Source organism: Guptibacillus hwajinpoensis (assembly GCF_005144865.1).
Taxonomy (GTDB): domain Bacteria; phylum Bacillota; class Bacilli; order Bacillales; family Guptibacillaceae; genus Guptibacillus; species Guptibacillus hwajinpoensis_A.
This window is the reverse complement of sequence record NZ_SWFM01000007.1, coordinates 1-57671: the sequence shown is the minus strand read 5'-3', so window position 1 is coordinate 57671 and position 57671 is coordinate 1. Positions and strand designations below refer to the sequence as shown.

Here is a 57671-nt window from a genome sequence, read left to right as displayed (position 1 = left end):
AAGAAAAATTCAGTGGGAAACTAATTTTGGAATGACCAACGCAGCAAATACGGCGGTGGGAGCTGAGCTACTGTTAAATGCAAAAATTGCTTTATTTGCGCTTCTATCTCACTATTCGAACTTACTTACCGTTCCCCAATTAATTGTTACACCTATTTATGAAATGAAAACAATCCAAACTTATATTAAATGCATGATCACCTTTAAACTGGGGCATGCTATGATCGCGGTAATTAAATTAATGAAGTCTCAGAAGAATATTCAAGGGACTTAACGGTCTAGTAGGTGAAGGAGGAAAACGATATGGCTGAACACCCAATTGAGGGACTTATGCAAACTGCAATGGAGAACCTTAAAGACATGATCGATGTGAATACAATTATCGGAGATCCTGTTGAAACGCCTGATGGCAGCGTTATTCTAACAGTGTCAAAGGTAGGATTTGGCTTCGCAGCAGGTGGTAGTGAATTTATGTTGAAACAACAGTCGGGCTCGAGCCGTGATCAGAATCAAAGCAAGGGAGAGCCATTTGGAGGCGGTAGCGGTGGAGGTGTGTCCATCACTCCAATTGCATTTTTAATTGTTAGCGCAGGCGATATTAAAATGATACATCTTGATAACACAACACATCTATATGAACGCTTATTGGACCTTGCACCTCAAGCGATTGAAAAGGTGCAAAGTATGCTTCAGAATATGAACAAAGATTCCAAAGAGAAAAAGGATCAATCAAATGGCCAACAAGCCGGTGTACAAAAACAAAGTTCTCACTCAAAGAATCTTTTTCGTTCGCAACAACGTGGGCAACAGGATGATGAGAAACAGGATTTAAACTTCTAAGTCGCTTAGATCTAAGCGACTTTTTATTATGGAACAAATGATAACCCTATTAGCTAATTTCTTGAATTCTAACCTCAGCACATATATGATGAAAGCAGTCGTACATACGACCAATTATAAAGGAGGTATGAACATGGCTAACATTACATTTAAAGAAAACCCGATGACACTACTCGGTGAAGAAGTGAAAAAGGGTGATAAAGCTCCAAACTTTACAGTATTAGCTAACGATTTATCAGAAAAAACACTTAATGACTATGCAGGTGTACGTATTATCAGTGTAGTTCCATCACTTGATACTGGTGTTTGTGATGCTCAGACGCGTAAATTTAATGAAGAAGCAGCTGATCTTAACAATGTTAACGTGTTAACGATTAGTGCTGACCTTCCATTCGCACAGAAGCGCTGGTGTGGTGCTGCAGGCATCGAGAATGCCATCACATTATCCGATCATCGTGATCTATCATTTGGTAAGGCGTTCGGTGTTGCAATTAAGGAACTTCGCTTGTTGGCACGTGCAGTTTTTGTTGTCGATAGTAAAGATGAAGTGGTTTATGCAGAGTACGTAAGCGAAGCAACAAACCATCCTGATTATGAAGAAGCATTAAATGCAGCTAAGCAAGCTGAATAAAACAATGAAAGTAGAAAAAGACTTCGATGAAATAACTCATCGAGGTCTTTTTTTAGGGATCTTTAATCATCTGCAATAATGCAAGATTATTCAGCATTGTTGCGAAAGCGTTCAAGACTGTTTACAATAGAGACGGCGAACTGATAGGAGGCCAAATAATGTCTGATATGACTGTAGAAGCTTTATATAAAGTACTAGATGAATCGACACTCGTTATTCAAAATAAATTAGAAATGTCATATCTTGAAGCGCTCGTTGAGACGGGTTTAAATCTATTTGAAAATAAGGTGCTTCAAGAAGAGTTAGATGCAGATACTGTTGTGCGTCTTAAAAATCTGTATGACTCATGTGATTTAGAGGATGTTGAGAAAGAAACCATCCGAAAAGGAATCCAGCTCGCCTTACTTAAGGGGATGAAAAAGGGTATCCAACCTCATCATGCAATGACACCAGATAGTGTTGCGCATTTAATTGGATACCTTGTGAAAAAATATAAAGATGTATTAGAACTTGACGAAATGAAAATTCTTGATCCTGCAGTAGGAACAGGAAATTTGTTAACTTCTGTTCTCAACCAGTTGGAGGGAGAGGCTGTCGAGGCATTTGGTGCTGAACCAGATGACTTATTACTGCACCTAGGATTCGCAAATGCTAATTTGCAGAAACACCAGGTTGAGTTTCTTCATCAAGATAGCGTGAAGCCACTCTATATTCCTCAGGTGAATACGGTTGTTACGGATCTTCCTGTAGGGTATTACCCACACGAGGAAGCTGCTGCAAATTACACGTTAAAAGCTACTGAGGGTATGTCTTACGTCCATCATCTTCTCATTGAGCAGAGTTTAAATATGACAGAAGACTCAGGAATGCTCTTCTTTATGATTCCAAACTTCCTTTTCGGCGATGATGGCGCGAAACAAGTAAGGAATTTGTTGAATGAACGTTCTGTCATACACGGTATTATTCAATTACCAACTAGCCTTTTTGCGAATGAGTCTCAAGCAAAGAGCATTTTAGTTGTTCAGAAAAAAGGTGAACATACGTTAAAACCAAAGCAGGTAATGATGGCGAAATTACCATCTTTCTCCAACCGTGAAGCAATGTTAAACATGATGCAACAAATTAATGGTTGGTTCTCACAGCTTTCATAACGTATATGAAACGTTTACAAATCTGAATTGGCGGAATACTTATATGTAAGCGGTTTTCGCCTTGAATAAAGTAATGGTCGGTGTTTAAATAATAAGAGTGTTAAAAAGATAGAAGGGACTTTCCCTTCTATTTTCGTGTCGTACGCCAATTTATCATTAATTGAATTAAAGGAGCTGTCACATATGGCGAAAATAATCGCAATCAACGCCGGTAGTTCTTCATTGAAGTTTCAACTTTTAAATATGCCGGAAGAAACTGTTATCACAAAAGGACTCGTCGAACGAATCGGCCTTGATGACGCCATTTTTACAATAGAAGTGAACGGTGAGAAAAATGAAGAAATAACAAATATTCCTGACCATGCAGTGGCAGTTAAAATGCTTCTGGACAAGCTTATTAATTTCTCAATCATCTCTTCTTACGATGAAATAGAAGGTGTCGGACATCGAGTAGTTCACGGTGGAGAGAAGTTCAATGACTCCGCGATGATTACTGAAGAAGTATTAGAAGGTATTGAGGAAGTTTCTGAACTTGCTCCATTGCATAACCCTGCTAACCTTGTCGGGATCCGTGCATTTCGTGAAATCCTTCCAGACGTTCCATCCGTTGCTGTATTTGATACTGCTTTTCATCAGGCAATGCCGGAACAGTCTTACTTATACAGCCTGCCTTATGAGTATTATGAAGATTTTGGAATTCGTAAGTACGGTTTCCACGGTACTTCTCATAAGTATGTTTCAGAAAGAGCAGCTGAAATGCTCGGTCGTCCATTAGATCAATTGCGTTTGCTTTCTTGTCACCTTGGAAATGGTGCAAGTATTGCAGCAATTGAAGGTGGTAATTCAATTGATACGTCGATGGGCTTTACTCCACTAGCTGGTGTAACAATGGGAACTCGTTCTGGTAACATTGATCCAGCCTTGATTCCATTCATTATGGAGAAAACAGGGCAATCTGCTGAAGAAGTAATGAATACGTTAAATAAGAAGAGTGGACTTCTAGGCGTTTCTGGATTCTCAAGTGACCTTCGTGATATTACAACTAAGGCTGAAGAAGGTAACGAACGTGCAGAACTGGCACTTGAAGTATTTACATCACGTATTCACAAATACATCGGATCATATGCAGCTCGTATGTCTGGTCTTGATGCCATTATCTTTACTGCTGGTATTGGTGAAAATAGTGAGGCTGTTCGAGCTCGTGTTCTTCGCGGACTTGAATTCATGGGTGTGTATTGGGATCCAGCTCTTAACAAGGTAAGAGGAAAAGAAGCATTCCTTAACTATCCTCATTCACCTGTTAAGGTCATGATTATTCCGACAAATGAAGAAGTTGTTATTGCAAGAGACACAGTTAGACTTTCTAAATAAAATAGGTTCCTTTTAAAAGATGGTTGTTTCTTAAAGAGGAATTGTGTAAAAAGATTTACACTTGGCTGATTGGAGCGGAAGGATGCTCGACTCCTGCGGGACTAGCGGGACAGGTGAGACCCCACAGGAGCGTTAGCGACGAGGAGGCTCACCGCCCGCCCCGCGGAAAGCGAGCATCCTGGAGCGGAAATCAACTACTACTCTTATCGCAGCTATTTCTAAAAATACTGTCTAAATATATTAGAGCATCCATTCGGGTGCTCTTTTTTGTTTTACACCTTTATTGGAAGTTTTCAGTTGGAAAAGCTACAATATAAGAAAGAGTTTGAAGGGAGCGAATACTTTGGCCTGGACAGAAAGAGAACAAAAAAAGCTGAATGCAATTAAACAATGGGAACAAGAGCATTTTGCGCAAAGTGCAACTGATATAGAGCGTACCTTTCAGAAGTGGTATGATTACAAAATTAATCAGTTGGAACCTGCAACGAAAAATCGCGTTTATTCAGTAATTGACTCTGCTCTATTTCATATGCATTCTTTTATTCAGAATTCCCAATCGCAGGTTGATGCGAGCCATCGATTATTAACGGAAGCCCGATTATTCAATTCAGAAATTGAACAGATTCAGGACATGCAAGAGTTAACGATTGATCAGCTTAATTATATTGCAGATCAACAAATTGCAAGGCAACGGATGGTTTCGTTTGCTCAGGGTGGGCTCGCTGGTACGGGCAGTCTGCTTTTATTAGGTCTTGATTTGCCAGCTGTATTAGCCATAAACCTTAGAACGGTACAATTAATTGCGATGACTTACGGTTATCCAGTGAATTATCCTTCCGAAATGATGATAGCGCTTAAAGTTTTCCATATGGCAACACTTCCTAAAGGGATGCAGGAAAAAGCCTGGATTTCTCTTGAAGAAGAGCTTAATGATGAACAAGCTCATCCTTATTTTTATGAAGGCCCCGAGGAGATTGCTGATGCAAAATGGATTCAGGGTCCAATGAAACAAGTTGTAAAAGGAACAGTGCTAATGATGCTACGGAAAAAGATTATCCAGGGAATACCTCTTTTCGGTATTGCTATTGGTGCAGGAGTAAATTACAGATTTACAAGATCAGTTAGCGAAACCGCTCATCATTTTTATCAAAAACGCTTTTTATCAGAGCTAGAGAGGAGCGAAAAGAATTGAGTGCAAGTGAACACAAGAAAGAAGCGCCCTCTTCTGTAAGATGTTTCATTATTACAGTAAGTGACACTAGAACGCTTGACACAGACAAAAGTGGTCAGCTAATCGCATCTATGCTTACTGAGAGTGGTCACGTGGTTCTGGACCGAATCGTCGTTAAAGATATCCAAGAGGACATTAAGGATGCCATACAAAGCGCAGTTAGCGCTAACGAGATAGACACAGTTCTTTTAAATGGTGGAACTGGAATAGCAAGAAGAGATGTTACATATGAAGTGGTTGAATCATTACTTGAGAAAGAGCTTTCTGGATTTGGCGAGTTGTTTCGAATGATTAGCTATACAGATGATATTGGAACTCCTGCTATGCTAAGCAGAGCGATAGGTGGCGTTGTTGGAGATACTGCAGTGTTTGCAATGCCTGGATCTTCAGGAGCAGTTAAGCTTGCCATGTCGAGACTACTGTTACCTGAACTTCCACATATTATTAGAGAGCTAACTAAATGAAGAGGTCGATCCTTTTGGTTTGTAATTAGAAACGAACAGCTGCTTACGATACCAGAGCCATAAATCATTAATAATAGAGGCGAGTTCAGCTATTTGTGTGTTTAAAAGACAGGAATGATTGAAATTAGCTTCCTCGCTTAATTTTTCTTGTTTATGACAAATCATTTGTTCAAGTTCAGCAATGCGATCGGGGATTGAACTTTTAATTTGTTCCCATTTAAAAAGTATTTCCTCCTGGTCTGCTATTGAAAGGTTCTCCCAGCTGTCTTCCAGTATGGGAATTGTAATTTGCAGCCGATGATCATATTGAAATAAATACATAACATGCATCTCCTTTAAATTGGAAATAAACAAGTCCAATCTCATAAGTAATCTTAAGTGTTATCGGAAACAATACGAAGGCAAGAGTCCGAAATCACAGGAGGTTGCTCATATGCCTGATAAGAGAAACGAACTAATTTATGATGAAAGTGGCGAAATGGCTGTTCATCAACAGCTAAGTGAATCCTACCAAAGTGGGGTTATTGATCAGGAAGAAAGTAAAGAAAAAGCAAAGAAAATGCCACGTAAGCCTGATCGAAAAAGTTACTATTAGAAACCTGAAAGTTCATGCTATATAGCATGAACTTTTTTTGTTAGTGGTAGTGAAAGGTTGCTTTCGTATACATAGTTGCTATAAAGCGTTTGATTTGCGCTCCGTAGCTTGGTGTGGTTTTTATACAGAACCTCTTTCAAAACTATACTTCTTTAGAAAAGGGTCTAGTGGAAAGGTGTATAAAGAAAATCAACGCGCCACCTTTCGAAAAACAAGATACCCTACGCTTGTCACAATAAATGACAGGAATCCTGGAGAGTATGTTGTTGGGAGTAGAAGGTAGAGAAGGAGTCCAGAACATATAGCCAAAAACCCTGGACGATTTATAGTATTGGTGTGTTCAGTTAGTTCCTGAAGCATTTCTGATGTGAATCGTCCTTTTTTCACCACAATAAAGTCACTAACGATCACTGCTGAGAGTGGAATAACAAATGCACCTAGAAATGAGATGAATTTCTCGGCTTGATCAACAAATTCTGGAAAACTGCTTAGTAGTACAGCAGCACAACCAAGCAGTAGCGCGCTTCTTACTCTACCTAGAGAAGGAAAGGTATTAAGGAGACTATACCCTCCAGTGTAGGCATTACTAATGTTAATCATAATCATCGAGCATAGAGCTGATGCGAATATAAGGGTTAGTAGCAAGGTAGAATTTGTCTGTTGGCTGGTGATTAAAAAAGGGTTCCATGTTCCAGCAACGGCAGCAGTATATGCACCTAGCAATGCTGTTAGGGAAAAACCAATCGTATTGCCTGAGAATATTCCCCAGAAAGCATGACCTGTTGATTTCGCGTAGCGTGCCATGTCAGATGAACTGCTTACTCCCGACACATATTGAACAAAAGCAAGACTCGAAAAGAAAAGAAAAGAGCTTAAATCTGGCTTCTCATTCATGGAGATAATGGACGAATAGCTGTTCCCTTCAACTGAAGTAGTGAAATAGACAAAGAACATCGCCACTCCTCCTGCGAAAAGAAGCGGAAGAAAATATTTTGTTACTTTTTTAACAGCATCAAATCCTACTAGTGCAAGTGCTGCCATGACGGCTGCGAGAACTAAAGCGGTAGGCAGGAAAGGAAGGTGAAAGTTAAAAGCGCGTTTTATTAGTTCTACAACCATATAAGTACCGCCGATCGTTTGAACAGCGAACCAATAAAGCGAGGTAATCGTTCTAACAGGGGAGGCGAAGTACTGTGCTCCCTTAAAACCGACAAACGATCTGACAGCATATTGAGAAGGGATTCCTCTACGAGCACCTGGAAAAGAAAGATAGGAAACGAATAGAAAAGCAATGGTTGCACCAAGGATTGTTGATAGAACTGCCCAAACAAAACTAAGACCACCCTCAAGTACGGCAAGAGCGGGAACGAGGAAATTACCAGCGTTGACGGAAACAGTCATTTGAATCATGGCGTATTCGTACCAGGAAGTTGTTCGTAATTTCTCAGGTACTGATTCTAGTCCATATCGCTCGATTTGGATGCTAGATGTTTGTTTACTAAGTGTACTCATGTTTTCTCCTTTAGGATAATGGACTTATGTTTTATTTTAGTTCCAGTAGGAGAACGATGCAATCCTGATTACTGTTTATACGAATAATATTCATCGTTTTCAGTCAGTATAAGATAGAGGTGATGAAATATGAAAAAGGTCGTTTGTTTAGCATTTGCCGCTTACCTTTTTACTTTTCCTATTCACTCTGAAGCATCGACACTTGGAAATAGTTTTTCTTTTAAATGTATGGTGGTGACAAACGGAGTCGAACACGAATGGGAATTCTCTAGTCCTAATGAATATGAAGTTGAAAAAGGTAAAACAGTTGAGAAAGGAGCTGCAGCAGAGCGGAAAGTATCAGCTCTCTTTCAACATCTTGAGGTAACTGAACTTGCACAAGTAGATGAGCTAGTTGAAAAGATGGGTACCTATGGTTATGAGAATGTAGAACGGTTCGAAATGAAATGGATGGATTCAAATGGAAGGTTGTTTACATGGGTTTGGAATGAAGAAGACAAGTAGACTTTGAATGGCGGTTTCGTTAAGATGAGGAAAGAGGTGAAAGGAGCCGCATTCAATTGAAAAATAGTCTAGCAATCGTGTCTGGAGGCGCTTTGGGTGCAACGCTTCGAGCTATGATTGGAACAGTCATGAACGGAGTTCCTTTATCAACATTCCTAGTAAATGTAACAGGTTCAATTCTTCTTGGTTTCTTCTACCAGTTTGTACAATCTGATAAGCGGTTATCGGATCCCCTTAAGAAATTCATAGCAACAGGGGTCTTAGGCTCATTCACAACTTTCTCTACTTATTCACTTGACCTTTTCGTGTATTTAAGGGAAGGTCAGTTTTTCGTTGCGCTTCTCTATGGAATAGGAAGTATCCTAATAGGAATAGTAGGTGTGCTCCTAGGGATTACAATCGCACGAAAAATAAGGAGGATTCCTACATGGAATGGGTAATGATTGCGGTTGGAGGTGGGATAGGAGCATGGTTACGTTATATGGTTGCACTAGTTGTAGGCAAGTGGAATCAATCTCGGTTCCCCTCAGCAACTTTCATAGTAAATTTGGCTGGTAGTTTTCTAATGGGAATGGCTTATGGTTCTGGCGATTTTGGACCGGCAGTTTCGACGGGTTTTCTGGGCGCATTAACTACATTCTCAACTTTCATGTATGAAGCCGTTACAATAGCTACTAAAAGGTTGTGGCTATCAGTCGTCTACATAATATTAAGTTTGGTAAGTGGGTTATTTATGGTAGCGGTCGGTTATATGATTGCTGTGTAAATAGGGTAGTCGTTGAAAGGGTTTTCAATTTAGTAGAACTTATGGTTTCGAAACAAGAGTTGAAGTGTTATGATGATAGAGGTTTTTGATAAAGCCCTTACAATGTAAAGATTTTGAATGATATAGAGGAGGAATTCAATTGCGTATAGGAGTACCTGTAGAAATTAAAAACAATGAAAATCGTGTGGCTATGACTCCAGCTGGTGTTTTGAGTCTAACACGCTTTGGACATGAGGTTTATATCGAGAAAGGTGCTGGGATTGGATCTGGTTTTACAGATGAACAATATCTTGAGGCCGGTGCTCATCTTGTAGGCACAGCAGAAGAAGCTTGGTCCATGGAAATGGTCATGAAAGTGAAAGAGCCTCTTCCACAGGAGTACGGTTACTTCCGCGAAGGACTTATTCTATTTACATATCTTCATCTTGCAGCTGAGTCTGAGCTTACACGCGCACTTGTTGAGAAAAAAGTGATCGGTATTGCATATGAAACAGTTCAGCTTCCGAATAACTCGTTACCATTACTTACTCCAATGAGTGAAGTAGCAGGTCGTATGTCTGCGCAAATTGGAGCTCAATTCCTTGAGAAGCCTAAAGGTGGACTAGGCATACTTCTAGGTGGTGTTCCAGGTGTTAAACGTGGCAAAGTAACTGTCATTGGTGGAGGCGTCGTTGGAACGAACGCAGCCAAAATTGCAATGGGCCTTGGTGCAGATGTTACAATTATGGATTTAAGTCCTGAACGTATGCGCCAGCTTGATGACATTTTTGGTACTGAGATCAACACGATGATGTCAAATCCGTTAAATATTGCTGAGGCTGTAAAAGAATCTGATCTCGTTATTGGCGCTGTGCTTATTCCTGGAGCTAAAGCACCTAAGCTTGTAACGGAAGAAATGATTAAGGATATGAAACCCGGTTCAGTTATCGTTGACGTTGCAATTGATCAGGGAGGCATTTTTGAAACAACTGATCGAATTACTACTCACGACAACCCAACCTATACGAAACACGGGGTTGTTCATTATGCAGTAGCAAATATGCCTGGAGCCGTTCCTCGCACATCGACAATTGCTTTAACAAATGTGACAGTTCCTTATGCGGTTCAACTCGCTAACAAAGGGTATGAAAAAGCTTGTCTTGAAAATGAGCCACTGTTGAAAGGAATTAATACAATGGATGGTTTTGTAACGTATGAAGCGGTTGCTGAGGCACATGAGCTTGAGTATAAGAATGCTCGTACAATGCTTGCTGAATAAGGATAAAGATGGAAATAAAGCAGCTAATTAGCTGCTTTATTTTTTTGTGATCGTAATAAATCTAACGTTTTCAAGTTGAAAAATAAAATGAATGGGATTGTTATATTTTCTAAAGGATAGAAGGATAGAAAGGAATTAGGGATTCTTGCTCGAACAAAAGAAGAGGAGGTGCATGGATGATGGCATTTTGGAATAAAAAAGCAAAGGGAAAGAAGGAAACTACTCCACTGAAAGAAATTGAGGTTTCCATTCATGATATGAGAAAAGCAATAAGCTCATTTGCCGAACATAAAAGGGATGGTATTTCACTAAGAATACTTGTGTTAGAAGATAACAGGGTAGATTCCTCCCTACTAGTTTCTTATTTAGGAGGCATACCTTCAGAACCATTTTATATGTCTAAGGAGACTTTTGAGCTTTTTGAGAATAAAGACAAACACATTCCATTTTGGATTGATAAAATGCAAAAAGCGGTCGATACTTACTTTAAGATGGAGAAGGAACTTCCAATCATTGAAGGCGATCCATATTCTAAAATCAGTTTCTATAAGCTTGAAAAAAAGGCAATGCTACAGGAGAGACCACCAATTGAATTCTATTTAACTGAACAAGAACAAATGGTGACACATCGTAAGCCAGAAAAATAAGCGAAACTTTATTGAATTGCGTTCGTAAATAGAAGAGAGGGGGTTTGAAGGTGGGATTTTTATCGAGATTGTTTGGGAAGAAAGAAGAAGAAACTACAATTGAAGAAAGAACAGTAATGAATATCCAGGTAGGGGATATTATAACGTATGATCTTGAAGATTATCAGGTTGTAGGAAACTTGACTTATACTGTAAGAGGATATAAATGGCAAGCCTATCAACTCCAATCTGAAGGATCATCTATCTGGCTAAGTGTTGAAATGGATGATGAACTTGAACTCGGTATCTACAAGACAGTTAAAGAAAAAGTATCGAAACCAATACCAAAGGAATTAACAATAGATGGTGTTGTCTATTATCAGGATGAACATGGGCATGCTAATGTATCTGGAAAAGGACGCGGAAGCAATGTCAATGGCCAGGAAGTCGAATATTATGATTTTTCGAATGAGGAAGAATCAGAATTTCTATCTATTGAAATTTGGGGAACAGAGGTAGAAGTAAGTAAAGGCTATGAAGTAGAAGAGTATGAAATCAAAATTCTTGCTGGAAGCAAATGAGAGGATGAATTTTAATGTTTAGTATGTTTAAGCGGGTTAAAACAATTATGTCGTCTGAGTTAAATGCTGCTCTTGATAAGGCGGAAGATCCAGTTAAAATGCTTGAGCAATTCATGCGTGATATGGAAACGGATATTCGCGAGGCAGAGACAGCAGTTGCGAAGCAAATTTCTAATGAAAAGATGCTAAAGAAAAAATGGGATGATGCAAGTGCGATGGTTACTAAGCGACAAGATCAGGCTGTAAAAGCCCTCGAAGCTGATAATGATGATCTTGCAAGAAGAGCGCTTCAAGATAAGAAAGATCATGAAACAAAGGCAGAGACATTGAAAGAGTCTTACGAGAGAGCAAAGACAGATGCGGACTCTCTTCGCTCGAAGCTTGATGAGATGAAAGAGGAATACCGTCAGATGCAGTTGAAAAAGGATAGCTTGAAAGCACGAGCAGAATCTGCGAAAACCAAAACAAAAATTAACCGCGCCATGTCCGACATAGGTGGAGACGATTCAAGACGTGGTTTTGATCGTATGGAAGAGAAGGTTCTTCAGTATGAGGCTGAAGCAGAAACGAGTGAAGATATGCGTTCAAGCAGTCGGTCCCTTGATGATGAGCTAGATTCGCTTGATAAGAAGGATGGAATTGATGACGAGCTAGCAGAGCTTAAGAAAAAAATGGGGAAAGAATAATACTTTCCCCTTTAATGGGGTGGAAGAATGAAATGGCTAATTGGATTGCTGACAGCATTCATTCTGCTCTTATCGGCATGCGGAATCACGAAGGATATTCAAGAAATCGTGGAGGACCGTTATCAGCTTGAAGATGTAATAGAGAGCAGCGTTGATTCAGGAGATGTTTCGAAAGTTTATCGTGCTGATAAGGATCTCTCTTCCGTTGCTTCCTATCTTCAGGATCAAATAAAGCCGAATGAAGTCAGTGAAGTTAAAGAAGGAAAGCAAATTCTAGTTTATGATGATTATATTGTTACGTTGTCAGAAGGAGAAGGTTCTAATACCCTCGTTGAGGTCGCAACTGTAGGTTTTGTCAGAGATAACTATCAACCGAGCTTTTTTGACGGTTTACTAGCTTATTACATACTAGACGAAATTCTTGATGTTGATGATTGGGGGAAAAAGCAGAAAAACCGTTGTAAAAGTAGTGGCGGAAATTGCTATGGAGGCTATAGTGCAACTGGGGGAACTTATAAAGGTCCTACAAATACACCATCATTCCGAGGATCTAGTAATCGTGGTGGCGGACCAGGAACAGGAAAATAACTAAAGGAGAGTTTAGATATGGGGCCATTTTTATTAACGTTTGTTTATTTTGTTGCATCCATCGTGGTGGTAGCTGTTGGACTAGTTATATTTGAATTAATTACAACTAAATACAAAGATTGGGAACAAATTGAAAAAGGAAATACAGCGGTAGCTCTTTCGATTGGAGGCAAGATCGTTGGAATTTGCTTAATTCTAGCCTTTTCGATCTATCATAGCTCTGACGTTCTTGATACAGTGATTTGGGGCGCTTACGGAGTGGTTTTGCAATTGGTTGCTTACTACATTTTTGACTTTCTTACGAGACGATTCTCCGTGGAACAGAAACTCAATGATGGCGTTGTATCGGTAGGGATACTTTCAATGTGTGTATCGATCGGATTAGGGTTGGTAGTCGGAGCTTCAATTACGTAAAAGAAATTCACAGCTGAAGGTGAAAGACATGAGCAATAAAATGAATAAAAGCAGTCAGCTGTACTGGGCTTCAGGAATTGTATCCATTTGTGGGATTATTTTTGAAGTGTTGTTCGGTGCGCTTGGCTCGTACATACTTGGAGACGGAGTTAAGCAGTATACGTTAACAATCTCTCTTTTTCTAACTGGGATGGGGATTGGCGCATCCTTAAGTGAAAGAGTTGTTAAAAGACTTATTTCAAGGTTTATCGCCATAGAACTTCTTATTGGATTGATTGGTGGATTATCAAGTTTCACTGTTTTCGGTATTTCAGCTGTTGCTGGTGAAGAGGCAACAGCTATTGTTCTTTATACCATTATCATAGTGGTTGGTGGTCTTACAGGCCTTGAATTACCAATACTCATTCGAAAAGCAAATGAGATTGGTGTTGAAATGAATAAGAGTACAGCCCGTGTGCTATTTTCTGATTATGCAGGAGGGCTTGTTGGTGGGTTACTCTTCGCATTTTATCTAAGACCAGAGTTTGGACTAGTAAAATCTGCGTTTCTTGTGGCACTTGTTAATATTGTAGTTGCCTTCTGGATGATTTATTCATTCCGAAAAGAGATCGTGCATCGTGTTAGCTATCTAGTAGTGGCAATTTTTATTTTTATATTGATGATTGCTGGAACGATTTTTGGCGAAGAAATTGCCTTTTCGTTTGAACAACGTCTTTACAAGGATCCAATAATCTATTCAGAAGAAACGTCCTATCAGAAAATAATTATTACGAAAGAACAGGGAGACCTGCGTCTCTTTTTAAATGGACAGCTTCAGTTTAGCTCAAGCGATGAGCACAGGTATCACGAACCACTTATTCACATACCGCTGGCTGCTGCAAAGAAATCAGAGAACGTCTTAATTCTTGGCGGTGGCGATGGATTGGCTGTAAGAGAGCTTTTAAAATATAAAGAGATTAAGTCGATTACAGTTGTAGACCTCGATCCTAGAATGGTTGAGCTTGCTTCGGAAAATCATTTGTTAGCAGAATTAAATGGTCATGCTTTTGAGGATGAACGTGTCAAGGTCATCCATAAAGATGCTTTTCAATACATTGAAGAAACGAGTGAGGTTTTTGATGTGATTATTTCTGATCTTCCAGATCCAAACAATGAATCGTTAAATAAGCTATACACGTGGGAGTTCTATTCTATGTTAAGAAATCACCTCAGTGTAGAAGGAGCATTAATGGTTCAGGCGACAAGTCCGGTATTTGCAAGGGAAGCGTATTGGACAATCTCTAGAACAATTGAAGAAACAGGATTAATTACATCAAACTATCATGTTGATATTCCGAGTTTTGGGAACTGGGGATTTGTAATGGGGACAAGGTATCCAATCGAGCAGAACAAATTGAATATTGCTGTTAAAACGGACTATTTATCATCGGAAATGGTCCCTTCTCTTACCTCTTTTGGTAAAGATGAAGATGAGCATATCATGAAGGATGGGGAAGAAGTTACTTTTGAACCTAACACCTTAATTCGTCCTCACTTGATTGAGAAGTATGAAGCTGCCTGGTTGTATTATTAGTTTAGTTCATGGGTGAAAGGGAATTACATATATGCAAACCATTCCATCAGGTGAAGGTCGATAGGATGGAACTAATCTCAAGCCGTTAAAGGAGCGATTGAATTGAAAGTAACGTTTCATGGTCATTCTGTTGTAGAAGTTGTAACTGACAAAGCAAAAATCCTTATTGATCCATTTATTTCAGGTAATGGTCAGTGTGATTTAGACGCTGATACGATCAAATGTGATGTTATCTTGCTCACACACGGACATAATGATCACGTAGGTGATACTGTTGAGATTGCTAAACGGAACGATGCACTAGTTGTAGCACCGTTCGAACTTGCTACATATTTAGGATGGAAGGGTGTTAACGCACATCCTATGGCTATTGGTGGTGCACATGAATTTGAATTTGGTAAAGTGAAGCTTACGCAAGCATTTCACGGATCAAGTTATACAGAAGAAGACACTAAGGAAATTATTTATACTGGCATGCCTGCAGGAATTCTATTGAGTGCGGAAGGAAAGACGATTTATCATGCCGGGGATACTGGTCTCTTTTCTGATATGAAACTGTTATCAAATCAGCGTATTGATCTTGCATTTCTTCCAATTGGGGATAATTTCACCATGGGACCTGAAGATGCAGCTATTGCAGCGAAATGGATCAAAGCAGAGATAACGGTTCCGGTTCATTACAATACGTTCCCTCTTATCGAGCAAAATCCAGATTCATTTGTCGATAGCCTCGAAGGTACGAAAGGGAAAACGCTAAGACCAGGTGAATCAATAGAATTATAAGACTAACAAAACCGATGCTATGCATCGGTTTTGTGTTTGAATAGCGTATTAAATAGCTTCACATTAACATACCCTGTTATAAAGACGATGAGGGGGAATGTAAGTGAAACAGCGTTTATTTTTATCGGTGCTATGTATTTTATTTCTAATGTACGATGCTATACCACGATTCCAAATCGATTTTACACTAGAAGGTGCCTTTTTCAGTCTCTGGCTCGTTTTTGCCATCATGGCGCTCGGTGGTAACCTTTCAGGGTTATTCTTTGGTAGAGCCGAAGTGCGAAGCATGCCAGAAGAAGATTCGGTAACGGAATTGAGAAAAAAACAATACAGCCGTTGAAGTTATAGGCATGAGTTATGTATAATGAAGTCAATTCAAACACCACTATAACAGAAGTAGTTTAGCTACTGATACAGATGTGCACGTAGAAAGTATGGTGAGAGACATTGACAACGAAACATGAACAAATTCTGGCATATATCGAAACGCTTGATGTAGGAAGTAAAATCTCTGTACGTCAAATTGCAAGAGAATTGAAAGTTAGTGAAGGAACGGCATACAGAGCGATTAAAGATGCAGAGAATAAGGGAACAGTAAGTACGATTGAACGTGTAGGTACAATCCGTATTACGAAAAAAGAAAAAGAAAACATTGAAAAGTTAACTTATGCCGAAGTAGTAAACATCGTTGATGGACAAGTGCTTGGAGGAAGAGATGGATTACATAAAACCCTCCATAAATTTGTAATCGGTGCAATGAAACTAGAAGCAATGATGAGGTATGTCGATCCAGGGAGCTTGCTCATAGTAGGTAATCGCGATAATGTGCACAAGATTGCCCTTGAGGCTGGGGCTGCAGTTCTAATTACAGGAGGATTTGATGCACAGGATGATGTGAAGAAAATGGCAGATGCGTATGATCTACCTATCATTTCAACATCGTATGATTCATTTACAGTTGCGACGATGATTAATCGTGCCATTTATGATCGATTAATTAAGAAGGAGATTGCGCTGGTTAGTGACATTTTAACACCACTTACAAAAACGAGTTTTCTCGTAACAACAGAGAATGTTGGACGCTGGCATGAACTGAATGAATCGACATTGCATAGTCGTTATCCTGTAGTTGATCCGAACATGAAGGTTCAAGGAATTGTAACATCAAAGGATATTCTTGGAGAACAGCACGAAACGATAATTACAAAGGTAATGACAAAGCATCCTTTAACAGTAAATGAACAAACTTCTGTAGCATCTGCTGCACACACGATGATTTGGGAAGGAATTGAAATGCTTCCGGTTCTTGACCAATATCAGCGATTGATTGGTATTATTAGCAGACAAGATGTTCTTAAAGCTTTGCAAATGATCCAGCAACAGCCTCAGATTGGCGAAACGTTCGATGACTTAATAACAAGTCAAATCAAGGATGTTTCTGTTGGGACTGAGAGTCGATATAGTTGTGAAGTCACTCCGCAAATGACAAGCCTTCTTGGTACGTTGTCGTATGGTGTAGTGACAACGCTTGTAACGGAAGCGGGGAGCAGGGTACTGAAGAAGTATAAGAAAGGTGACCTTGTTGTCGAGAACATCACGCTTTATTTTATCAAACCTGTTCAAATTGATCACACCATTGAGATTGTACCAAAAGTTCTTGAAGTGTCACGTAAATTTGGGAAGGTTGATGTTGAGATTTATCATGAAGGATCAGTTGTTGGAAAAGCACTTATGATGGCGCAGCTTATCGATCGATAAAAAAGAGAAACCGCCATGAGTCAATGGCGGTTTCCGTGCTTACTACTATTTCATATTATTCGCTTCTTCTATAGCAAAAGGAAGGTAGTGACGATATTTTTTATAACCGACTACAACGTTTGCTACACCAAGTAAGATAAAGGCAGCACTAACAATATAAGTGACTGTCGAAATATATACGGTGAAGGAATTAATTGCAAAAAATATAAGAAATAGTCCAAGTGCAATACTTGCTTTCGAGCTAAGCCATTGCTTTGTCGCTACACCGTTGGTTCTAAATGATTTAACTCGATAAAATAAATAGAAAACGATCGAAAAGACAATTAATATGATAAAGATAGGCATGGTAGCTTTCCTCCAGATAACAGATTCATTTCTATTGTATAGAACTTGATGGTGAAAATCTATGGCGGAAGTATAACAATTAGGAAGGCAACCGGAAGGAGAAGTTTAATGAAAGAACAAATTTTAGATGCTATTGAACAATACGAAACAATTATTATTCATCGGCATGTTCGACCAGACCCAGATGCACTAGGTTCACAGGGCGGTCTTGCTGAACTCATTCAAACCACTTTTCCTGAGAAAAGCGTATTGATTGTAGGGGAAGAAGAACCATCGCTTATGTTTTTGAATCGGATGGATGAAGTAACAAATGAGAAATATGAAGATGCGCTAGTAATCGTATGTGACACAGCAAATCAACCACGAATTAGCGATGATCGCTATCGCAATGGAAAGCTATTGATTAAAATTGATCATCACCCTAATGAGGACCCTTATGGTGACCTTCTCTGGGTTGATACAATGTCAAGTTCAGTTAGTGAGATGATTGTAGATTTGTACATTACTGCAAGAGAGCGGGGGTACAAGCTATCGGATAAAGGAGCATTTCTCCTGTACGCAGGAATTGTAGGAGATACGGGCCGATTTATGTTTTCTAATACGACACAGCGTACATTCCAGTATGCTGGGGAGCTCTTGAAATTTGGAGTTGATACCGACTCTTTATACAATGAACTTTACAAAACTGAAAAACATATTGCTCGTTTAAATGGTCATGTCCTGCAGAACTTTGAATCCTCGAAGAACGGGGCAGGTTGGATAAAGATAACGAAAGAAACGATCGCATCATTTGGCGTGACTGCTAGTGAGGCGTCTCAGCTCGTTAACTCATTCTCTAATGTAGCTGGTTTGAAAGCATGGGTGTTTTTTATTGAAGAAGAAGATCAGATACGCGTTCGACTTCGTTCTAAAGGTCCAGTTGTAAATGCTATTGCAGCGAACTATAACGGTGGTGGCCATCCGAGGGCTGCTGGTGCTACGGTTTACACGTGGGAAGAAGCGGATTGTGTATTAGCTGATCTTGAAGAAGCTTGTCTTTCATAGTATCTCAAGTCATAACAAAAGACCGGCGATCTCCAAGCGAGATTGTCGGTCTATTCTAGTTAGGGTTGATCCTGAGTTTTGGGAATAAACCAGGAGCCAAAGCTTGTCACGTCCTCATGCACGTCGATGTTAAGTGACTGCAATTCTTTCTTAATTAGAGCTGTCATTTCACGGGTCTCAGCGTAAGCGGATCGCCCACTCTGCAAATCAGCTACTTTGGTTCTAGCGAGTTGCTTGCGATCAATAACCATCGTGCCACCTCCAACTATTTCGGTACTCTTATCATATACTACACAGACGAAAATTGCGACTTGTCTGACAAATGTTCACAAAAAAGAAGCATTTGTTATTGGACAAGATGAATAGTGAGTACAACTTCTACTTTTGTCCATAGAATAAATTCCTTTACTTCAAAACCATATTTAATATTATCAATGGTGAGCGTTTTGTTCTCTAGTGATTTAATAACAAAGCTTCTCGTTCTAGCAACCGAACCAAGGTCCTTATTTAATAAATCATTCAATTCAGTTTGAATATCTTTTTTGAGTTCATGACGTGTTAGGGAATTTAAGGGAAGATCTTCATCCTTTTCAAATGTAACCTGTATTTTCTTAACGAGAAGGGTTTTTTCAATATCTTTGTTATCGTAACTTTTCATATCATCCAATAACGTCTGGTTTTGTGTTTTAAGGTCATAAATCTCGATTTTCTGTTCTTTAATTGAGGTAATTTGTTTTTCGTACATAATTCCAAAAAGCATCAGGAAAAATAGCCAACCGAAGATAATTCCTACTGAAAATCCAGCCAGAAATCTTTGCCAGCCTTTTCTTGAATAAATGGGAGGAACTCTCATAAGGATGAGCGTTCCTGTGTTAACCAATTGATTACTTCCATGCCTGCCTGTGCACCACCTAAAGCACAGAAAATCCATAGAAACTGGCGCATGATTTCATCTGGAGAGCCACTCAAAAAGCTTCTTTCCATATTATTTATGGTATCAAAAGTTCCGCCTATTGCAGCGGCGATTGCCCAGATCTTCAAACGCTGAGCAACAATGAAAATCCAATGTAGTGGCGGCTCACCAGAGAGAAAAGCGCCGATGCCGCCAATAATTGAACCGCCGACGATAACACCGAACGCAACGAAAAAAGCAATAATTAGAGTTACGAGTGTTACTCTCTCCATTATGATTCCTTCTTTCTGATTGTTATACTTTAACTCAAGCAGACTCATTCGATTAGACAAGTTTTCCTATCTAGTAAAGCCTATGCGAAAAGGAGAGGCACTTATGCTTGATAATGTTTGTTAGGGACGCTTCAAGTATTTATAATAGAAAGTAATAGCAAAGCGAAAGTGGGATCAGTTATGGAATTTGTGCATCTTCGTGTCTACAGTGAATATAGTCTCCTCGACAGTCCTAGTCGAATTGAATCTCTAGTTAGGTCTGCGAAAGAGAAGGGGTATAAGTCACTTGCTCTAACAGATAAAGGAACGATGTTTGGAACTATTCCTTTCTATAAAGCGTGTATAAAGCATGGAATAAAGCCTATTATTGGCCTGGATGTACGTGTCGGAACTGGCGATAGCGCTTTATATCAGCAGGAAGGGAAATATGACAATCTTGTATTACTTGCTCAAAACAGTGAAGGATATGAGAATTTATTAAATATAAGTACGCTTATGCAGCATGCAGAAGGTCGAACGCCATACATAAAAGAAACAGAGCTATTGGAGTTAACCAATGGGCTAATTGCACTGTCGGGATCAGTGAATAGTAGAATCGGACAAATGCTACTCCATGGAGAAGAAGAGATTGCACTTCAACTTGCATCGCACTATCAAACCGCTTTCTCACATAGATTCTATTTAGAAATGCAAGATCACGCCATACGAGAAGAAAGACAGCTTAACCACTTGATCTCTAAATTTGCATCTAAAGCGACTATTCCCCTTACAGTTTCAAATGCCGTTCATTATATAAATAAATCAGATGGGGAAGCTCATGACTGCTTAAGATGCATTGATACAGGTCAGCGTTATGAAGAGAAAGATCAGGTTGCTCTTCCAAATCACGAATTTTATTTAACATCACAAGATGAAATGAAGAGTCGATTCAAAGGATACGAAGTGGCGCTCGAAAACACAGGATATATCGCAGAAAAATGTTCGCTGGAGCTTACATTTGGGGATACTCATTTGCCGGTTTACCCTGTTCCAAGTGACTTAACTGCATTTGCCTATCTCGAAAGGATTTGCCGAGAGAACCTTTCGTACCGATATGAAAATCCGACTGCACAAATCATAGATCGATTGGAATATGAACTCTCTATTATTAACGAGATGGGATTCAACGATTACTTTCTAATTGTTTGGGATTTTATGAAGTATGCACACGACAATCATATGATTACTGGTCCTGGGAGAGGGTCTGCTGCTGGTTCACTTGTCGCTTACTTACTGAACATAACGAACGTGGATCCGATTAAGCATAACCTTCTATTTGAGCGTTTTTTAAACCCTGAACGTGTGACGATGCCTGATATTGATATTGATTTTCCAGACGTAAGACGTGATGAAGTTATTGATTATGTTCATAAGAAGTATGGTCACAATCGAGTTGCGCAAATTGTAACATTCGGAACACTTGCGGCAAAGGCGGCAATCCGCGATGTAGGACGAGTATTTGAAGTTGATAACAAAGTTCTTGATGCAATGTCTAAAGCAATCCCTTCAAGACCTGGCATGACACTCAAGCAGGCATTAAAGGAGTCGAAAAAGCTAGCCAACCTTCTATCCTCATCAGCGGATGGTAAACGAGTTTTTGACATAGCTAGCACAATTGAAGGCTTGCCACGTCATACATCTACTCATGCAGCTGGTGTAGTGATTTCTGCTGAACCATTGACGCAACATGTCCCCTTACTAGGAGGGCAATCGATAAGTTTGACACAATTCCCAATGAACGATCTTGAAGAAATTGGCCTACTTAAAATGGATTTTCTTGGACTAAGAAATTTAACTTTAATTGAAGGTATATTAAATGATATCGAAGAGCAAAGTGGGAAGCGCCCAGTCCTATCGGATATACCAATGGATGATAAAGTAACATTTCAGATTCTTCAACAAGGTGATACAACAGGTGTTTTTCAACTAGAATCAGACGGCATGCGCCAGGTACTGCGGAGACTTAAACCAACTGAATTTGAAGACATCGTAGCAGTCAATGCACTCTATCGTCCTGGTCCAATGGAAAATATCCCTCTATTTATATCTGGAAAACACGGCGAAAGAGCTGTAGATTACCTTCACCCTGACCTTGAGCCGATTCTGAAATCAACATATGGTGTTATTGTATATCAAGAACAAATCATGCAAATCGCTTCGAAACTAGCAGGCTTTTCACTTGGAGAAGCGGATCTTTTAAGGCGCGCAGTTTCAAAGAAAAAGCGAGAAGTACTTGAATCAGAGAGAGAGCACTTCGTAAATGGGTGCATAGCGAAAGGATATCCAAGGGAAACAGCTCTAAAAGTCTATGAGTATATTGTCCGTTTTGCGGATTATGGGTTTAACAGAAGTCATGCCGTTGCTTATAGTGTAATTGCTTATCAACTCGCGTATTTAAAAGCCAACTATTCACGCTACTTCTTTTCCAGTCTTTTAACATCAGCGATTGGAAACCAGGACAAACTGTCGGTCTACTTAACTGAATCGAGACAGAAAGGAATTACCATTCTACCACCATCTATAAATCGAAGCTTCGAAACTTTTGCGGTTGAAGAAGATGGTTTACGTTTTGGATTGCTTCCAATTAAAAACGTTGGCAGAAATGCTATTGAAGAAGTCGTTGCTAAACGGATTGCATCTTCCTACAAAAGTTTATTTGATTTATGCGCAAGAGTTTCATTGAAAATCGTCAACAAGCGGGCGTTAGAATCTATGATTTTTGCCGGCTGCATGGACGAATTTAACGTAAGCCGCTCCTCCATGCTTGCATCGCTTGAAAGCGCAATGAACTACGGTGCTGAGCAGAGCGAACAAGCCGGCTTTTTTCTTGACCGAGAAGTTGAACCTGCATATGAAAGTGTTCCTCCTTTTGAAGAAAAGGAAATGCTTGCCTTTGAGCAAGAAGCCATTGGCTTTTATTTAACAGCACACCCGATTGATCCTTATTTAGACAACCTTAAAGGGTATCAAAGAAATTTAATTGTAGATGCTTTAAAAACTTCAGATCGCGAACCATTAAGAATTGCAGCTCAGGTACTGAAGGCGAGGAGTATTCGTACGAAAAAAGGGCAGTTGATGGCGTTTGTTACGTTTGGAGACGAAACAGAAGAAATTGAAGGTGTTGTGTTTCCGGATGTTTGGGAGAAGATGGAAAGCATTCTGCTAAAAGGCGAGTTTGTTTACGTTGATGGTATGTCTCAAAAAAGAAATGATCAAACGAATATTATCGTTTCAAGGGCTATGAAATTGGAAGATATTTCGCCAAAAGTAACAAAACAAACGCTATTCCTTAAAATAGAACCAGAGCACCAAGAAAAAGGTGTTCTAAATGATGTCAAACGAGTGCTAAAGGAAAGTCCTGGCGAGACGCGAGTCGTAATTTATTATGCCGAATCTGAAAAAACAGTAAAGCTAGGCAAAGAGTGGCTAGTGGAAGCTGATTCTACGAGCATTTCCAAGTTGAAAGAGCTACTTGGTGAAGGCAATGTTATAAAAAAGACGTCATGAAAATCTTTACAGCAAATGGTGATTTGTTATAATGGTGAAAATAGAGTGGTCAGACCACTGCCCAAATGTGCTAGGGGAAATAGTATAATCTAATAATGCTTCTGGAAAAAGGAGAGTGGGTTTATTGTCCATTACGAGAGAAGAAGCTCTACATATTCATCGCGTGAGACAGGGAAAGCTTGAATCAAAGTCTAAGGTACCAGTTCGAAATGCAACAGATTTGAGCCTTGCTTATTCACCAGGAGTAGCAGAGCCATGTAAAGAGATTTATGATGACAAGAATAAAGTATATGAATATACAATGAAAGGTAACATGGTGGCTGTTGTATCCGACGGTACAGCTGTACTAGGACTTGGTAATATTGGGCCAGAGGCAGCACTACCAGTAATGGAAGGGAAAGCAGTGCTTTTCAAAAGTTTTGCGGGTGTAGATGCATTTCCGATCTGCTTGAATACAACTGATGTTGATCAAATTGTCCAAACTGTTAAGTTGATGGAGCCCACTTTTGGTGGAATTAACCTTGAAGATATCGCTGCGCCAAATTGCTTTGTCATTGAGGAGCGGCTTAAAAAAGAAACAAATATACCAATCTTCCACGATGATCAACACGGAACGGCTATCGTAACCGTTGCTGGTCTTGTTAATGCACTTAAATTATCTGATAAAAAAATGAGTGAAATTAAGGTAGTTATAAACGGAGCAGGAGCTGCTGGTATTGCTATTATCAAACTACTGAATCGTTTTGGTGTAAAAGACATTATCATGTGCGATTCAAAGGGTGCTATTTATGAAGGTCGTTCTTACGGAATGAATGACGTAAAAGCTGAAGTTGCAAAGTATACAAACCGAGATAAAGCAGAGGGCTCATTAAAAGAAGTGATCGCTGATATGGATGTGTTTATTGGTGTTTCTGTTGAAGGAGCATTAACGAAAGAAATGGTCCAATCAATGAATATGGAACCGATCATTTTTGCCATGGCAAATCCGAATCCTGAAATAATGCCTGATGATGCACGAGAAGCGGGTGCTAGAGTTATTGGAACAGGGCGTTCTGACTTCCCGAATCAGATTAATAATGTTCTTGCATTCCCAGGTATATTCAGAGGTGCGTTAGATGTTCGTGCGACACATATTAATGAAGATATGAAGGTAGCTGCTGTCCATGCTATCGCAGGATTAGTAGCAGAAGAAGACCTCAATGCGGATTATGTAATCCCTGCGCCATTTGATCCACGTGTAGCGCCTGCTGTTGCAGCGAGTGTAGCAAAAGCAGCAATGGAAACCGGAGTAGCACGTATAAACGTTGACCCTGAAGCTGTTAAAGAAAAAACGCGTTCTCTTGCTATTATTGAAGAAGATAACGAGTAAGTGGGGAAGAGTTTGACTTTCTCACTTTTTTCTTGCGGTTCAACCAACGGCAACCCTGATCAAAAGTTAGATAATAGTCGAATGCAGGCTCTGTTAGGAACTAAGAAGGCGAATGATCGTTCAGGGTTAGGAAAGGGTGTTGATTTTCTATGACAACCCAGAGAAAGGTTTACCAGGATATCCTACAGAAGATTAAAGCGATTATTTACAATGATGGTTTGCAAACAGGTGATAAGCTCCCTTCAGAAAGGGAGCTTTCTGAGCGCTTAAATGCTGGAAGATCTTCTGTTAGGGAAGCATTGAGATCGATGGAAATGCTTGGCCTTATTGAGACAAGACGTGGTGAAGGCACATTTATAGCGAATGCAAAAGATCATCGATTAGTTGAAGTAATCGCTTCTTTTATTCTTAAAGACACAAAGTCTAGAGAAGATTTACTAGAAACTAGAAAACTAATCGAAAAAGATATTCTAAGAGTGGCGTGTGAACGGATATCCGATGAATATCTTTTGCGATTAAGAACTATGATGGAACATAAGGACAACTCTTCAGATAGAGAGATCTTCTCTACTGAGTTTGATACAGCTTTCTTTCGAATCATTGTTTCGTCAACGGGAAACTATTTGTTAATGAGGTTATGGGGCGAGCTTGCAGACTATCACCAGACAATCTGGCATCATTTAACGTTTCGTCCATTTGTATATTATGAAGAACTCATTGAAGCACTTTCTACGAAAGACCAGGAGAAAGCAATTCTTCTACTGGACCAATATGAAATGAAGAGAACGGAAGAATAACAACTTGATTTAAAAGGTGAAAGGGATGGTCAACATTGTTAAAGGATCTATTCAACAAGAAGAAAAAATATGCGACGGTTCCCTCAGATAAAATAAAACAGGATGTCCCTGAAGGCATTATGACGAAATGTCCTGGGTGTAAAAGTATTATTTATACAAAGGAACTAGAGAAATCACATAAAGTATGTGTGAGGTGTGGTTATCATCACCAAATGTCGGCTCCTGAACGTTTAAAGAATACGCTAGATAAGGGTTCATTTAAGGAACTAGATGCTGATATGATATCTGAGAATCCTCTTTCTTTCCCAGACTACGTCGAACGTCTCGAGAAAGATCAAAAAAAATCTTCCCTTAATGAGGCTGTTGTTACAGGTGAAGGAACAATAGATGGACATCGAACGGCTATCGCTGTTATGGATGCTCGCTTTCGCATGGGTAGTATGGGGTCAGTAGTTGGAGAGAAAATTACAAGAGCAATTGAACATGCAGATAAAGAAAAAATTCCTTTCATTATCTTTACAGCATCCGGTGGTGCTCGAATGCAGGAAGGTGTATTGAGCCTTATGCAAATGGCAAAAACGAGTGTTGCCCTAAAACGATTCAGCGACCATGGAGGACTGTTCATTTCCATCATGACACATCCCACCACGGGGGGAGTTTCTGCTAGTTTTGCTTCAGTTGGTGATTTTAATTTTGCGGAACCAAAAGCTTTAATTGGATTTGCTGGTAGGCGTATTATTGAACAAACAATTCGAGAAGATCTTCCAGAAGATTTTCAAACGGCAGAATTTCTATTGCATCACGGGCAACTTGATCGCGTCATTCACCGTGCTGATATGAAGAAGACGCTTAGTAAAGTATTAATGATTCATGGGAACAGGGGTGAGAGATAATGGCACAGCGCCTTGATTTTGAACGACCACTTCAAGAACTTGAAGACAAAATTACAGAACTGAATGCCTTCATGGAAGAGAAGAACGTTGATCTGACTGATGAGGTTTCGCGTTTACAGAAAAGACTTTCCAAAATGGAAGAAGAAATATATGAGAATCTCACGGCATGGAACCGCGTACAACTTGCTCGTCATCCAGAACGCCCGACTACTTATGACTATATTGACCGTATTTTTCAAGACTTTCTTGAGCTACACGGGGATCGTCTCTTCGGTGACGATGAAGCGATAGTTGGAGGTATTGCAACGTTTGAAGGAAAGCCTGTGACTGTAATTGGTCATCAGAGAGGTAAAGATACGAAGGAAAACTTACGAAGAAACTTTGGTATGCCTCACCCAGAAGGTTATCGTAAGGCGCTTCGTCTTATGAAACAGGCGGAGAAATTTAATCGTCCAGTCGTCTTCCTGTTAGATACGAAAGGGGCATTCCCCGGGAAAGCAGCGGAAGAAAGAGGGCAAAGTGAAGCAATTGCACGCAATTTGATAGAAATGGCTGGATTAACTGTACCAATTATTTGCATCGTTATAGGTGAAGGTGCAAGTGGAGGGGCTCTAGCTATTGGTGTAGGGAATCACGTTCACATGCTTGAGAATTCTTGGTACTCTGTTATATCTCCAGAAGGAGCAGCAGCACTTTTGTGGAAAGATTCAGGACTTGCACAGCAAGCTGCGGATACAATGAAGATTACAGCACCTGATTTGAAAGAGCTTAATGTGATCGATGAAATCATCCCTGAAGTAAAAGGTGGCGCTCACAGAAATATTGAAGTGCAAGCTAAGTCGATCCAACAAGCACTTTCCAAATCTCTTGAAGAACTGACACAACTTACCAAAGAAGAGCTTGTTGAGCATCGCTATGAAAAATACAGAAATATTGGACAATATACGTTTGTAACCGATACCATTGGCTTAAAATAAGGAAAGTGCTTTCTCAATAAAGAGAAAGCACTTTTTTGCGAGCTAGCTTAGCTATTGTATTCAACGGTTGTATTTGATATTTTAGTAACACAAAGAATTAATGAGGTGAACAGGTATGAAACGTATTGGTGTTCTAACCAGCGGAGGAGACTCACCGGGAATGAACGCAGCCATCCGTGCTGTTGTTCGTAAGGCGATCTACCATGATATTGAAGTATACGGCATCTACCACGGATACACCGGGTTGATGAATGGAGATATAAAGAAAATGGAAATCGGCTCTGTAGCTGATATTATTCACCGTGGCGGAACAATGCTTTATTCGGCCCGTTGTCCTGAATTTAAGACGCTTGAAGGACAATTGCAAGGTGTAGAAAACCTTAAGAAGTTTGGAATCGAAGGACTTGTAGTTATTGGAGGAGACGGTTCATACCGTGGAGCACAGAAACTAACTGGTCACGGCTTCCCGACTATCGGAATTCCAGGTACAATCGACAATGACATTCCAGGCACTGATTTTACCATTGGCTTTGATACAGCTCTTAACACTGTTATTCAAGCTATTGATAAAATTCGTGATACAGCGACCTCTCATGAGCGTACATATGTGATTGAAGTTATGGGTCGCGATGCAGGTGACATTGCGCTATGGTCAGGACTAGCTGACGGTGCAGAATCGATTCTAATTCCTGAAGAAAAGTTCGAAATGGCTGATATTTTGAGCCGATTGAAGCGAGGACATGATCGTGGTAAACGCCACAGCATCATTGTAGTTGCTGAAGGTGTTGGAAGCGGAGTTGAAATTGGTAAACAAATTCAAGAAGAAATGAATATGGAGACCCGTGTAACTGTGCTTGGTCACGTTCAACGTGGTGGATCTCCAACAGCAGCTGACCGAGTGCTTGCAAGTCGCCTTGGTGCGAGAGCAGTGGAACTACTCCTTGAAGGAGCAGAAGGTAGAACAGTTGGTATCCAGAAAAATGAGATTGTTGATCTTGATATAAACGAAGCGCTTGCTCTGCCTCATGAAGTGAATCAAAAAATGTGTCAGCTTGCGAGAGAATTATCTATTTAACATCTAGATCGTTGGTTCACCCCTTCATATAAGGGGTGTATCGTAATGTCTAAAATATAGTGCATAACAGTGAAGTAATGATGAAAACTAAGCGAAGAATAGCTTTTAGGAGGAGACAGGCCCATGCGTAAAACGAAAATTGTCTGTACGATAGGACCAGCAAGTGAGGACGAACAAACATTAGAAAAATTAATTCAAGCAGGTATGAACGTTGCTCGTCTTAATTTCTCACACGGTGATTTTGAAGAACACGGCGCACGTATTAAAACGATCCGTTCTGTAGCTGAAAAGCTTGGTAAGAACGTTGCGATTCTTCTTGATACAAAAGGACCGGAAATTCGTACGAACAACATGGAAAATGGTGGGATTGATCTTGTAGCTGGTCAACAGCTAATTGTTTCTATGGAAGAAGTACTTGGAACAACTGAAAAGATCTCTGTTACCTATCCAGACCTTGTTAACGATGTTCATGTAGGATCTAAAATTCTACTAGACGATGGTTTGATTGAGCTTGAAGTTAAGCAAGTAGAAAAGAATGAACTTTATACAGAAGTACTTAATAACGGTACTCTAAAAAACAAAAAAGGTGTTAACGTACCGAACGTGAGCGTTAATCTTCCTGGTATTACCGATAAAGATGCAGCTGATATTGAATTTGGGATTGAACAGGGTGTTGATTTCATTGCAGCATCTTTCGTACGCCGTGTATCAGATGTTCTTGATATTCGTAAGCTTTTGGAAAAGCATAAAGCAACTGACATCCAGATTGTTCCTAAGATTGAAAACCGTGAAGGTGTAGATAATATTGATTCAATCCTTGAAATTTCTGACGGATTGATGGTAGCTCGTGGAGACCTTGGTGTTGAGATTCCAGCTGAAGAAGTGCCATTGGTACAAAAACAGCTTATTAAGAAATGTAATGCACTAGGTAAACCTGTAATTACAGCAACCCAAATGCTTGATTCTATGCAGCGTAACCCACGCCCTACACGTGCAGAGGCAAGTGATGTTGCCAACGCTATTCTTGATGGAACAGATGCAATTATGCTTTCTGGTGAAACAGCAGCAGGTTCTTATCCGGTCGAAGCAGTTCAAACGATGCATAACATTGCTTCTTACACTGAAAAATCACTTAACTTCCGTGAGCTTCTTTCTGTAAGAAGTAAGGAAACTGAAACAAACACAACAAACGCAATCAGTGAATCTGTTGCTCATACAGCTTATAACTTGAATGTACCAGCAATCATTACCGCTACTGAGAGCGGTCATACAGCTCGTATGATCTCTAAATACCGCCCGAAGGCACCGATTGTTGCTGTCACAAATACAGCTAGTGTATGCCGCAAGCTTGCTCTTGTATGGGGTGTACATGCTCAAGAAGGTCACAAAGTTAAAACAACAGATGAGATGCTTGAAGTAGCAGTAGATGCTTCTATTCAATCTGGTATCGTAAACCACGGTGATACAGTTGTGATTACTGCAGGAGTACCAGTTGGAGAATCAGGTACAACGAACTTGATGAAAGTACATGTTATTGGTGACATTCTCGCAAAAGCACAGGGAATCGGTAGAACATCAACTTCCGGAAGAATTGCCATCGCAAGAACAGCTGAAGAAGCGATTGAAAAAGCAGACGCAGATACTATTCTTGTGACAATCGGTTCTGACAAAGATATGGTTCCTGCTTTAGAGAAAGCAGCTGGACTTATCACAGAAGAAGGCGGTCTTACTTGCCATGCAGCTGTTGTTGGTCTAAGCCTTGGTCTACCAGTTGTAGTTGGCCTTGAAAATGCAACAACTCTCTTTGAAGAAGGTCAGCAAGTTACACTTGATGCTTCAACAGGTATTATTTATAACGGCAAAACAAGTATTTTATAAAATAGAACTGCTTAAAAGGCTGTCGATTAATCGACAGCCTTTTGTAATAAAGAAATTCATAGGATTACCAACTAATATGTCTTATAATTACCACTTAAAGCGTGATGGTTCGAAAAGTAGTATAAATCGCGTATAATAGATGTAACGGGAAGATGTCCCGATTATGATTGAGGGAGCTTTCATTATGTTTCGTATTTTATTACTATTTATTATTATAGTGCCAGCTCTAGAGATTGCACTCTTGCTATTATCAGGGAGAACTCTGGGTCTTATTCCAACGGTTCTACTCATTATCAGTACTGGAGTACTCGGTGCCTGGCTTGCTCGTAGAGAAGGATCAGAAGCTATTCAGAAAGTGAATAGACAAATGCAAACGGGCCAGATGCCTGGTGATGCCATTCTTGATGGGTTATGTATCCTTATCGGTGGTGTTGTATTACTAACTCCTGGCTTTATTACAGATGCGGTAGGCTTCTTGCTTCTCATTCCAGCTACTAGAAAACCATTTAAACGCTGGATGTTGACATTCATTGAACGCAAAATGAAAAATGGACAGTTTATGTTTATTAGAAGATAAGGATATTTCGACAGTTATGCTATAAAAGTAGTTGTTGATTTCCGCTCCAGGATGCTCGCCTGTGGGGTCTCACCTGTCCCGCTAGTCCCGCAGGAGTCGAGCACCTTCCGCTCCAATCAACTTTGATGTGTGGATACTTTCTTACAAAAACCCTATTTAAAAACAAAAATCTCTGAGAAATAAACCAAATTATTGAATACCACGTTAATAATAATGTACTGTAAATCTCTATGGAGCTTGAATGAAAATTCAAGCTCTATTTATTTTTAGGTTGATATGTGTATTGGGCATGAAGCGTTAAGTCGTCTTATTTGATATTAAATCAAATTTGGATTATATTAATTGATGAGTCAACTATTGACCCGTCAATTGATTAAGGAGGAAAGTTTTTGTCGAATCTATGTTCAGATGAAGGTAAGATATTATATCAGTTGAATGAGATATTTAAGCAGATTAGTCCTAAATTCGAAAAATGCACTGGTATCAGCCAGTCTCGCTTAGATCTTCTTCATAAGCTGTTTGAAGTGGACGAAACTAGCCAGACGGAGTTGCAGAAGGCAGTGAATATTGACTCTGCCGCTGTGACAAGACACTTAAAGCAACTTGAGGGAAAAGGCATGGTGACTCGTCGGAAAAACCCGAATGATAATCGATTCACTTTTGTAAGCTTAACGGATGAAGGTCGTGAAAGGATTGTTTCATTTCGAAAAGAAAAAGAGCAGTTTATCACAAAAGTATTAAGAGACTTTAGTGAAGAAGAACAAACTTCACTATCAAATATGCTTTCTCGTATACAAAAGAATGTAAAAGACATTCAATACTAACTAGAATACTCAGAAGGAGATTTTAAGAATGAATGCAACAAAAATCAATGACTTTAATGAAATTATCACTGGTCGCCGTTCAATCCGTCACTATGATTCATCAGTGAAAATTAGCAAAGAAGAAATGACGGAAATATTAACAGAAGCTACTCTTGCTCCATCTTCAGTTAATCTTCAACCATGGCGATTTGTGGTTATTGATAGCGAGGAAGGGAAAGCTACATTAGCACCACTTGCTAAATTTAATCAGACTCAGGTCGAAACGTCTTCAGCAATGATTGCTGTTTTTGTTGACATGAATAGCTTGGACTACGCAGATGAGATCTACGATTCTGCTGTACAAAAAGGATACATGCCTGCAGAAGTAAGAGATCGACAGCTTCCTGCTATTAAAGGTTTATTAGAAACTATGTCCCCAGAACAATTCAAAGAAATGAATGTAATCGATGGTGGTTTGGTTTCGATGCAATTAATGCTAACAGCACGTGCACATGGTTATGATACAAATCCGATCGGTGGTTATGAAAAAGACCAAATTGCTGAAGCTTATGGTATGGACAAAGACCGCTATTATCCGGTTATGTTGATTTCGATTGGTAAAGCTGCAGATACGGGTTATCAATCCGTGCGCTTACCAATTGAGTCTATTACAGAATGGAAATAAAACGATAGAAATGAGGAATGAAACGATGATTATTACACATGCAGGACTACAAATTAACAAAGCAAAAGAAGAAGCATTTCTTGAAGAAGTTCGCACTCTTGTTGATGAGTCTAGAAAAGAAAAAGGTAACATCTCTTACACTCTTATGAAAGACGTTGAACAAGAAAATGCATATACAATGGTAGAAATTTGGGAGAGCCTTGATGCAGTAGAGGAACATGGAAAAAGCAAGCACTTCAAAGCTTTCGTTGAGAAAGCACCAGAATATTTGGTTGCTCCATTAGAAGTGAAAAGCTATGAAGGTAATGAAGTAAAAAGATAATACTAAGTTAAAAAGCTTGTAGGGAAAGTCTAGACTTTCCCTACAAGCTTTTTAATTTTAATCTACCGCAACTTCATCTACCCCATTATATACCGCCAGACATCTTTAAATACATTAGCGTGGTACAGGGTTTTAACAACTACGAGTAAAACAGGGCCAATGATTAAGCCGAGAAACCCCAGGACCTGAAACCCTACAAATAAAGCGATTAACGTAGCAAGAGGGTCTAGACCAATGTTAGATGACAGTACCTTTGGTTCCATTACTTGCCGTTGGATAACCACAACGCCGTATAGAATCGATAGGCCAATGGTTAACCCGTAATTTCCTGTAAGGAAAGAATAAATCATCCAGGGAACAAAAATTGCACCAGTTCCAAGATACGGAAGAAGATCCACGAAACCTATGATTATTGCAATCGTGATAGCGTAATCTACTCTTAGTATAATTAAACCAACGAGAACGATAACTGCTGTCATAGAGATTAGCGTCAGCTGGGCTTTAAGGAACCCGAATAATGCTCTTCTTAAATCGACATAAACAGTTCCTATGCTTTTCTGAACATCTGTTGATACTTTTTTCTTCACCCAATTAATAAATTTGTACCAGTCCTTACTGATGAAAAAGGTAGCAAGCATTGAAAAGACAAGGACTGTTAATATTGTTGGTAAGCTCACAATTAATGAACGAATTCCTTCTACAAGAGACTGGAGAATGTTTGTGACGGTTGCTGTTACCGTCGTACCTATAGATTGAATATTATCAATAACGGTTGTTTGCTGGTCTTTGTTCAAATCCTTAAATAGATCTTCAAGTTGATTGTAGAGCGGCATTACATGTGAAACAAACAGATCTTCAACGAATAAGACAATCTCTTGAAAGTTTCCCGGAAGTACATTTGCTATATATACAATTCCCTGCACAATTTCGTTAACAAGAAGGGCAATGAATGCTGCAAGAACACCGATCAGAAACAGAATCGATAGCGCAACAGAAAGTGGCCTTGGGATTTTTCCTCTTCTTTCTAGAAGATCAACCATCGGATTTATAAGAAATGCAAGGAAAAGTGCAATGACGAACGGAAATGCTAGGTGCCAGATATAATAACTTGCGATCAAGGTAAGAATAATAATAGCAATCACTAATAAGAAACGAAGAAATCTATGTACGTATTTCCAGTTCATCTGGAACCTCCTTCTATAGCTTTTCCTATATATTACACCTCGTGATTCCATACAAGCAATCGTATGTTTTCTGATTTCGTGCTTAATTCGCAAAAGTTTGTTATGCTAAAGTAGTTCTGTTAATGTGAAAGAGGGAACAATATGACTATAATTTCTCAGTCCTCCATATTCCTACTTATCTTACTCGGCATCGCACTGATTGCAAAGAATAGTTCGCTTATTATTGCGGTTGCTTTTCTACTTATTGTGAAAGTGGTTGGACTAGGTGACAGGTTATTTCCTATCATTCAATCCAAAGGAATTTCCTGGGGAGTTACCATTATCACGATTGCGGTTCTTATCCCAATTGCAACAGGCGAGATAGGTTTCAAGCAACTTGGTGAAGCTGTAAAGTCCTCATATGCTTGGATTGCAATGGCATCTGGGATTTTTGTTGCGGTAATCGCTTCAAAAGGGATTGTTTTACTACAAAATGATCCTCACATTACTACGGCTCTTGTATTTGGTACAATACTTGCTGTAGCAGTCTTCCAAGGAATAGCTGTCGGACCGCTCATTGGTGCTGGTATTGCATATATGGCTATGAAAATTGTCGAACTTTTCACCTGAACAACCGTTCAGACAAGCGATTTAACGGTATATCACCTTTCCTGTTACCGCATAATTAGACAACCTGAGAAAAAAAGGAATGGACGAAATCATGCATATTCATTCACAAATATCAGAGAATTGTTTATAATGAGAACTGACGCACCATCTTTGTACATAGGTTCTTATTTTTTTGGAGCGTTTTAAAAGCGTTATCAAAGCAGAATTTTTAGAAAATACTAGAGCCAATAATATGGAAAAGGAGAGGGAAACGTATGACGACTACTCGCGGATTAGAAGGCGTAGTTGCAACAACATCATCGATTAGTTCCATTGTAAATGACGTTTTAACATATAGAGGATACAACATCGATGACCTCGCTATGAATGCTAGTTTTGAAGAGGTAATTTATTTATTATGGAATGATAAACTTCCAAATAAAGCAGAACTTGATAAGTTCACTGCTGAGCTCGCAGAAAATGCGACAATTCCTAAAGAAATTGTTAGTCAAATGAAAGCTTATCCTATTGATAAAGTACACCCAATGGCTGCTCTTCGTACAGCTGTGTCTACACTTGCACTTTATGATGAGGAAGCAGACGATATGAGCGAAGAAGCAAACTATCGTAAAGCGATTCGCTTACAGGCGAAAATCCCTACGGTTGTAACTGCTTTTTCACGCATTCGTGAAGGGAAAGATCCTGTTGAGCCAAAGAAAGATCTAAGTTTTGCTGCTAACTTTTTGTATACGCTAACAGGAGAATTACCAGAAGATGTAGCTGTAACAGCAATTAATAAGGCTCTTGTTCTTCATGCTGATCACGAGTTAAATGCATCAACATTTACAGCTCGCGTATGCGTGGCTACGCTTTCAGATATGTATTCCGGTGTAACGGCTGCTATTGGTGCACTTAAAGGACCACTTCACGGTGGTGCTAACGAGCGAGTGATGGCTATGTTAAGTGAAATTGATAGCGTCGACAATGTAGAACCTTACTTGCAGAACGCTTTTGAGAATAAAGAAAAAATTATGGGCTTTGGACACCGTGTATACAAAACGGGAGATCCTCGTGCGAAACATTTAAGAGAAATGTCTCGTAAACTAACTGAGCTAACTGGAGAAACAAAGTGGTACGAGATGTCTACTAAAATGGAAGAAGTCGTTACGAATGAAAAGGGACTTCCACCAAACGTAGATTTCTACTCTGCATCTGTTTATCATAGCCTTGGTATTGATCACGACTTGTTCACACCACTATTCGCAGTAAGCCGTGTATCAGGGTGGATTGGGCACATTCTTGAACAATACAGCAACAACCGCTTAATTCGTCCACGTGCCGAATATGTTGGTTCAACAAACCAGACTTATGTGAGTGTTGAAGATCGATAGAAAAGAGATGGGAAGAGATTATCTTCCCTTTTTTCAAAGATAAGTATATTCAATAGGAGGAATTTATAATGGCAAATGGAGAGAAGATTACCGTAAATAATGGGGTACTAAACGTTCCAGATCATGCAATCATTCCATTTATTGAAGGAGACGGCACAGGTCCTGATATTTGGGCAGCTGCATCTAAAGTTCTTGAAGGGGCAGTAGATAAAGCGTACGGCGGTAAAAAGAAAATCGTATGGAAGGAAGTATACGCTGGTCAAAAGGCATTTGATAAAACAGGTGAATGGCTACCAGCTGATACCCTTGATGCGATTCGAGAATACATAATTGCGATTAAAGGACCTCTAACAACTCCAGTAGGAGGGGGCATCCGCTCTCTTAACGTTGCCCTTCGTCAGGAATTGGATTTGTTTACATGCCTTCGTCCTGTTCGTTACTTTAAAGGTGTTCCTTCACCAGTAAAACGTCCTGAAGACACGGATATGGTCATTTTCCGTGAAAATACCGAAGACATCTATGCTGGAATTGAATTCCAAAAAGGCACGGATGAAGTTAAGAAAATCATCTCATTCTTACAGGATGAAATGGGCTCTAAGAATATTCGTTTCCCTGAAACATCAGGTATTGGTATTAAGCCTGTATCTGAAGAAGGCACAAAGCGTCTTGTACGTGCAGCAATTCAATATGCACTTGATGAAGGCCGGAAAAATGTAACGCTTGTTCATAAAGGTAATATTATGAAATTTACAGAAGGTGCATTCAAAAACTGGGGCTATGAAGTTGCTGAGCAAGAATTCGGTGATAAAGTCTTCACTTGGGCTGAGTATGACCGCCTTGTTGAAGAAAAAGGCAAGGATGCTGCGAACGAAGCACAGTCAAAAGCGGAAGCAGAAGGCAAGCTGATTGTGAAAGATTCCATTGCAGATATCTTTTTGCAACAGATCCTTACTCGTCCAGCTGAGTTCGATGTAGTAGCAACAATGAACTTGAACGGTGATTATGTTTCTGATGCTCTAGCAGCACAAGTTGGCGGAATTGGTATTGCTCCTGGAGCAAATATTAACTATGAAACTGGACATGCTATTTTCGAAGCTACTCATGGTACTGCTCCGAAATATGCAGGTCTTGATAAAGTAAACCCTTCATCTGTGATCCTTTCTGGTGTTCTAATGCTTGAACACATTGGATGGGGAGAAGCGGCGAAGCTTGTTCTTGATTCAATGGAGAAAACAATCGCTAATAAGGTTGTAACGTATGACTTTGCTCGTCTTATGGATGGAGCAACAGAAGTGAAAACTTCGGAGTTTGGCGACGAATTAATCAGCAACATGGAGCAAGATTAGGCACTTAAGAACTGGATTAAAGGAGTGGATTACAAATGACAATGAAACGCAAAAAAGTTTCCGTTATCGGTGCTGGTTTTACTGGCGCAACTACAGCTTTTTTACTAGCTCAAAAAGAGCTTGCTGATGTCGTGCTTGTAGACATTCCGAATCAAGAAGGTCCTACAAAAGGTAAAGCACTCGATATGTTTGAAGCTAGCCCTGTACAAGGATTTGATTCTAAAATTACAGGTACTTCAAACTACGAGGATACAGCTGATTCAGACATTGTTGTAATCACTGCAGGTATCGCTAGAAAACCCGGAATGAGCCGAGATGATCTGGTTAATACTAATGCTAAGATAATGAAAAGCGTAACGAAAGAAATTGTGAGATATTCGCCTAACACCATAATTGTTGTTCTAACAAATCCGGTTGATGCGATGACTTACACAGTTTACAAAGAGTCTGGTCTTCCTAAAAACCGTGTAATTGGTCAATCAGGCATTCTAGATTCTGCGCGTTTCCGTTCATTTATTGCTGAAGAACTTAACTTATCAGTTAAAGATATTACTGGTTTCGTTCTTGGTGGTCATGGGGATGATATGGTACCACTTGTACGCTATTCGTTTGCGGGAGGGATCCCTCTTCAAAGTCTTATTTCTGAAGAACGTCTTGAAGAAATTGTGGAACGTACGCGTAAAGGTGGCGGAGAAATCGTTAGTCTGCTAGGCAATGGTAGTGCCTACTATGCGCCAGCAGCTTCCCTTGTTGAAATGACTGAGGCAATATTGAAAGATCAGCGCCGTGTTCTTCCTACAATTGCTTATCTTGAGGGAGAGTATGGCTACGATGGACTTTACCTTGGTGTCCCAACAATCCTTGGTGGAAGTGGTATTGAAGAAATTATCGAATTAGATTTAACTGCTGATGAGAAGAAAGAGCTAGATAAGTCAGCTGACTCTGTTCGTAAAGTATTGACAGTATTAAGCTAAATAAGAAGATCCGGTGCAAGCCGGATCTCTTTTTACACAAAAACAGAAAGCGCTTTCTTACGTGAAGGGGGAGTAGCTATGCTTTTAGGAAAAAAACGAAAAATAGGTCGTATGATTGAAGAGATAACTGCAGGAGAAAAGCTTGAAGTGACAGAGAAGATAGAAGATCGTGATCTACTCTTATATCTTGGACTTTCAAATGATAACAACCCTCTGTTCATTCAACATGATTATGCATCTATGACACCATTCAAAAAACCTATCGTCCCACAGATTATGCTTCTTGCGATTGTAACTGGTGCGATATCTAAATACCTACCTGGACCAGGTAGTAGTATTAAAAAGAATGAAGTAACATATGACAATCCTGTCTATCACTATGAGACTGTACACTTCCAGTTTGAAGTGATTGAGGTTTCAAGGGAAGCTCATGAAGTTATTATTCATGTAGCAGGTACAAATGAAGCTGGTGATTCGGTTCTTGAAGGTAAGTTTACAGTCTGTCCACCATATCCAGTTAAGTCATTAACCCAAACAACATCATTTGATAATTTTTAAGAGCCTAATTAGGGCTCTTTTTTTGTGAGGATGTATAGGAGTAAGCGCTTTAAATAGAGCATAAAGCAAGTTCTTCTTTTTCCTTAACGAAATAAATAGTATGATGAGTGTATTCAGGCTAAAATAAAAACATATACCTGACTTTCGGTATCGGCATTGATGAATGGGGAAATTCGTTAGGGGGATTTTACAATGAGTCAAAAAATTCTAGTTGTCGATGATGAAATATCAATTTTGACATTGCTTCAATTTAATCTTGAACAGGCAGGTTATGAGGTTGTAACAGCTGAAAATGGAGCTGAAGCTCTTGAAGTTGTTTTGGCTGAAAAGCCCAAATGCATCATTCTTGATCTAATGTTACCTGAAATGGATGGATTAGAAGTATGTAAAGAATTAAGGCAACGTCATATTCACACACCTGTTCTTATGCTTACCGCTAAGGACGACGAATTTGATAAGGTACTCGGTCTCGAACTTGGGGCTGATGATTATATGACTAAACCATTTAGTCCAAGAGAGGTAGTTGCTCGTGTGAAAGCAATTCTAAGACGAGTGAAACAACTTGAGGAATCGAAAGCGGCTTCTGAAATGGAAGAGGAAGAGAAAATTCAAGTTGGCCAATTAGACGTTTATCCAAATAACTATGAAGCATTTTTCCAGGGCCAGATAATGGAAGTAACGCCAAAAGAGTTTGAATTACTTGTCTACCTTGTTCGTCACAAGGGACGTGTTCTGACGAGAGAGCAACTTCTAAGTGCAGTTTGGGATTATGATTTCGTTGGTGATACGAGAATTGTCGATGTTCATGTTAGTCATCTACGAGAGAAGATTGAACAAAACACCCGTAAACCTGAATATATTAAGACGATACGAGGACTCGGTTATAAGTTAGAGGAGCCCTCAATCTAATGAAAAAGTTTCGCTCGCGGTTTCTTAATGCCCAGTTTGTTATCCTCTTCTTTGTATTTTTAATCATGATTGTCTTTCTAGGAAATTTATTTGAGGGAATCTTATTCGAGGGTGCAAGTCAAGAAGCATTATCAAATATGTGGCTTACTTTAATTATCTCATTTGCAACGGCTTTTTTCATTATTATATACATAAGCCTGCGCATCTCTACTCAGCTAACCAAGCCTCTTGAAGGTGCGTTGAAAGTTGCGAATGAGCTTGCTTCTGGAAATTTTCAGGCAAGGACTTACGAGTATAAGCTTGATGAAACCGGACAATTAAGTCATGCGCTAAATATACTCGCTCGTAATTTGCAAAATATGACAACTTCATATGAAATGCAACAAAATCGATTAATGACGTTAATCGAGAACATGGATAGCGGGTTAATTCTGATTGATACAAAGGGTTATATTAACCTTGTGAATCGTTTTTATAAAGAAACATTTGGTATCCATGCTAATGAATATATTGATTCTCTTTATTATGAGGCACTTCCATATCGGGAAATCATAAGGCTTGTTGAGGAAACACTTCTGGTAGAGAAGACAGTGAGGAAACAGGTTGAGCTTCAAGTAGGGATTGAGATTCGTCACTTTGACGTTTCAGGAGCGCCAATTCTTGATCATGGTGATAAATTAAAAGGCGTCGTGCTTGTTTTCCACGATATTACTGAACTGAAAAAACTTGAACAAATGCGTAAAGATTTTGTTGCAAATGTTTCGCATGAATTGAAAACTCCAGTTACTTCATTAAAAGGATTTGCTGAGACATTATTAGATGGTGCGATGGAAAACAAAGCATTTCGCACAAGGTTTCTTACGATCATTCTCAATGAAAGTGATCGTCTTCAAAGCCTAATTCAAGATTTATTAGATTTATCAAAAATGGAACAAAAGCATTTTTCGCTAAACTGGCAAGACGCAGATTTACAAGAAATTATAGATGATTGTTTGCTTATGACTAAGAGCAAGGCGGATAAGAAGAGCATAGAATTATCTGTGGAATATGAAGGTAATCTTAATATTAAAGGTGATATTCACCGGTTAAAACAGGTTTTTCTTAATTTAATTGCTAATAGCCTCACTTATACCCAAGAAAATGGCAAAGTTAATATTATGGTTAAAGAAACAAACGAAACCGTTAACTTTATTATATCTGATAACGGCATCGGGATAAGTAAAGAGGAAATACCTCGAATATTTGAACGGTTTTATCGTGTTGATCGGGCAAGGAGTAGAAATTCAGGTGGAACGGGGCTTGGTCTTGCGATTGTAAAACACCTTATTGAGGCACATAACGGAAAAATTCAAGTGGATAGTGAACCTGGAAAGGGAACAACATTCCGAATTTCGCTATTAAAGAAACGCAAATTTTAAGATTTACGTTTTCTTTACACTTTGTTTATATGTGCTTTAAACTATTTCTGTAAAGTAACAATTGACCCCTTCATCATGACGAGAGCATGTTTTTGAGACGAGTTTATCTCGTCTCCTTTTTTTATGGTTTAAGAAAGTCATTGTTATTATCTTTGTTTATTGCGCGTTTCCTTGTTTACTGTATTTATGAACTCATCGCTTGTTTTTCTTTCTTTTTGCCAACGTGGTAAAATGAATAAAGCAGGCGTTTTTTATTTGCTTTGAAGAGACGTCAATTGCATTAGAACGGGAGGCTTTCTATTGAAGAATAAACTTGTACTAATTGATGGAAACAGTATAGCGTACCGTGCGTTTTTTGCACTACCACTGTTAAATAACGATAAAGGCGTTTACACAAACGCTGTACTTGGCTTTACAACGATGCTTCTAAAAATTATTGAAAATGAGTCGCCCACACATATGCTTGTTGCATTTGATGCTGGTAAAACAACGTTTCGGCACAAAACGTATACCGAGTATAAGGGTGGCCGTCAGAAGACCCCTTCTGAATTAAGTGAACAATTCCCTGTTATTCGTGAAGTTCTTGATGTATTTGATATCAAGCGTTATGAAATTAAAGATTATGAAGCCGATGATATTATCGGTACAGTGTCATTACTTGCAGATAAAGAAGATTGGGATGTCAAAATTTATTCGGGAGATAAAGACCTTCTTCAACTTGTTTCTAAGAATGTTCATGTTGCTTTAACCCGAAAAGGTATCACTGATATTGATACATATGATCCGGCGTTTCTAAATGAAAAATATGGACTTACGCCAGATCAAATAATCGATATGAAAGCTTTGATGGGTGATAATTCCGATAACATTCCTGGCGTACCTGGGGTAGGCGAGAAAACCGCGCTTAAACTATTAAAACAGTTTGGAACGGTAGAAGCAGTATATGAATCACTCGATGAGGTTTCAGGAAAGAAATTAAAAGAAAAGCTAGAAGAGAATCAAGATAAAGCGATGATGAGCAAAGAGCTTGTAACCATTTTTAAAGAAACTCCACTTGATCTAGAGATTAAGGATTTGGCGTACAGCGGATTTGAGCGTGACGCTGTTGCAGCATTATTTAGTGATCTTGGCTTCAAGTCTCTACTTAACCGCATTGGGGCTGAAGAAGTAGAGGGTGAAACTGAAATTGATGAATTAGCTTTTGAAACACTTGAACAAATAGAAGAACATCATTTAGTCAGCCCTTCAGCAATGATTGTAGAAGTGATGGAAGAAAATTATCATAATGCGGAAATTCAAGGGTTCTCTATTATTAACGAGAATGGGAATTTCTATCTTCCTACTGACCTCGCTATGTCTTCAGACTTATTCAAAACTTTTCTCGAAGACCAATCACAGAAAAAATGGGTCTTTGATGCAAAGCGCGCTGTTGTTGCCCTTGGATGGAAGGGAATTGCGTTAAAAGGAATTACGTTTGATTTAGTTATTGCATCGTATCTGCTCAATCCCTCTGAATCAACCCATGACTTATCAGCCATTTCAAGACGGGAAGGCTTTTCAATCGTTTCATCTGATGAGACAGTTTATGGAAAAGGGGCTAAGCGGAAGCAACCTGAAGAAAACGAACTTGCTGATCATCTTGTTAGAAAAGCCTATGCAGTCTATCAGTTGAAGGAAACGCTTGAAGAGCAGCTTAGAAAGAATGAACAATTCGAGCTATTCCAAGATCTTGAAATGCCTTTAACCCTAGTGCTTGGAGAGATGGAAACAAAAGGTGTTTCTGTCGATACAAAGTTCCTTGAGAAAATGGGCGAAGAGTTAAACAAAAAGCTTACCGCTATCGAAGCTCGCATTTTCGAGCTAGCTGGTACGGAATTCAATATTAATTCTCCTAAACAATTAGGTGAGGTTCTTTTTGACAAACTCGAACTTCCTGTTGTCAAGAAAACGAAGACGGGATATTCTACTTCAGCTGATGTACTTGAAAAGCTTGAGAGCAAGCATGAAGTTATACCAGAGATTCTTCTATATCGCCAGCTTGGAAAGTTGAACTCAACGTACGTTGAGGGACTACTCAAAGTTATTTATTCTGATACTGGTAAAATCCATACGCGATTTAATCAGGCATTAACGCAAACAGGACGATTAAGTTCGACAGATCCTAATCTACAAAACATTCCAATTCGTCTTGAAGAAGGACGCAAAATAAGAAAAGCTTTTGTTCCTTCAACGAGCAATTGGGTCATGTTTGCTGCTGATTATTCTCAAATTGAATTGCGAGTTCTTGCTCACATTGCTAAAGATGAGAATTTAATTGAGGCATTCCAAAATGGTGAAGATATCCATACCAAAACAGCGATGAATGTATTTGACGTTGAGAAAGATGATGTCACTTCAGACATGAGAAGACACGCGAAAGCAGTAAACTTTGGTATTGTTTACGGAATCAGTGACTATGGACTTTCACAAAGCATTGGCATATCAAGGAAAGAAGCGGGAGAATTTATAGATCGTTACCTTGAAAGTTTTCCAGGAGTAAAAAGGTATATGGAAGATGTTGTTTCAGAAGCGAAGCAAGATGGCTTTGTTTCGACATTGATGCAAAGAAGAAGGTATCTTCCTGAAATCAACTCTAGAAACTTTAATCAGCGAGGATTCGCTGAGCGAACAGCAATGAACACACCGATTCAGGGGACAGCTGCAGACATTATTAAGCTAGCTATGGTTCAAATGGATACACGTCTTAAAGAAGAGAATCTTCAGGCACGTATGCTACTTCAAGTGCACGATGAACTAATCTTTGAAGCACCTGAAGAGGAGATTGAAACGTTAAAACGTATCGTACCCGAAGTGATGGAATCTGCGATCAAACTTGATGTACCTTTGAAGGTTGATTATGAGTATGGCTCCACTTGGTATGATGCGAAGTAGGCATCAAAGGAGAGGGAGATATGCCGGAGTTACCAGAAGTAGAAACGGTAAAACGAACATTAGAAGAATTAATTGTAGGTAAGAAAATTACCGATATTATTGTGAAATGGCCCAAAATTATTAAGAGGCCAGATGATGTTGAGGAATTCAAATTGAAAGTAATAGGACAGTCGTTCAAAGGTGTTGAGCGAAGAGGAAAGTTCTTAAAGCTTTTTCTTGAAGAAGATGTAATTGTTTCGCACCTTCGGATGGAGGGCAAATATCGAATGAGTCAATCTGATGAAGAAGCTGATCATCATACACATGTTTTCTTTGTCTTTGATGATGGAACAGAGCTTCGTTACCACGATGTGCGAAAGTTTGGCACTATGCATTTGTTCCCGATTGGAACAGAAGAATCAGTATTGCCACTTGCGCAGCTAGGTCACGAGCCTTTTTCTCCTCAGTTTACTGTCGATGTATTAAGAGGGGGATTTAGGAAAACAACTCGTAAAATAAAAACAGTGCTACTCGATCAAACTCTAGTCGTTGGATTAGGCAACATCTATGTAGATGAGGCACTCTTTAAGGCGGGAATTCATCCTGAGCGAATTGCTTCAACGCTTAATGAACGTGAAATTGAGCGTCTCCATTTTGAAATTGTAGACACACTAAGGGAAGCTGTAAATAAAGGTGGTAGTACAATTCGTTCCTATGTAAACAGCCAGGGGAAAATAGGTACTTATCAGGACAATCTGTTTGTTTACGGACGATCTGGACTGGAATGTAAGACTTGTAACCATTTACTTGAGAAAATTGTGGTTGGTGGACGTGGCACTACTTATTGTCCAGTATGCCAGGTGAATGAGTAACTCGTAGCGTTGGATGGGCTCCTTTCATATACTATCTAAGATTTCAGTATGGAAGGAGTTCGCCAATGTACTGGGTTTCTCTTTTTTTCTTAGCGTTTGCTGTTAGTGTTGACGGTTTTGGAGTTGGCTTAACATATGGCTTACGAAGGATGAAAATTCCTTTTAAGTCGATTCTAATCATTTCAATTTGCTCGGCGGTCTCCATGTTGATCGCAATGGGATTTGGATCTATCCTACAGCTATGGATATCAGATATTGCGGCTCAGCGTGTAGGGGGGTTTATTCTTATTGCTTTGGGTGCCTGGGTATTGTACCAAATGTTCCGTAAGACTAAAGATGGAGAAAGAACGGTTTCAGAGCGTATTCTTCTTCATTATGAAATTCGTTCCCTCGGTGTTGTCATCAGTATTTTACGAAAACCGACGACAGCCGATTTTGATGATTCTGGAACAATAACAGGAATTGAAGCGATTATGCTTGGTGCTGCCCTTTCTCTAGATGCGTTTGGGGCAGGTGTGGGAGCTTCTATGATTGGTTATTCTCCCATTGAAACATCAATTCTCATTGCATGTATGAGTTCGTTTTTTGTTTTACTCGGTCTTAAGTTCGGAAATGTTGCGTCTTCTATTAAGTGGATGGATAAATTATCGTACTTACCTGGATGTTTATTAATTATTCTGGGCTTCATGAGGATGTAGCCCTCGAGGAGGATACAATGGATATAGGACTTACCGGTGGAATTGCTAGTGGAAAAAGTACTGTAGCAGATATGATCAGAAACCATAACATACCAATCGTTGATGCAGATGTTATTGCTAGGCAGGTTGTAGAACCGGGTGAGTCCGCATTAGAAGAGATCTTTCTGTCATTTGGTTCAGAAATGAAAGCAGAAGATGGAGGACTTGATCGAAAAAGGTTAGGTTCTGTTATTTTTAACAATGAGGATAAGCGTAAACTTCTCAATAGTATCTTACATCCGGCTATTCGAAAACGTATGCTTGATGAGGTAGCTTCTTATAAAAAACAAGGAGAACCTCATGTTGTGCTTGATATTCCTCTTCTATATGAAAGTGAATTGAATCATTTGGTCGAACGAACGCTTCTTGTATACGTTGACCCTTCAACACAGTTGAAGAGATTAATGGAACGAGACGGAAGTACTGAACAAGAAGCTACCGAGAGAATTCAATCACAAATGCCAATAGAGAAGAAGAAAGAACTAGCGGATGCAGTAATTGATAACACAGGATCACTAAAAGAATCTGAAGATCAGCTAGTTCATGTTCTAAGAAAGTGGCAAATTATCTAGAGAAGGTTCTTTCGAAATGATTAAGGTTTTTGTTTTAGAAATTCACATATCGAAGTTGATTGGAGCGGAAGGAGGCTCACCGCCCGCCCCACGGAAAGCGAGCATCCTGGAGCACAAATCAACCGCTCTCCTAAGGCAACAATGTTTCTGTAAAAAATGTAGAAAAAAACACGTCATTTGACGTGTTTTTTTGTTTCTTCATAGCTTGTTTTGTAGACGATAAACCAGATAAGTACTTTTATGCGGAAATAGTGTAAATATATCTTTTCATTCGCATATTATATGTTATACTAATTTTGTGATGGGGGAATTCAGTATAACACATATATGGCAGGAGGAACGCTGGATGAACACAAGAATAGCGATTAATGGCTTTGGAAGAATTGGGCGTATGGTTTTTAGAAAGGCAATTATGGATGAGGATTTGGAAGTAGTAGCAATTAACGCTAGCTATCCGCCGGAAACGCTCAGCCATTTAATTAAATACGATAGCATTCATGGTACGTTTGATGGAGAGGTTACTCCTTTTGAGAACGGTATCAAGATTAATAATAAAAAAGTAGTGGTGTTAAACAACCGAGATCCGAAAAACCTCCCGTGGAAAGAAATGGGAATTGATATTGTTATTGAAGCAACAGGTAAATTCCGCACACGAGAAGAAGCAGCTTACCATCTCGATGCAGGTGCAACGAAAGTAATTATTACAGCGCCAGGGAAAAATGAAGATCTAACGATTGTAATGGGCATTAATGAAAGCGAATACAATGGAGAAGAACATCATGTATTGTCAAACGCTTCGTGTACAACAAACTGTCTTGCTCCTGTTGTGCAAGTACTTGATAAATCGTTCGGAATTGTTTCGGGCATGATGACGACTGTCCATGCTTATACGAATGATCAGAAAAACATTGATAATCCACATAAAGATTTAAGAAGGGCTCGAGCATGTGGACAGTCTATTATTCCAACCTCTACAGGTGCAGCGAAGGCGATATCGAAAGTTCTCCCGCACCTTGAAGGGAAATTAAACGGGATGTCTTTACGAGTACCTACGCCAAATGTGTCACTTGTAGATCTTGTTGTTGATTTGGAGAAGGACGTAACAGTTGACCAGGTTAATGACGCTTTAAAAGCTGCATCAGAAGGACCACTACGTGGTATTCTTGCTTATTCTGACGAACCACTTGTATCAATTGACTATAATGGAAATGATCACTCATCCATCATTGACGGACTTTCAACTATGGTTGTTGAGAATAAGAAAGTTAAAGTTCTAGCATGGTACGATAATGAGTGGGGATACTCTTGTCGAGTTGTCGATATGGCTAAATATGTGGGGGAAAAGATACCCGGGAGACTGAAAGTCAGCGTATAATCAAATATATAAGAAAAAAGCGGGAGTGCAACACTTCCGCTTTTTATATTGATTAGATATAGGCGTTTAAAATTGAATTTGTGGATATACTCTAAATATAGCTAGGGAGATACTTCTGGTAAGGTTCTTGTTTCTATTGGCACTGGGTACTAAGAAGGAAGACTTAATTTTTTGTTGCAAATCTATTTTAAAAGCATTATACTATTTTTCGTGAACTTCTTTTATAGCAATTTGGCATTGGAAACTACTTAAAGGGTTAGGACCTCATCGGACTAACTTTCCCCCGTGGTGGATTTTCAATACCGCATGCTGACCTACGCATGAGTAAATTTAAAGGGGGAATTTTGCTATGGATACAATGGGACGTCACGTTATCGCCGAACTATGGGGCTGTGACATTGAAAAACTTAACAACATGAAATTAATTGAAGAAACGTTTGTAGAAGCTGCTCTTAAGTCTGGTGCAGAGGTTCGTGAAGTAGCATTTCATAAATTTGCACCACAGGGTGTTAGTGGTGTTGTCATTATTTCTGAATCACATCTAACGATCCATAGTTTTCCTGAACATGGCTATGCAAGCATTGATGTATACACATGTGGTGATCTTGATCCTAACGTTGCAGCTAATTATATTGCTGATGCTCTTGGAGCAGACACACGTGAGAACATTGAGCTTCCACGAGGCATGGGTCCAGTGAAACCGAAAGTTAGAGAAGAGCAATCAGCGTTTACTTCATAATAATACAACGAATAAAAAGGGTGCCTCTGGCGCCCTTTTTTTTATATTATTTGTAATAATTAGTCAGCATCACATGAATCTTCATTCCGCTCAATTGATTTATCATTCAATTATTGCTATTCTTAAAAAAAATAGAGGAGGACAAGGGTGGGAATTAAAGACTTTTTTAGCAATCGTTCTGAGACAAGTGAAAGGCATCCCAATGATGCATTGAAGACTCATTATTTTAAAGCAACTAAGGAACAGGCTTTTACTGAAGCCAAAGCCGTTCTTCAGAAACATTATAAAGGTGAGATTGTTACAAATTCTCCTGAGCGCGGAGAATTCGTCTTTCAAGTTAAATCACCTAAGAAAGCACTAATTGTTGTCACGGTAGTATCAGTTCGTGCTTACAAAACAGCAGTTGATTTTTCAGTTTCAACTGAGACGCCACTACCGGTTGATTTCGGATATAGCAAGAAAGTAATAGGTACAGTATACAATGACCTTCAAAATAACTTAACGTTAATCGGCACTGGTATTTCTGAACAATTTTAGAGATAGATGTGTAGCAGCGCATTGTATGCTAAAATAGAAGGTAGAAATCTTGTTCGTTTAGTGGAGATGATCTAATGCGTTGTCCCAACTGCAATCAGAATGGTACTAGAGTGCTTGATTCAAGGCCGGTTCATGAAGGTCGGTCGATCCGCAGACGCCGGGAATGTGAATCATGTACGTATCGATTTACAACATTTGAAACAGTTGAAGAAATACCGCTTATTGTTGTTAAAAAAGAAGGAACTAGAGAAGAGTTTAGCAGGGATAAAATTCTTAGAGGTTTAATTAAAGCCTGTGAGAAACGACCTGTACCACTTGAGACTCTAGAAACAATTGTAAATGAAATTGAACGAGATCTACGTAATCAAGGAGCATCAGAAATTAGCAGTGATGTCGTTGGCGAGCTCGTTATGGATCAATTGGCAAAAGTAGATGAAGTTGCCTACGTTCGATTTGCTTCCGTCTATCGTCAATTCAAGGACATTAATGTATTTATTCGGGAGTTAAAAGATTTAATTAACAGAGCAGAGTAACGAAGGGGAGCTTAATGTAAGCTCTTTTTTTGTACGTTAATACACTTCTCGTTAAAAATAATAGCCTGTTTTCGTAGTTATTGTTGTTATTAAAAGATTTATCTTTAGAGAACTCCACTCAGCTGAATGGTGCTGTAGGTGCTCGACTCCTAACGGGGCAGGTAAGACCCCACTGGAGCGCAAATCAATCACTATTCTTATAGCAACAAAGTTTACCAAAACAGCCGAAAAAAGATTAAGTTTTAAAATTCACGAGAGAATAAAAAGGTGAAGCATATGCATTGGAAAGAACTACTACCTGTCGATACACTTCAGGTTGAAGCGGCAGGACTCTTACATGAATATGACAGACGAGTACTTACTCTTTTATATCAACCTTTGATTGGAGCAGGTGCATACAGTCTTTATATGACCCTTTGGAGTGCCCATGAGCAGAAAGATACACTTGTTACAAAAATGACTCATCACAACTTATTACTTATGATGAGGTGGGACTTAAAGAGAATACTTGAAGAACGTAGAAGATTAGAAGGAATTGGATTATTGAAAACCTATTTGAAGTCCGGGGACGATCAAAGGCACTTCACATATGAGTTGCAACCACCTCTTACGCCGGAACGTTTCTTTAATGATGGCGTACTCAACATCTATTTGTATAACAGGCTTGGTCGAAACAGGTACAATGACCTGAAACAATACTTTACTGTTGATAAACTAAATCCCAATGAGTACAGTGATATTACCGCTTCATTCAATGAGGTTTATGACTCTTTACACCCCTCTGAAATGACATCGTTAAATGAGGAAGATGAGGATCATCAAGCTATTGAGAAACGAAATGAGAATAAAGGGCTCATATTCACTTCGTCTCAATTTGACTTTGAGGTGATGAAACAGCATATCTCTGATATGATTGTATCAGATCGAATGTTAACCGATAATGTTAAAAAGACAATAGAGCGCCTTGCTTTCGTTTATAAAATAGAACCGTATGAAATGGGTCGTATTGTCGAACAAGCGGCCATTCATCATGAAGAATTATCTGATGACCTTTTACGTAAAGAGGTTAGCAGTTGGTTTGCTCTTGAAAATCGTGGTAAAGTACCAGCTCTTCAATACAGGCGTCAGCCTGCTTCATTACAGGAATTTCATACAAAAGAGCCTGTCACAGAAGAGGAAAAAGCAGCTCAGCGATATGAGCAAATGACACCTTACGATATCCTGCAGCGTGCTGCGGAAGGCGGAAAACCATCTGAAGCCGATATGAAATTGGTTGAGCGTATTATGGATGAGCAAAAGCTAACCCCAGGCGTTATGAACGTCCTTCTTGATTTTATTCTTGAAACTCAAGACAAGAAACTGTCCAAAAACTATGTTGAAAAGTTTGCGAGTCATTGGGCTAGAGCGAGGGTAAAGACAGTTAGAGAAGCGATGAACCTTGCTATTAAGGAACTTCAGCAGCCTGCTAAGACAAAGGGCAAGGCTGGAAATTCCAATAATCGAGGAAAATCTACAGCTAGGAAAGATAAAGTTCCGGAATGGATTTCTGATCAGAAGGAACCGGATATGTCTCAGGAAGAGCGATCTGAAAAACAGGACCAGCTTAAGAAGATGTTGAGTAAATACAAAAAATAAGTAGCTTAAAGCGGGGTGAAGTGGGATGGAATCCATCCAGGAATCATTTAATAAAATGCCTGGTAATAAAAAATTCCAACAGCAATATCAGGAAATGAAAAAGGCGATTATGGCAGATGCTGATATTCGTGCCTTCATCGATGAGCATGATGAGATTGATGATAAAATGGTTGATCGAAGCCTGGCCAGGCTTTATGAATATACAACTCAGGCGAAACGATGTGAGGGATGTCCAGGACTTACAAACTGTATTAATATGATGCAAGGTTATGAGCCTGAGTTATTTATCAATCGTTCGGTGATTGATATACGTTACAATCGCTGCCCCACTAGAATTGAAGAAGAGAAGAACAAGAAGCGGAATGAGATGATTCAAAGTTATTACATTCCAAAGGAAATTCTCCAAGCTACATTCGCTGACTTAGACGATGAAGACCCTGTGCGTGTTGAAGCAATAGGCACGGCGATTCAGTATGTAGAAGACTTTGTACCTGGAGAAACATCGAAAGGTCTTTATATACACGGTGGATTTGGAGTAGGGAAAACGTTTATCCTAGGAGCAATCGCTAATCAACTTGCAAAAGATAAAGGCGTACGTTCCCAGTTTATCTATACTCCTGACTTTTTCCGTCAGATGAAGAGTGCGATACAAGATCAGTCTATTGATGCAAAACTTGATTATCTGAAAGAAACACCGCTATTAATTCTTGACGACATCGGAGCGGAGAATATTTCTAGCTGGGTTCGTGATGATATTTTGGGCGCTCTTCTTCAATACCGAATGACAGAAGGCCTTCCAACCCTCTATTCTTCCAATTTAGATTATAGTTTACTTGAAGAGCACCTTGCTTACTCTCACAAGAGTGGGATAGAAGAAACGAAAGCAAAACGAATTATGGAACGAATTAAGCACTTTACAACACCAGTCTTTCTTGAAGGAAAAAACCGAAGAACATAATGTCCTCCTGCTGGAGGGCTTTTTTTTATACTTCTATACATGATTTCCTAACAATGACCATATAGATTTTAATGAGAAGATGGACAGGGGGGAAAGCATTGGTTTCGATAACATTTAGTGATCTAGAAGACTTTCAATTTATGACTGCTGAATTAAATAAGGTTGAGGGCCCTAAGCGGATGAAATGTGATGTAGAAGCTATGATCGTATCCTTTGCCATTGAGCCATACGATACAAAAATGTGTTATCGTATTTCCCAGTGCCTTGCTCGATGTGTGAGCTCCACCTATGAGAAGCGTTGGATGGAGCAGCTTCTTGAGTCCACTTATTACTTTCAAGATCAAGATGAAATTGCGGAGATCTCTGCGATTGCTAGAAGCATTGGTGACGGAAATAAAGATGATATACCAGGTGCTTCACGTTATTCGAATCGACGAGACTTGTTACTAGAAGCAGCGATATCTTGTATAGAGCAAGGTGGTACCATCTCATTTGATTCTTTCTTAAGATTTCGTACTGGGCCTTATCGTGCTCTACTAGCTACACTTATTGGAGAGGCGATCGATGAGTATAAATTAGAACAAGAATATCAAAATTTTGTCCAGGCATTAAGGCTCCTTCTTAAATCTAGAGAATCCGTTACGAAACGTGTTATTCTTGTTTTTGATGGAAGCTACCGTTTGTACAATGCGACAGGAAATGTTCTTACATCCAATCAAGATTTAAAGTTTGAGGAGCTTCCGAAAGGTCTCAGTGTGGATGACATTGATCCTGAAATCCTGTTGCCGTTACTTGTTACTGCTCCAGAAGAAATATACTTATATACAGATCATAACGAAGAGGGTCTCGCTCAAACAATCCAGAACGTATTTGAAGAGCGGTTATATTTTTTTCCTTATCGTATGTCTAAAATACTTTTTTCAGGCAATCATTAAAATAGGCTTGATTTTCATAAGTACACTACTTATAATACCTACATACACGCATATACGTTATTGTTACGATAAGGACATGAGATGTTCTGTCAGCTTTCAGAGAGGGAAGGAACGGTGAGAACTTCCCAGCGAGACAAACATTCTTACCACCTTTGAACTCTGCCCTGGAAATAGGGTAGCGTTTCTGCTACGTTACAGCAGTCTGAGCCGTATAGGGTGTTCTCTATGCGGGAAGCAGGGTGGAACCACGAGATTAACACTCGTCCCTTTTGGGATGAGTGTTTTTTATATGCAAAAAAGGAGTGAAGAAGCATGGCTGAATTGGTTAAAATTACGTTTCCTGATGGTTCTGTAAAGGAATTTAATAAAGGAACAACAACTGAAGATATTGCAAGTTCGATTAGCCCAGGATTGAAGAAAAAAGCACTTGCTGGGAAGGTGAACGGAGTATTAGTTGATTTACGTCGCGGAATTGAAGAAGACGCTCAAATCGAGATTGTTACACAAGAAAGCGAAGATGGTCTTGAAGTACTTCGTCATAGTACAGCTCACCTTATGGCACAGGCAATTAAACGACTCTACAGTGATGTGAAACTTGGTGTAGGCCCTGTTATTGATAGTGGTTTCTACTACGATATTGATTGCTCTGTCTCTATTACACCCGAAGATCTTCCTAAGATCGAGAAGGAAATGAAGAAGATTATTAATGAAAATCTCGAAGTGAAGCGTATAGTGGTGAGCCGAGAAGAAGCTGAAAAAATGTTTAAAGAAATCGGCGATGACCTTAAATTGGAGTTACTTGAAGCGATTCCAGCGGATGAACAAGTAACAATCTATGAGCAAGGTGAATTCTTCGACCTTTGCCGTGGACCGCACGTGCCTTCTACTAGTAAAATTAAGGCCTTTAAATTACTTTCTATTGCTGGTGCTTACTGGCGCGGAGATAGTGATAATCAAATGCTTCAACGTATTTACGGAACTGCATTTCCTAAACAATCTCAAGTTGAAGAATATCTTCACCTCTTAGAAGAAGCAAAGGAACGCGATCACCGTAAACTAGGTAAAGAATTAAAGCTTTTCACTATTTCTCAAGAAGTAGGACAAGGACTGCCAATCTGGTTACCAAGAGGGGCAACTATTCGCCGTACAATCGAACGGTATATTGTTGATCTTGAAGAACGTCTTGGATACAACCATGTTTACACTCCACACCTTGCGAATGTAGAGCTATACAAAACAAGCGGTCATTGGGAGCACTATCAAGACGATATGTATCCTCCAATGAAAATGGATGAAACAGAAGAGTTAGTACTTCGTCCAATGAATTGCCCGCATCATATGATGATTTACAAAAACGATCTGAAAAGCTATCGAGGCCTTCCATACCGTGTAGCAGAGCTTGGAACGATGCATCGTTATGAAATGTCAGGTGCACTTGCAGGCCTTCAACGCGTTCGTTCTATGACGTTAAATGATGCGCACATCTTCTGTCGTCCGGACCAGATCAAGCAAGAGTTTATTGAAGTTGTTGAACTCATCCAAGAAGTATACAAAGATTTTAGTATCAATGATTACTCCTTCCGTCTTTCTTACCGCGATCCAGAAGATAAAAAGAAATATATCGACAATGATGAGATGTGGGAAAAAGCCCAGAGAATGCTTAAAGAAGCAATGGACGACCTTAATGTTGAGTACGTTGAAGCAGAAGGGGAAGCAGCGTTCTACGGCCCTAAATTGGATGTTCAAGTGAAAACGGCTCTTGGGAAAGAAGAAACACTTTCCACTGTGCAACTTGATTTCTTACTCCCTGAACGTTTCGATCTATCTTACATTGGTGAAGATGGTAACCATCACCGTCCAGTTGTTATTCACCGTGGTGTTGTTTCAACAATGGAACGATTTGTTGCTTTCTTAATTGAAGAATACAAAGGTGCATTCCCAACATGGCTATCACCAGTGCAGGCTGAAATCATTCCTGTATCAGAAGTACACCTTGACTATGCGAAATCAGTTCAAAAGAAACTTCAACGTGCAGGTATTCGCGTAGAAGTAGATGAGCGTAATGAAAAAATCGGTTACAAAATCCGTGAAGCACAAATGCAAAAAATTCCTTATATGCTCGTAGTAGGGGATAAAGAGGTTGAAGGTGAAGCAGTTAATGTGCGTCGCTACAGCCAGCAGGATTCAGAGACTGTTTCTCTAAACGAATTCACTGCTAGAATTGAAGAAGAAATTAAAGACAAGAAGTAATGGAAAGCCGGCATAGATGCCGGCTTTTTTATTTATGGTGAAACAAATTTGCGAAAAACACTTGTCACCAAGGAAAAGATTCGTTATGATAATCAAGTGCACTTCGAAAGAATCTTATCACCTTGACATAGATTTGGTTAGCATGGTATACTGTCTTAGGTAATTAAATATCGGAAACAAAGCAAGCAGAAGCGCCCGCTTCTCACCTGATTGACGCCTAAATTGGTAGTTTGCAGGTACACTGTTCTTATAATTGTGTAATGTGTGGGTGCCGTATGCGCCGACGCTTTTTTTATGCTTTGAACCGAATATAAACCATTTAATGACATCATGTTAGATGATCATCATCGAACAATAACCATGGAGGTGGCTGATTATTAGTAGAGATATGAACGTCAATGAGGGCATTCGTGCTCGGGAAGTACGTCTTGTTGGTGCAGACGGAAACCAAATTGGTGTGAAATCCAAAAATGAGGCATTAGAAATGGCTCGAAACGCAAATCTTGATCTAGTTATGGTTGCTCCAAACGCGAAACCTCCAGTTTGTCGCATTATGGACTACGGAAAGTTCCGCTATGAGCAGCAGAAGAAAGATAAAGAAACGCGTAAGAAACAAAAGATCATTACCGTTAAAGAAGTTCGCTTGAGCCCGAATATTGAAGAACATGACTTCAATACGAAGCTTCGTAATGCACGTAAGTTTCTTGAAAAAGGCGATAAAGTGAAAGCATCGATCCGCTTCCGCGGTCGTATGATTACGCACTCTGATATCGGTAAAAAGGTGCTTGAGCATCTTGCAGAAGATTGCAAAGATATATCAACTGTTGAGTCCAAACCCAAAATGGAAGGGCGCAGCATGTTCCTAATCTTGGCACCTATCGCAGAAAAGTAATTCTTGAAGGAGGAACTCACTCATGCCAAAAATGAAATCTCACCGTGGAGCTTCAAAACGGTTTAAGAAAACTGGATCAGGTAAACTTAAGCGCAGCCGTGCTTACACTAGCCATATGTTCGGTAACAAGTCTCAAAAGCAGAAGCGTAAGCTTCGTAAAGCTTCTCTTGTTTCCGCAGGTGACTTCAAGCGCATTAAGACTCTAATCTACAACAAGAAGTAATCGGTTTTTATATTATTTAGACACAGAAATAGGAGGGGTTTAGTATGCCAAGAGTAAAAGGTGGCTACGTAACACGTCGCAGACGTAAAAGAACGTTAAAACTCGCAAAAGGATATTACGGATCTAAGTCTTTGCTTTTCAAAGTTGCTAATCAGCAAGTTATGAAATCAAACATGTACGCTTATCGTGACCGTCGCCAGAAAAAGCGCGACTTCCGTAAGCTTTGGATCACTCGTATCAACGCGGCAGCTCGTATTAACGGACTTTCTTACAGCCGTTTGATGTTTGGTCTTAAAACAGCTGGTATCGACATCAACCGTAAAATGCTTGCTGAGCTTGCAGTTAACGACGAAAAAGCGTTCACTGAACTAGCATCAAAAGCAAAAGAAAACTTGAAGTAAGTTTTTTAAAACCATTCTCATAAGTGAGAATGGTTTTTTTTATCATCAGGTAATAGGAGGTAATGCCACTATGGACGTTCTCACTCTTTTTCTGATCTATCTTATAATCATTAATAGTTGGAGTTTCATCGCAATGGGGGTAGATAAAAAGAGAGCGCAAAAACGCAAGCAAAGGATTGCTGAAAAAACGTTATGGCTCTTATTTATCATTGGAGGTAGCCTAGGTGGCTACATTGGGATGAAGAACTTTAGGCATAAAACGAAACATAAGCAATTTGTGTACGGAGTTCCTGCATTAATTGTTATTCATTTGCTACTATTAGGTGTATATGCTTACTTATTTATATAGGAAGAAAAAAACGCCGTATAGGGCGTTTTTTTGGTTTAGTTCAAGTGAATATCGGGACGGAACGGCCGCTTTCGCTTTTCGTGATCTAGCTGCGCAGGCCAAATCCTCCGGCTGTTTCGCCCCTTCAGATGAGACAAAAAGCGTCTCACCTTCACGGGCTCCAACATCCTGCGGATTTAAGCAGGCCTGCTCCGCTTTTCGTGTCTAGTTGCAGTGGGCAGGTCCTCGAGTCGCTTCAGGATTTCATCAGAACACAAAGAACGTGTTCTGATGAAATCCTTCCAGCGCTTGTCGGACCTAAACGCCCACTTCCGCTTTTCGTGTCTAGTTGCAGTGGGCAGGTCCTCGAGTCGCTTCAGGATTTCATCAGAACACAAAGAACGTGTTCTGATGGAATCCTTCCAGCGCTTGTCGAACCTAAACGCCCACTTCCGCTTTTCGTGTCTAGTTGCAGTGGGCAGGTCCTCGAGTCGCTTCAGGATTTCATCAGAACACAAAGAACGTGTTCTGATGAAATCCTTCCAGCGCTTGTCGGACCTAAACGCCCACTTCCGCTT

The 57671-nt window shown here is 39.5% G+C and carries 64 protein-coding genes and 1 other annotated feature (1 of these 65 running past the window's edge); of the genes, 56 read left to right on the top strand and 8 right to left on the bottom strand.

Annotation, left to right across the window (positions count from 1 at the left end; translation table 11 throughout):
* The 7 genes from FBF83_RS17985 to FBF83_RS17955 form a co-directional block, all read left to right on the top strand.
* A protein-coding gene (locus FBF83_RS17985; protein ID WP_136948537.1) for a DUF2953 domain-containing protein crosses the window boundary here: on the top strand, positions 1–274 show its 3' end. It extends 326 nt beyond the left edge of the window; 274 of the gene's 600 nt are visible here — the last part of the coding sequence; the start codon falls outside the window, past its left edge; it ends in the stop codon at positions 272–274.
* Between the two features lie 29 nt (positions 275–303).
* Positions 304–840, top strand: a complete 537-nt coding sequence (ytfJ, locus tag FBF83_RS17980) for a GerW family sporulation protein (RefSeq protein WP_136948536.1) — start codon at positions 304–306, stop codon at positions 838–840.
* A 133-nt stretch (positions 841–973) separates the two neighbouring features.
* On the top strand, positions 974–1471 hold the full coding sequence (tpx, locus tag FBF83_RS17975) for a thiol peroxidase (protein ID WP_136948535.1): 498 nt from the start codon (positions 974–976) through the stop codon (positions 1469–1471).
* Between the two features lie 167 nt (positions 1472–1638).
* A complete protein-coding gene (locus FBF83_RS17970; protein ID WP_136948613.1) occupies positions 1639–2622 on the top strand; it encodes a class I SAM-dependent methyltransferase in 984 nt (327 codons plus the stop codon).
* 183 nt (positions 2623–2805) lie between these two features.
* Positions 2806–3993: an acetate kinase gene (locus tag FBF83_RS17965; protein WP_136948534.1), complete on the top strand. Its 1188-nt coding sequence runs from the start codon at positions 2806–2808 to the stop codon at positions 3991–3993.
* A 343-nt stretch (positions 3994–4336) separates the two neighbouring features.
* Positions 4337–5185 carry an EcsC family protein gene (locus tag FBF83_RS17960; protein WP_136948533.1) on the top strand — a complete coding sequence of 283 codons (849 nt, stop codon included), beginning with the start codon at positions 4337–4339 and terminating at the stop codon, positions 5183–5185.
* Positions 5182–5688, top strand: a complete 507-nt coding sequence (locus FBF83_RS17955; RefSeq protein ID WP_136948532.1) for a MogA/MoaB family molybdenum cofactor biosynthesis protein — start codon at positions 5182–5184, stop codon at positions 5686–5688. Before FBF83_RS17960 ends, FBF83_RS17955 begins: the two co-directional genes overlap by 4 nt.
* Here FBF83_RS17955 and FBF83_RS17950 read toward each other — a convergent pair.
* Positions 5677–6009 (bottom strand): hypothetical protein, encoded by a 333-nt coding sequence (locus FBF83_RS17950; RefSeq protein ID WP_338109133.1) that lies wholly within the window; start codon positions 6007–6009, stop codon positions 5677–5679. The genes FBF83_RS17955 and FBF83_RS17950 overlap by 12 nt on opposite strands.
* Positions 6010–6121: 112 nt before the next feature.
* Between FBF83_RS17950 and FBF83_RS21005 the strand changes: the two genes are divergently transcribed.
* Positions 6122–6283: a hypothetical protein gene (locus FBF83_RS21005; RefSeq protein WP_169525619.1), complete on the top strand. Its 162-nt coding sequence runs from the start codon at positions 6122–6124 to the stop codon at positions 6281–6283.
* Between the two features lie 189 nt (positions 6284–6472).
* On the opposite strand, the gene FBF83_RS17945 is transcribed toward FBF83_RS21005, so the two are convergent.
* Entirely contained in the window at positions 6473–7795 is a 1323-nt protein-coding gene (locus tag FBF83_RS17945) for a purine-cytosine permease family protein (protein WP_136948531.1), read from the bottom strand.
* Positions 7796–7924: 129 nt separating this feature from the next.
* On the opposite strand from FBF83_RS17945, the gene FBF83_RS17940 reads away from it, so the two are divergent.
* The 13 genes from FBF83_RS17940 to FBF83_RS17880 all read left to right on the top strand — a co-directional run bounded on the left by FBF83_RS17940 (position 7925) and on the right by FBF83_RS17880 (position 17332).
* On the top strand, positions 7925–8299 hold the full coding sequence (locus FBF83_RS17940; protein ID WP_136948530.1) for a hypothetical protein: 375 nt from the start codon (positions 7925–7927) through the stop codon (positions 8297–8299).
* Between the two features lie 56 nt (positions 8300–8355).
* Entirely contained in the window at positions 8356–8739 is a 384-nt protein-coding gene (crcB, locus tag FBF83_RS17935) for a fluoride efflux transporter CrcB (RefSeq protein ID WP_136948529.1), read from the top strand.
* On the top strand, positions 8727–9065 hold the full coding sequence (locus tag FBF83_RS17930) for a fluoride efflux transporter FluC (RefSeq protein WP_136948528.1): 339 nt from the start codon (positions 8727–8729) through the stop codon (positions 9063–9065). The genes crcB and FBF83_RS17930 overlap by 13 nt, the downstream gene beginning before the upstream one ends.
* 139 nt (positions 9066–9204) lie before the next feature.
* The gene (gene ald / locus FBF83_RS17925) at positions 9205–10323 is read left to right on the top strand and encodes an alanine dehydrogenase (RefSeq protein WP_136948527.1); all 1119 of its coding nucleotides are present in this window, start codon (positions 9205–9207) and stop codon (positions 10321–10323) included.
* Positions 10324–10499: 176 nt separating this feature from the next.
* Positions 10500–10970, top strand: a complete 471-nt coding sequence (locus tag FBF83_RS17920) for a DUF3939 domain-containing protein (protein ID WP_136948526.1) — start codon at positions 10500–10502, stop codon at positions 10968–10970.
* 50 nt (positions 10971–11020) lie between these two features.
* The gene (locus tag FBF83_RS17915) at positions 11021–11530 is read left to right on the top strand and encodes a DUF4178 domain-containing protein (RefSeq protein WP_136948525.1); all 510 of its coding nucleotides are present in this window, start codon (positions 11021–11023) and stop codon (positions 11528–11530) included.
* Positions 11531–11544: 14 nt separating this feature from the next.
* A complete protein-coding gene (locus tag FBF83_RS17910; protein ID WP_136948524.1) occupies positions 11545–12216 on the top strand; it encodes a PspA/IM30 family protein in 672 nt (223 codons plus the stop codon).
* A 27-nt stretch (positions 12217–12243) separates the two neighbouring features.
* A complete protein-coding gene (locus FBF83_RS17905) occupies positions 12244–12804 on the top strand; it encodes a DUF4247 domain-containing protein (RefSeq protein WP_136948523.1) in 561 nt (186 codons plus the stop codon).
* Between the two features lie 18 nt (positions 12805–12822).
* Positions 12823–13218: a DUF350 domain-containing protein gene (locus FBF83_RS17900; RefSeq protein WP_136948522.1), complete on the top strand. Its 396-nt coding sequence runs from the start codon at positions 12823–12825 to the stop codon at positions 13216–13218.
* 28 nt (positions 13219–13246) lie between these two features.
* The gene (locus FBF83_RS17895) at positions 13247–14791 is read left to right on the top strand and encodes a polyamine aminopropyltransferase (RefSeq protein WP_136948521.1); all 1545 of its coding nucleotides are present in this window, start codon (positions 13247–13249) and stop codon (positions 14789–14791) included.
* 102 nt (positions 14792–14893) lie between these two features.
* A complete protein-coding gene (locus FBF83_RS17890) occupies positions 14894–15574 on the top strand; it encodes a metal-dependent hydrolase (protein ID WP_136948520.1) in 681 nt (226 codons plus the stop codon).
* Between the two features lie 103 nt (positions 15575–15677).
* Positions 15678–15914: a hypothetical protein gene (locus FBF83_RS17885; RefSeq protein WP_136948519.1), complete on the top strand. Its 237-nt coding sequence runs from the start codon at positions 15678–15680 to the stop codon at positions 15912–15914.
* Positions 15915–16021: 107 nt separating this feature from the next.
* Positions 16022–17332, top strand: a complete 1311-nt coding sequence (locus FBF83_RS17880) for a DRTGG domain-containing protein (protein ID WP_136948518.1) — start codon at positions 16022–16024, stop codon at positions 17330–17332.
* 45 nt (positions 17333–17377) lie between these two features.
* Here FBF83_RS17880 and FBF83_RS17875 read toward each other — a convergent pair whose 3' ends face one another.
* Entirely contained in the window at positions 17378–17677 is a 300-nt protein-coding gene (locus tag FBF83_RS17875; RefSeq protein ID WP_136948517.1) for a YtpI family protein, read from the bottom strand.
* Between the two features lie 108 nt (positions 17678–17785).
* Here FBF83_RS17875 and FBF83_RS17870 point away from each other — a divergent pair, with 108 nt between their 5' ends.
* Positions 17786–18721, top strand: a complete 936-nt coding sequence (locus FBF83_RS17870; RefSeq protein ID WP_136948516.1) for a DHH family phosphoesterase — start codon at positions 17786–17788, stop codon at positions 18719–18721.
* Positions 18722–18780: 59 nt separating this feature from the next.
* On the opposite strand, the gene FBF83_RS17865 is transcribed toward FBF83_RS17870, so the two are convergent.
* From FBF83_RS17865 to FBF83_RS17855, 3 genes are all read right to left on the bottom strand, one after another.
* Positions 18781–18972 carry a hypothetical protein gene (locus FBF83_RS17865; RefSeq protein WP_136948515.1) on the bottom strand — a complete coding sequence of 64 codons (192 nt, stop codon included), beginning with the start codon at positions 18970–18972 and terminating at the stop codon, positions 18781–18783.
* A gap of 95 nt (positions 18973–19067) precedes the next feature.
* A complete protein-coding gene (ytrI, locus tag FBF83_RS17860) occupies positions 19068–19601 on the bottom strand; it encodes a sporulation membrane protein YtrI (protein WP_136948514.1) in 534 nt (177 codons plus the stop codon).
* Positions 19571–19906, bottom strand: a complete 336-nt coding sequence (locus tag FBF83_RS17855; protein WP_136948513.1) for a YtrH family sporulation protein — start codon at positions 19904–19906, stop codon at positions 19571–19573. Before FBF83_RS17855 ends, ytrI begins: the two co-directional genes overlap by 31 nt.
* Positions 19907–20086: 180 nt before the next feature.
* On the opposite strand from FBF83_RS17855, the gene FBF83_RS17850 reads away from it, so the two are divergent.
* The 11 genes from FBF83_RS17850 to FBF83_RS17800 all read left to right on the top strand — a co-directional run bounded on the left by FBF83_RS17850 (position 20087) and on the right by FBF83_RS17800 (position 32828).
* Positions 20087–23452 carry a DNA polymerase III subunit alpha gene (locus FBF83_RS17850; RefSeq protein WP_136948512.1) on the top strand — a complete coding sequence of 1122 codons (3366 nt, stop codon included), beginning with the start codon at positions 20087–20089 and terminating at the stop codon, positions 23450–23452.
* Between the two features lie 130 nt (positions 23453–23582).
* Positions 23583–24821 (top strand): NAD(P)-dependent malic enzyme, encoded by a 1239-nt coding sequence (locus tag FBF83_RS17845; protein WP_420875146.1) that lies wholly within the window; start codon positions 23583–23585, stop codon positions 24819–24821.
* A gap of 149 nt (positions 24822–24970) precedes the next feature.
* Positions 24971–25618: a FadR/GntR family transcriptional regulator gene (locus FBF83_RS17840; protein WP_136948510.1), complete on the top strand. Its 648-nt coding sequence runs from the start codon at positions 24971–24973 to the stop codon at positions 25616–25618.
* A gap of 35 nt (positions 25619–25653) precedes the next feature.
* Positions 25654–26511 carry an acetyl-CoA carboxylase, carboxyltransferase subunit beta gene (gene accD, locus FBF83_RS17835; RefSeq protein ID WP_136948509.1) on the top strand — a complete coding sequence of 286 codons (858 nt, stop codon included), beginning with the start codon at positions 25654–25656 and terminating at the stop codon, positions 26509–26511.
* Positions 26511–27488 carry an acetyl-CoA carboxylase carboxyl transferase subunit alpha gene (accA, locus tag FBF83_RS17830; RefSeq protein ID WP_136948508.1) on the top strand — a complete coding sequence of 326 codons (978 nt, stop codon included), beginning with the start codon at positions 26511–26513 and terminating at the stop codon, positions 27486–27488. Before accD ends, accA begins: the two co-directional genes overlap by 1 nt.
* Positions 27489–27603: 115 nt before the next feature.
* Positions 27604–28563: a 6-phosphofructokinase gene (gene pfkA / locus FBF83_RS17825; protein ID WP_136948507.1), complete on the top strand. Its 960-nt coding sequence runs from the start codon at positions 27604–27606 to the stop codon at positions 28561–28563.
* Positions 28564–28686: 123 nt separating this feature from the next.
* Positions 28687–30441: a pyruvate kinase gene (pyk, locus tag FBF83_RS17820; RefSeq protein WP_136948506.1), complete on the top strand. Its 1755-nt coding sequence runs from the start codon at positions 28687–28689 to the stop codon at positions 30439–30441.
* A gap of 184 nt (positions 30442–30625) precedes the next feature.
* A complete protein-coding gene (locus tag FBF83_RS17815; RefSeq protein ID WP_136948505.1) occupies positions 30626–31018 on the top strand; it encodes an FxsA family protein in 393 nt (130 codons plus the stop codon).
* Positions 31019–31407: 389 nt separating this feature from the next.
* A complete protein-coding gene (locus tag FBF83_RS17810) occupies positions 31408–31842 on the top strand; it encodes a MarR family winged helix-turn-helix transcriptional regulator (protein WP_136948504.1) in 435 nt (144 codons plus the stop codon).
* Between the two features lie 28 nt (positions 31843–31870).
* Positions 31871–32506 carry a nitroreductase family protein gene (locus tag FBF83_RS17805; protein ID WP_136948503.1) on the top strand — a complete coding sequence of 212 codons (636 nt, stop codon included), beginning with the start codon at positions 31871–31873 and terminating at the stop codon, positions 32504–32506.
* A 25-nt stretch (positions 32507–32531) separates the two neighbouring features.
* Complete coding sequence (locus tag FBF83_RS17800) at positions 32532–32828, top strand: putative quinol monooxygenase (RefSeq protein ID WP_136948502.1); 297 nt, start codon at positions 32532–32534, stop codon at positions 32826–32828.
* A gap of 77 nt (positions 32829–32905) precedes the next feature.
* Here the strand turns inward: FBF83_RS17800 and ytvI are convergent, their stop codons facing one another.
* On the bottom strand, positions 32906–34012 hold the full coding sequence (gene ytvI / locus FBF83_RS17795) for a sporulation integral membrane protein YtvI (protein WP_136948501.1): 1107 nt from the start codon (positions 34010–34012) through the stop codon (positions 32906–32908).
* A gap of 141 nt (positions 34013–34153) precedes the next feature.
* On the opposite strand from ytvI, the gene FBF83_RS17790 reads away from it, so the two are divergent.
* The 23 genes from FBF83_RS17790 (at position 34154) to FBF83_RS17680 (ending at position 57114) form a co-directional block, all read left to right on the top strand.
* The gene (locus FBF83_RS17790) at positions 34154–34621 is read left to right on the top strand and encodes a DUF441 domain-containing protein (protein WP_420875145.1); all 468 of its coding nucleotides are present in this window, start codon (positions 34154–34156) and stop codon (positions 34619–34621) included.
* 254 nt (positions 34622–34875) lie between these two features.
* Entirely contained in the window at positions 34876–35991 is a 1116-nt protein-coding gene (gene citZ / locus FBF83_RS17785) for a citrate synthase (protein WP_136948500.1), read from the top strand.
* A gap of 68 nt (positions 35992–36059) precedes the next feature.
* Positions 36060–37337 carry an NADP-dependent isocitrate dehydrogenase gene (gene icd / locus FBF83_RS17780; protein WP_136948499.1) on the top strand — a complete coding sequence of 426 codons (1278 nt, stop codon included), beginning with the start codon at positions 36060–36062 and terminating at the stop codon, positions 37335–37337.
* 35 nt (positions 37338–37372) lie between these two features.
* Positions 37373–38311: a malate dehydrogenase gene (gene mdh, locus FBF83_RS17775; RefSeq protein WP_136948498.1), complete on the top strand. Its 939-nt coding sequence runs from the start codon at positions 37373–37375 to the stop codon at positions 38309–38311.
* Between the two features lie 78 nt (positions 38312–38389).
* On the top strand, positions 38390–38869 hold the full coding sequence (locus tag FBF83_RS17770; RefSeq protein ID WP_136948497.1) for a MaoC family dehydratase: 480 nt from the start codon (positions 38390–38392) through the stop codon (positions 38867–38869).
* A 192-nt stretch (positions 38870–39061) separates the two neighbouring features.
* Positions 39062–39778 carry a response regulator transcription factor gene (locus FBF83_RS17765; protein WP_136948496.1) on the top strand — a complete coding sequence of 239 codons (717 nt, stop codon included), beginning with the start codon at positions 39062–39064 and terminating at the stop codon, positions 39776–39778.
* Positions 39778–41196, top strand: a complete 1419-nt coding sequence (pnpS, locus tag FBF83_RS17760; RefSeq protein ID WP_136948495.1) for a two-component system histidine kinase PnpS — start codon at positions 39778–39780, stop codon at positions 41194–41196. The genes FBF83_RS17765 and pnpS overlap by 1 nt, the downstream gene beginning before the upstream one ends.
* A 300-nt stretch (positions 41197–41496) precedes the next feature.
* Entirely contained in the window at positions 41497–44127 is a 2631-nt protein-coding gene (gene polA, locus FBF83_RS17755) for a DNA polymerase I (RefSeq protein ID WP_136948494.1), read from the top strand.
* A 20-nt stretch (positions 44128–44147) separates the two neighbouring features.
* The gene (gene mutM / locus FBF83_RS17750) at positions 44148–44978 is read left to right on the top strand and encodes a DNA-formamidopyrimidine glycosylase (protein WP_136948493.1); all 831 of its coding nucleotides are present in this window, start codon (positions 44148–44150) and stop codon (positions 44976–44978) included.
* Positions 44979–45043: 65 nt separating this feature from the next.
* Entirely contained in the window at positions 45044–45676 is a 633-nt protein-coding gene (ytaF, locus tag FBF83_RS17745) for a sporulation membrane protein YtaF (protein WP_136948492.1), read from the top strand.
* Between the two features lie 17 nt (positions 45677–45693).
* Positions 45694–46287 carry a dephospho-CoA kinase gene (coaE, locus tag FBF83_RS17740; RefSeq protein ID WP_240688146.1) on the top strand — a complete coding sequence of 198 codons (594 nt, stop codon included), beginning with the start codon at positions 45694–45696 and terminating at the stop codon, positions 46285–46287.
* Between the two features lie 346 nt (positions 46288–46633).
* Complete coding sequence (locus tag FBF83_RS17735; RefSeq protein WP_136948490.1) at positions 46634–47662, top strand: glyceraldehyde-3-phosphate dehydrogenase; 1029 nt, start codon at positions 46634–46636, stop codon at positions 47660–47662.
* 349 nt (positions 47663–48011) lie between these two features.
* Positions 48012–48401, top strand: a complete 390-nt coding sequence (gene speD / locus FBF83_RS17730) for an adenosylmethionine decarboxylase (RefSeq protein WP_136948489.1) — start codon at positions 48012–48014, stop codon at positions 48399–48401.
* Positions 48402–48548: 147 nt separating this feature from the next.
* The gene (locus tag FBF83_RS17725) at positions 48549–48938 is read left to right on the top strand and encodes a cytosolic protein (protein ID WP_136948488.1); all 390 of its coding nucleotides are present in this window, start codon (positions 48549–48551) and stop codon (positions 48936–48938) included.
* Positions 48939–49012: 74 nt separating this feature from the next.
* Positions 49013–49471: a transcriptional regulator NrdR gene (nrdR, locus tag FBF83_RS17720; RefSeq protein WP_048312389.1), complete on the top strand. Its 459-nt coding sequence runs from the start codon at positions 49013–49015 to the stop codon at positions 49469–49471.
* 276 nt (positions 49472–49747) lie between these two features.
* Positions 49748–51106, top strand: coding sequence for a replication initiation and membrane attachment family protein (locus tag FBF83_RS17715; protein WP_136948487.1), 1359 nt, complete (start codon positions 49748–49750; stop codon positions 51104–51106).
* Positions 51107–51131: 25 nt separating this feature from the next.
* Positions 51132–52064, top strand: coding sequence for a primosomal protein DnaI (dnaI, locus tag FBF83_RS17710; protein ID WP_136948486.1), 933 nt, complete (start codon positions 51132–51134; stop codon positions 52062–52064).
* A gap of 98 nt (positions 52065–52162) precedes the next feature.
* Positions 52163–52999: a putative sporulation protein YtxC gene (locus tag FBF83_RS17705; RefSeq protein ID WP_169525614.1), complete on the top strand. Its 837-nt coding sequence runs from the start codon at positions 52163–52165 to the stop codon at positions 52997–52999.
* Positions 53000–53311: 312 nt separating this feature from the next.
* Entirely contained in the window at positions 53312–55249 is a 1938-nt protein-coding gene (gene thrS / locus FBF83_RS17700) for a threonine--tRNA ligase (protein WP_136948484.1), read from the top strand.
* 177 nt (positions 55250–55426) lie between these two features.
* Positions 55427–55548: a sequence feature (ribosomal protein L20 leader region), on the top strand.
* An 89-nt stretch (positions 55549–55637) separates the two neighbouring features.
* The gene (gene infC / locus FBF83_RS17695; RefSeq protein ID WP_136948483.1) at positions 55638–56141 is read left to right on the top strand and encodes a translation initiation factor IF-3; all 504 of its coding nucleotides are present in this window, start codon (positions 55638–55640) and stop codon (positions 56139–56141) included.
* Positions 56142–56163: 22 nt separating this feature from the next.
* Positions 56164–56364, top strand: a complete 201-nt coding sequence (gene rpmI / locus FBF83_RS17690; RefSeq protein WP_048312400.1) for a 50S ribosomal protein L35 — start codon at positions 56164–56166, stop codon at positions 56362–56364.
* 44 nt (positions 56365–56408) lie between these two features.
* Complete coding sequence (gene rplT / locus FBF83_RS17685) at positions 56409–56765, top strand: 50S ribosomal protein L20 (protein WP_136948482.1); 357 nt, start codon at positions 56409–56411, stop codon at positions 56763–56765.
* Positions 56766–56835: 70 nt separating this feature from the next.
* Entirely contained in the window at positions 56836–57114 is a 279-nt protein-coding gene (locus tag FBF83_RS17680; RefSeq protein WP_136948481.1) for a DUF1294 domain-containing protein, read from the top strand.
* A gap of 176 nt (positions 57115–57290) precedes the next feature.
* On the opposite strand, the gene FBF83_RS21075 is transcribed toward FBF83_RS17680, so the two are convergent.
* Positions 57291–57671: hypothetical protein (locus FBF83_RS21075; RefSeq protein ID WP_205665334.1), on the bottom strand; the 381-nt coding region annotated here is incomplete at its 5' end.

Coding starts and splice junctions, on each gene's coding strand:
- ytfJ (WP_136948536.1), top strand. CDS start 304: ATGGCTGAACACCCAATTGAGGGACTTATGCAAACTGCAATGGAGAAC.
- tpx (WP_136948535.1), top strand. CDS start 974: ATGGCTAACATTACATTTAAAGAAAACCCGATGACACTACTCGGTGAA.
- FBF83_RS17970 (WP_136948613.1), top strand. CDS start 1,639: ATGACTGTAGAAGCTTTATATAAAGTACTAGATGAATCGACACTCGTT.
- FBF83_RS17965 (WP_136948534.1), top strand. CDS start 2,806: ATGGCGAAAATAATCGCAATCAACGCCGGTAGTTCTTCATTGAAGTTT.
- FBF83_RS17950 (WP_338109133.1), bottom strand. CDS start 6,009: ATGTATTTATTTCAATATGATCATCGGCTGCAAATTACAATTCCCATA.
- FBF83_RS21005 (WP_169525619.1), top strand. CDS start 6,122: ATGCCTGATAAGAGAAACGAACTAATTTATGATGAAAGTGGCGAAATG.
- FBF83_RS17945 (WP_136948531.1), bottom strand. CDS start 7,795: ATGAGTACACTTAGTAAACAAACATCTAGCATCCAAATCGAGCGATAT.
- FBF83_RS17940 (WP_136948530.1), top strand. CDS start 7,925: ATGAAAAAGGTCGTTTGTTTAGCATTTGCCGCTTACCTTTTTACTTTT.
- FBF83_RS17930 (WP_136948528.1), top strand. CDS start 8,727: ATGGAATGGGTAATGATTGCGGTTGGAGGTGGGATAGGAGCATGGTTA.
- FBF83_RS17920 (WP_136948526.1), top strand. CDS start 10,500: ATGATGGCATTTTGGAATAAAAAAGCAAAGGGAAAGAAGGAAACTACT.
- FBF83_RS17910 (WP_136948524.1), top strand. CDS start 11,545: ATGTTTAGTATGTTTAAGCGGGTTAAAACAATTATGTCGTCTGAGTTA.
- FBF83_RS17905 (WP_136948523.1), top strand. CDS start 12,244: ATGAAATGGCTAATTGGATTGCTGACAGCATTCATTCTGCTCTTATCG.
- FBF83_RS17900 (WP_136948522.1), top strand. CDS start 12,823: ATGGGGCCATTTTTATTAACGTTTGTTTATTTTGTTGCATCCATCGTG.
- FBF83_RS17895 (WP_136948521.1), top strand. CDS start 13,247: ATGAGCAATAAAATGAATAAAAGCAGTCAGCTGTACTGGGCTTCAGGA.
- FBF83_RS17875 (WP_136948517.1), bottom strand. CDS start 17,677: ATGCCTATCTTTATCATATTAATTGTCTTTTCGATCGTTTTCTATTTA.
- FBF83_RS17870 (WP_136948516.1), top strand. CDS start 17,786: ATGAAAGAACAAATTTTAGATGCTATTGAACAATACGAAACAATTATT.
- FBF83_RS17865 (WP_136948515.1), bottom strand. CDS start 18,972: ATGGTTATTGATCGCAAGCAACTCGCTAGAACCAAAGTAGCTGATTTG.
- FBF83_RS17855 (WP_136948513.1), bottom strand. CDS start 19,906: ATGGAGAGAGTAACACTCGTAACTCTAATTATTGCTTTTTTCGTTGCG.
- FBF83_RS17850 (WP_136948512.1), top strand. CDS start 20,087: ATGGAATTTGTGCATCTTCGTGTCTACAGTGAATATAGTCTCCTCGAC.
- FBF83_RS17840 (WP_136948510.1), top strand. CDS start 24,971: ATGACAACCCAGAGAAAGGTTTACCAGGATATCCTACAGAAGATTAAA.
- accA (WP_136948508.1), top strand. CDS start 26,511: ATGGCACAGCGCCTTGATTTTGAACGACCACTTCAAGAACTTGAAGAC.
- pfkA (WP_136948507.1), top strand. CDS start 27,604: ATGAAACGTATTGGTGTTCTAACCAGCGGAGGAGACTCACCGGGAATG.
- pyk (WP_136948506.1), top strand. CDS start 28,687: ATGCGTAAAACGAAAATTGTCTGTACGATAGGACCAGCAAGTGAGGAC.
- FBF83_RS17815 (WP_136948505.1), top strand. CDS start 30,626: ATGTTTCGTATTTTATTACTATTTATTATTATAGTGCCAGCTCTAGAG.
- FBF83_RS17805 (WP_136948503.1), top strand. CDS start 31,871: ATGAATGCAACAAAAATCAATGACTTTAATGAAATTATCACTGGTCGC.
- FBF83_RS17800 (WP_136948502.1), top strand. CDS start 32,532: ATGATTATTACACATGCAGGACTACAAATTAACAAAGCAAAAGAAGAA.
- ytvI (WP_136948501.1), bottom strand. CDS start 34,012: ATGAACTGGAAATACGTACATAGATTTCTTCGTTTCTTATTAGTGATT.
- FBF83_RS17790 (WP_420875145.1), top strand. CDS start 34,154: ATGACTATAATTTCTCAGTCCTCCATATTCCTACTTATCTTACTCGGC.
- citZ (WP_136948500.1), top strand. CDS start 34,876: ATGACGACTACTCGCGGATTAGAAGGCGTAGTTGCAACAACATCATCG.
- icd (WP_136948499.1), top strand. CDS start 36,060: ATGGCAAATGGAGAGAAGATTACCGTAAATAATGGGGTACTAAACGTT.
- mdh (WP_136948498.1), top strand. CDS start 37,373: ATGACAATGAAACGCAAAAAAGTTTCCGTTATCGGTGCTGGTTTTACT.
- FBF83_RS17770 (WP_136948497.1), top strand. CDS start 38,390: ATGCTTTTAGGAAAAAAACGAAAAATAGGTCGTATGATTGAAGAGATA.
- FBF83_RS17765 (WP_136948496.1), top strand. CDS start 39,062: ATGAGTCAAAAAATTCTAGTTGTCGATGATGAAATATCAATTTTGACA.
- pnpS (WP_136948495.1), top strand. CDS start 39,778: ATGAAAAAGTTTCGCTCGCGGTTTCTTAATGCCCAGTTTGTTATCCTC.
- mutM (WP_136948493.1), top strand. CDS start 44,148: ATGCCGGAGTTACCAGAAGTAGAAACGGTAAAACGAACATTAGAAGAA.
- ytaF (WP_136948492.1), top strand. CDS start 45,044: ATGTACTGGGTTTCTCTTTTTTTCTTAGCGTTTGCTGTTAGTGTTGAC.
- coaE (WP_240688146.1), top strand. CDS start 45,694: ATGGATATAGGACTTACCGGTGGAATTGCTAGTGGAAAAAGTACTGTA.
- FBF83_RS17735 (WP_136948490.1), top strand. CDS start 46,634: ATGAACACAAGAATAGCGATTAATGGCTTTGGAAGAATTGGGCGTATG.
- speD (WP_136948489.1), top strand. CDS start 48,012: ATGGATACAATGGGACGTCACGTTATCGCCGAACTATGGGGCTGTGAC.
- nrdR (WP_048312389.1), top strand. CDS start 49,013: ATGCGTTGTCCCAACTGCAATCAGAATGGTACTAGAGTGCTTGATTCA.
- FBF83_RS17715 (WP_136948487.1), top strand. CDS start 49,748: ATGCATTGGAAAGAACTACTACCTGTCGATACACTTCAGGTTGAAGCG.
- dnaI (WP_136948486.1), top strand. CDS start 51,132: ATGGAATCCATCCAGGAATCATTTAATAAAATGCCTGGTAATAAAAAA.
- thrS (WP_136948484.1), top strand. CDS start 53,312: ATGGCTGAATTGGTTAAAATTACGTTTCCTGATGGTTCTGTAAAGGAA.
- infC (WP_136948483.1), top strand. CDS start 55,638: ATGAACGTCAATGAGGGCATTCGTGCTCGGGAAGTACGTCTTGTTGGT.
- rpmI (WP_048312400.1), top strand. CDS start 56,164: ATGCCAAAAATGAAATCTCACCGTGGAGCTTCAAAACGGTTTAAGAAA.
- rplT (WP_136948482.1), top strand. CDS start 56,409: ATGCCAAGAGTAAAAGGTGGCTACGTAACACGTCGCAGACGTAAAAGA.
- FBF83_RS17680 (WP_136948481.1), top strand. CDS start 56,836: ATGGACGTTCTCACTCTTTTTCTGATCTATCTTATAATCATTAATAGT.